The organism is Phyllobacterium myrsinacearum, assembly GCF_002980555.1.
GTDB classification, from domain to species: Bacteria; Pseudomonadota; Alphaproteobacteria; order Rhizobiales; family Rhizobiaceae; genus Phyllobacterium; species Phyllobacterium myrsinacearum.
The window spans coordinates 1-57,671 of sequence record NZ_PVBT01000001.1 but is presented as its reverse complement, the minus strand read 5'-3'; the positions used below and the strand labels follow the sequence as shown (position 1 = coordinate 57,671).

52 protein-coding genes and 2 tRNA genes are annotated in these 57,671 nt (G+C 60.4%); 25 read left to right on the top strand and 29 right to left on the bottom strand.

All coding sequences use genetic code 11. The annotated features are described in order from the left end of the window. Positions 1-444: 444 nt before the first annotated feature. The 5 genes from omp10 to C5750_RS00245 all read left to right on the top strand — a co-directional run bounded on the left by omp10 (position 445) and on the right by C5750_RS00245 (position 5,742). Complete coding sequence (omp10, locus tag C5750_RS00265) at positions 445-837, top strand: outer membrane lipoprotein Omp10 (RefSeq protein WP_105731878.1); 393 nt, start codon at positions 445-447, stop codon at positions 835-837. Between the two features lie 170 nt (positions 838-1,007). Then, positions 1,008-2,867, top strand: a complete 1,860-nt coding sequence (locus C5750_RS00260; RefSeq protein WP_105731877.1) for a bifunctional metallophosphatase/5'-nucleotidase — start codon at positions 1,008-1,010, stop codon at positions 2,865-2,867. 199 nt (positions 2,868-3,066) lie between these two features. Then, on the top strand, positions 3,067-4,110 hold the full coding sequence (hemH, locus tag C5750_RS00255; RefSeq protein WP_425350400.1) for a ferrochelatase: 1,044 nt from the start codon (positions 3,067-3,069) through the stop codon (positions 4,108-4,110). Between the two features lie 133 nt (positions 4,111-4,243). Continuing rightward, entirely contained in the window at positions 4,244-5,254 is a 1,011-nt protein-coding gene (locus tag C5750_RS00250) for an SPFH domain-containing protein (protein WP_105731875.1), read from the top strand. A gap of 26 nt (positions 5,255-5,280) precedes the next feature. Next, positions 5,281-5,742, top strand: coding sequence for an NfeD family protein (locus C5750_RS00245; RefSeq protein WP_105731874.1), 462 nt, complete (start codon positions 5,281-5,283; stop codon positions 5,740-5,742). Here C5750_RS00245 and C5750_RS00240 read toward each other — a convergent pair whose 3' ends face one another. After that, a complete protein-coding gene (locus tag C5750_RS00240; protein ID WP_105733034.1) occupies positions 5,743-6,738 on the bottom strand; it encodes a KpsF/GutQ family sugar-phosphate isomerase in 996 nt (331 codons plus the stop codon). It abuts the gene before it with no gap. Between the two features lie 149 nt (positions 6,739-6,887). Between C5750_RS00240 and C5750_RS00235 the strand changes: the two genes are divergently transcribed. After that, a complete protein-coding gene (locus C5750_RS00235) occupies positions 6,888-8,654 on the top strand; it encodes an outer membrane beta-barrel protein (RefSeq protein ID WP_158531334.1) in 1,767 nt (588 codons plus the stop codon). A 34-nt stretch (positions 8,655-8,688) separates the two neighbouring features. On the opposite strand, the gene galU is transcribed toward C5750_RS00235, so the two are convergent. Beyond that, positions 8,689-9,594: a UTP--glucose-1-phosphate uridylyltransferase GalU gene (gene galU, locus C5750_RS00230; protein WP_105731872.1), complete on the bottom strand. Its 906-nt coding sequence runs from the start codon at positions 9,592-9,594 to the stop codon at positions 8,689-8,691. A 223-nt stretch (positions 9,595-9,817) separates the two neighbouring features. Here galU and C5750_RS00225 point away from each other — a divergent pair, with 223 nt between their 5' ends. Both C5750_RS00225 and C5750_RS00220 read left to right on the top strand, forming a co-directional pair. Continuing rightward, complete coding sequence (locus C5750_RS00225) at positions 9,818-11,044, top strand: lytic murein transglycosylase (protein WP_105731871.1); 1,227 nt, start codon at positions 9,818-9,820, stop codon at positions 11,042-11,044. Between the two features lie 23 nt (positions 11,045-11,067). Then, a complete protein-coding gene (locus tag C5750_RS00220) occupies positions 11,068-12,270 on the top strand; it encodes an SGNH/GDSL hydrolase family protein (RefSeq protein WP_105733033.1) in 1,203 nt (400 codons plus the stop codon). 8 nt (positions 12,271-12,278) lie between these two features. Here C5750_RS00220 and C5750_RS00215 read toward each other — a convergent pair whose 3' ends face one another. The 3 genes from C5750_RS00215 to C5750_RS26470 form a co-directional block, all read right to left on the bottom strand. Further along, positions 12,279-13,733, bottom strand: coding sequence for a glutamate synthase subunit beta (locus C5750_RS00215; RefSeq protein ID WP_105731870.1), 1,455 nt, complete (start codon positions 13,731-13,733; stop codon positions 12,279-12,281). Between the two features lie 114 nt (positions 13,734-13,847). Continuing rightward, positions 13,848-18,566 carry a glutamate synthase large subunit gene (gene gltB / locus C5750_RS00210; RefSeq protein ID WP_105731869.1) on the bottom strand — a complete coding sequence of 1,573 codons (4,719 nt, stop codon included), beginning with the start codon at positions 18,564-18,566 and terminating at the stop codon, positions 13,848-13,850. A 259-nt stretch (positions 18,567-18,825) separates the two neighbouring features. After that, entirely contained in the window at positions 18,826-19,002 is a 177-nt protein-coding gene (locus C5750_RS26470) for a hypothetical protein (RefSeq protein ID WP_162800215.1), read from the bottom strand. Positions 19,003-19,019: 17 nt separating this feature from the next. Here C5750_RS26470 and C5750_RS00205 point away from each other — a divergent pair, with 17 nt between their 5' ends. Next, the gene (locus C5750_RS00205) at positions 19,020-20,069 is read left to right on the top strand and encodes a threonine aldolase family protein (protein WP_105731868.1); all 1,050 of its coding nucleotides are present in this window, start codon (positions 19,020-19,022) and stop codon (positions 20,067-20,069) included. 47 nt (positions 20,070-20,116) lie between these two features. Here C5750_RS00205 and C5750_RS00200 read toward each other — a convergent pair whose 3' ends face one another. After that, positions 20,117-20,587: an Hsp20 family protein gene (locus tag C5750_RS00200; protein WP_105731867.1), complete on the bottom strand. Its 471-nt coding sequence runs from the start codon at positions 20,585-20,587 to the stop codon at positions 20,117-20,119. Positions 20,588-20,861: 274 nt separating this feature from the next. On the opposite strand from C5750_RS00200, the gene C5750_RS00195 reads away from it, so the two are divergent. Continuing rightward, the gene (locus tag C5750_RS00195; RefSeq protein ID WP_130502066.1) at positions 20,862-21,311 is read left to right on the top strand and encodes a hypothetical protein; all 450 of its coding nucleotides are present in this window, start codon (positions 20,862-20,864) and stop codon (positions 21,309-21,311) included. 192 nt (positions 21,312-21,503) lie between these two features. Next, positions 21,504-22,481 carry an alpha/beta fold hydrolase gene (locus C5750_RS00190; RefSeq protein WP_105731865.1) on the top strand — a complete coding sequence of 326 codons (978 nt, stop codon included), beginning with the start codon at positions 21,504-21,506 and terminating at the stop codon, positions 22,479-22,481. A 10-nt stretch (positions 22,482-22,491) separates the two neighbouring features. On the opposite strand, the gene hisN is transcribed toward C5750_RS00190, so the two are convergent. Both hisN and C5750_RS00180 read right to left on the bottom strand, forming a co-directional pair. Beyond that, positions 22,492-23,265 (bottom strand): histidinol-phosphatase, encoded by a 774-nt coding sequence (gene hisN, locus C5750_RS00185; RefSeq protein WP_105731864.1) that lies wholly within the window; start codon positions 23,263-23,265, stop codon positions 22,492-22,494. A 249-nt stretch (positions 23,266-23,514) separates the two neighbouring features. Beyond that, positions 23,515-24,405 carry an N-formylglutamate amidohydrolase gene (locus tag C5750_RS00180; RefSeq protein ID WP_105731863.1) on the bottom strand — a complete coding sequence of 297 codons (891 nt, stop codon included), beginning with the start codon at positions 24,403-24,405 and terminating at the stop codon, positions 23,515-23,517. A 274-nt stretch (positions 24,406-24,679) separates the two neighbouring features. On the opposite strand from C5750_RS00180, the gene cpdR reads away from it, so the two are divergent. Together cpdR and C5750_RS00170 are read left to right on the top strand one after the other, a co-directional pair. Further along, a complete protein-coding gene (gene cpdR / locus C5750_RS00175) occupies positions 24,680-25,042 on the top strand; it encodes a cell cycle two-component system response regulator CpdR (protein ID WP_091878276.1) in 363 nt (120 codons plus the stop codon). Positions 25,043-25,143: 101 nt separating this feature from the next. Beyond that, positions 25,144-25,218 (top strand) — tRNA-Val (locus tag C5750_RS00170). Between the two features lie 66 nt (positions 25,219-25,284). Here C5750_RS00170 and C5750_RS00165 read toward each other — a convergent pair. Continuing rightward, on the bottom strand, positions 25,285-26,244 hold the full coding sequence (locus tag C5750_RS00165) for an NAD(P)H-binding protein (protein WP_105731862.1): 960 nt from the start codon (positions 26,242-26,244) through the stop codon (positions 25,285-25,287). Positions 26,245-26,332: 88 nt separating this feature from the next. On the opposite strand from C5750_RS00165, the gene C5750_RS00160 reads away from it, so the two are divergent. Together C5750_RS00160 and C5750_RS00155 are read left to right on the top strand one after the other, a co-directional pair. Next, complete coding sequence (locus C5750_RS00160; RefSeq protein ID WP_105731861.1) at positions 26,333-27,259, top strand: LysR family transcriptional regulator; 927 nt, start codon at positions 26,333-26,335, stop codon at positions 27,257-27,259. A 132-nt stretch (positions 27,260-27,391) separates the two neighbouring features. Then, complete coding sequence (locus C5750_RS00155; RefSeq protein ID WP_105731860.1) at positions 27,392-27,874, top strand: MaoC family dehydratase; 483 nt, start codon at positions 27,392-27,394, stop codon at positions 27,872-27,874. On the opposite strand, the gene C5750_RS00150 is transcribed toward C5750_RS00155, so the two are convergent. From C5750_RS00150 to C5750_RS00130, 5 genes are all read right to left on the bottom strand, one after another. Next, positions 27,875-29,059, bottom strand: coding sequence for a lipase family protein (locus C5750_RS00150; protein WP_105731859.1), 1,185 nt, complete (start codon positions 29,057-29,059; stop codon positions 27,875-27,877). 180 nt (positions 29,060-29,239) lie between these two features. Next, the gene (locus C5750_RS00145; protein ID WP_105731858.1) at positions 29,240-29,797 is read right to left on the bottom strand and encodes a sarcosine oxidase subunit gamma; all 558 of its coding nucleotides are present in this window, start codon (positions 29,795-29,797) and stop codon (positions 29,240-29,242) included. Further along, positions 29,790-32,795, bottom strand: coding sequence for a sarcosine oxidase subunit alpha (locus C5750_RS00140; protein ID WP_105731857.1), 3,006 nt, complete (start codon positions 32,793-32,795; stop codon positions 29,790-29,792). The genes C5750_RS00145 and C5750_RS00140 overlap by 8 nt, the downstream gene beginning before the upstream one ends. A gap of 3 nt (positions 32,796-32,798) precedes the next feature. Then, positions 32,799-33,170 (bottom strand): sarcosine oxidase subunit delta, encoded by a 372-nt coding sequence (locus C5750_RS00135; protein WP_105731856.1) that lies wholly within the window; start codon positions 33,168-33,170, stop codon positions 32,799-32,801. Between the two features lie 26 nt (positions 33,171-33,196). Next, positions 33,197-34,450, bottom strand: a complete 1,254-nt coding sequence (locus C5750_RS00130; protein ID WP_105733032.1) for a sarcosine oxidase subunit beta — start codon at positions 34,448-34,450, stop codon at positions 33,197-33,199. A 411-nt stretch (positions 34,451-34,861) separates the two neighbouring features. Here C5750_RS00130 and rpsU point away from each other — a divergent pair, with 411 nt between their 5' ends. The 3 genes from rpsU (at position 34,862) to C5750_RS00115 (ending at position 36,682) form a co-directional block, all read left to right on the top strand. Then, positions 34,862-35,113 (top strand): 30S ribosomal protein S21, encoded by a 252-nt coding sequence (gene rpsU / locus C5750_RS00125; protein WP_099997993.1) that lies wholly within the window; start codon positions 34,862-34,864, stop codon positions 35,111-35,113. 114 nt (positions 35,114-35,227) lie between these two features. Then, positions 35,228-36,073, top strand: a complete 846-nt coding sequence (locus C5750_RS00120) for a tetratricopeptide repeat protein (protein ID WP_245420996.1) — start codon at positions 35,228-35,230, stop codon at positions 36,071-36,073. 9 nt (positions 36,074-36,082) lie between these two features. Further along, positions 36,083-36,682 carry an NAD(P)H-dependent oxidoreductase gene (locus C5750_RS00115; RefSeq protein ID WP_105731854.1) on the top strand — a complete coding sequence of 200 codons (600 nt, stop codon included), beginning with the start codon at positions 36,083-36,085 and terminating at the stop codon, positions 36,680-36,682. A gap of 50 nt (positions 36,683-36,732) precedes the next feature. Here C5750_RS00115 and C5750_RS00110 read toward each other — a convergent pair whose 3' ends face one another. The 8 genes from C5750_RS00110 to C5750_RS00075 all read right to left on the bottom strand — a co-directional run bounded on the left by C5750_RS00110 (position 36,733) and on the right by C5750_RS00075 (position 44,314). Next, the gene (locus tag C5750_RS00110; protein WP_105731853.1) at positions 36,733-38,133 is read right to left on the bottom strand and encodes an NAD(P)(+) transhydrogenase (Re/Si-specific) subunit beta; all 1,401 of its coding nucleotides are present in this window, start codon (positions 38,131-38,133) and stop codon (positions 36,733-36,735) included. 10 nt (positions 38,134-38,143) lie between these two features. Further along, a complete protein-coding gene (locus C5750_RS00105) occupies positions 38,144-38,554 on the bottom strand; it encodes an NAD(P) transhydrogenase subunit alpha part 2 (RefSeq protein ID WP_105731852.1) in 411 nt (136 codons plus the stop codon). After that, entirely contained in the window at positions 38,554-39,873 is a 1,320-nt protein-coding gene (locus C5750_RS00100) for a Re/Si-specific NAD(P)(+) transhydrogenase subunit alpha (protein WP_105733031.1), read from the bottom strand. Before C5750_RS00100 ends, C5750_RS00105 begins: the two co-directional genes overlap by 1 nt. A gap of 162 nt (positions 39,874-40,035) precedes the next feature. Then, positions 40,036-40,257 (bottom strand): aa3-type cytochrome c oxidase subunit IV, encoded by a 222-nt coding sequence (locus tag C5750_RS00095; RefSeq protein ID WP_105731851.1) that lies wholly within the window; start codon positions 40,255-40,257, stop codon positions 40,036-40,038. Positions 40,258-40,404: 147 nt separating this feature from the next. Further along, entirely contained in the window at positions 40,405-40,551 is a 147-nt protein-coding gene (locus C5750_RS00090; RefSeq protein ID WP_091878304.1) for a DUF3096 domain-containing protein, read from the bottom strand. 119 nt (positions 40,552-40,670) lie between these two features. Continuing rightward, positions 40,671-42,977 carry a putative bifunctional diguanylate cyclase/phosphodiesterase gene (locus C5750_RS00085; protein ID WP_105731850.1) on the bottom strand — a complete coding sequence of 769 codons (2,307 nt, stop codon included), beginning with the start codon at positions 42,975-42,977 and terminating at the stop codon, positions 40,671-40,673. A 223-nt stretch (positions 42,978-43,200) separates the two neighbouring features. Beyond that, on the bottom strand, positions 43,201-43,713 hold the full coding sequence (locus C5750_RS00080) for a hypothetical protein (RefSeq protein WP_105731849.1): 513 nt from the start codon (positions 43,711-43,713) through the stop codon (positions 43,201-43,203). Next, positions 43,706-44,314, bottom strand: a complete 609-nt coding sequence (locus C5750_RS00075; protein WP_105731848.1) for a CGNR zinc finger domain-containing protein — start codon at positions 44,312-44,314, stop codon at positions 43,706-43,708. Before C5750_RS00075 ends, C5750_RS00080 begins: the two co-directional genes overlap by 8 nt. 65 nt (positions 44,315-44,379) lie before the next feature. Here C5750_RS00075 and C5750_RS00070 point away from each other — a divergent pair, with 65 nt between their 5' ends. Then, the gene (locus C5750_RS00070; protein ID WP_105731847.1) at positions 44,380-45,279 is read left to right on the top strand and encodes a branched-chain amino acid ABC transporter permease; all 900 of its coding nucleotides are present in this window, start codon (positions 44,380-44,382) and stop codon (positions 45,277-45,279) included. Here C5750_RS00070 and C5750_RS00065 read toward each other — a convergent pair. Then, complete coding sequence (locus C5750_RS00065; protein ID WP_105731846.1) at positions 45,276-46,025, bottom strand: SDR family NAD(P)-dependent oxidoreductase; 750 nt, start codon at positions 46,023-46,025, stop codon at positions 45,276-45,278. The two genes, C5750_RS00070 and C5750_RS00065, sit on opposite strands and share 4 nt — an antisense overlap. A gap of 269 nt (positions 46,026-46,294) precedes the next feature. Between C5750_RS00065 and C5750_RS00060 the strand changes: the two genes are divergently transcribed. Continuing rightward, complete coding sequence (locus C5750_RS00060; RefSeq protein ID WP_105731845.1) at positions 46,295-46,876, top strand: TRAP transporter small permease subunit; 582 nt, start codon at positions 46,295-46,297, stop codon at positions 46,874-46,876. Then, on the top strand, positions 46,869-48,632 hold the full coding sequence (locus tag C5750_RS00055) for a TRAP transporter large permease (protein ID WP_105731844.1): 1,764 nt from the start codon (positions 46,869-46,871) through the stop codon (positions 48,630-48,632). The genes C5750_RS00060 and C5750_RS00055 overlap by 8 nt, the downstream gene beginning before the upstream one ends. A 60-nt stretch (positions 48,633-48,692) precedes the next feature. Here the strand turns inward: C5750_RS00055 and C5750_RS00050 are convergent, their stop codons facing one another. Beyond that, positions 48,693-49,799: a TRAP transporter substrate-binding protein gene (locus C5750_RS00050; RefSeq protein ID WP_105731843.1), complete on the bottom strand. Its 1,107-nt coding sequence runs from the start codon at positions 49,797-49,799 to the stop codon at positions 48,693-48,695. 261 nt (positions 49,800-50,060) lie between these two features. Between C5750_RS00050 and C5750_RS00045 the strand changes: the two genes are divergently transcribed. Continuing rightward, on the top strand, positions 50,061-50,831 hold the full coding sequence (locus tag C5750_RS00045; protein WP_105731842.1) for a gamma-glutamyl-gamma-aminobutyrate hydrolase family protein: 771 nt from the start codon (positions 50,061-50,063) through the stop codon (positions 50,829-50,831). 7 nt (positions 50,832-50,838) lie between these two features. Here the strand turns inward: C5750_RS00045 and C5750_RS00040 are convergent, their stop codons facing one another. The 4 genes from C5750_RS00040 to C5750_RS00025 form a co-directional block, all read right to left on the bottom strand. Beyond that, positions 50,839-51,282, bottom strand: coding sequence for a hypothetical protein (locus C5750_RS00040; protein WP_105731841.1), 444 nt, complete (start codon positions 51,280-51,282; stop codon positions 50,839-50,841). A 98-nt stretch (positions 51,283-51,380) separates the two neighbouring features. Next, a complete protein-coding gene (locus C5750_RS00035) occupies positions 51,381-52,400 on the bottom strand; it encodes a LacI family DNA-binding transcriptional regulator (protein ID WP_105731840.1) in 1,020 nt (339 codons plus the stop codon). A 144-nt stretch (positions 52,401-52,544) separates the two neighbouring features. Beyond that, positions 52,545-53,438 (bottom strand): DMT family transporter, encoded by an 894-nt coding sequence (locus C5750_RS00030; protein ID WP_245420942.1) that lies wholly within the window; start codon positions 53,436-53,438, stop codon positions 52,545-52,547. A gap of 89 nt (positions 53,439-53,527) precedes the next feature. Continuing rightward, the gene (locus tag C5750_RS00025; protein ID WP_105731839.1) at positions 53,528-54,019 is read right to left on the bottom strand and encodes a MarR family winged helix-turn-helix transcriptional regulator; all 492 of its coding nucleotides are present in this window, start codon (positions 54,017-54,019) and stop codon (positions 53,528-53,530) included. Between the two features lie 335 nt (positions 54,020-54,354). Between C5750_RS00025 and C5750_RS00020 the strand changes: the two genes are divergently transcribed. From C5750_RS00020 to C5750_RS00010, 3 genes are all read left to right on the top strand, one after another. Next, positions 54,355-55,104 (top strand): creatininase family protein, encoded by a 750-nt coding sequence (locus tag C5750_RS00020; protein WP_425350399.1) that lies wholly within the window; start codon positions 54,355-54,357, stop codon positions 55,102-55,104. A 109-nt stretch (positions 55,105-55,213) separates the two neighbouring features. Next, the gene (locus C5750_RS00015; RefSeq protein WP_105731837.1) at positions 55,214-56,332 is read left to right on the top strand and encodes a CobW family GTP-binding protein; all 1,119 of its coding nucleotides are present in this window, start codon (positions 55,214-55,216) and stop codon (positions 56,330-56,332) included. After that, positions 56,332-57,306, top strand: a complete 975-nt coding sequence (locus C5750_RS00010) for a WD40 repeat domain-containing protein (protein WP_105731836.1) — start codon at positions 56,332-56,334, stop codon at positions 57,304-57,306. The genes C5750_RS00015 and C5750_RS00010 overlap by 1 nt, the downstream gene beginning before the upstream one ends. A 239-nt stretch (positions 57,307-57,545) precedes the next feature. On the opposite strand, the gene C5750_RS00005 is transcribed toward C5750_RS00010, so the two are convergent. Beyond that, a tRNA-Met gene (locus C5750_RS00005) sits at positions 57,546-57,622 on the bottom strand. Positions 57,623-57,671 lie beyond the last annotated feature (49 nt).

Below are 57,671 nucleotides of genomic sequence, written 5' to 3'. Positions count from 1 at the left end.
TGGTTCTGCAGCACTCCCTCCCCGTTGCCACGCCCGCTTTTGCGTCTGGCTGTTGAAAGAGGAGAATGACGGGCGGTCCTTGGAACGCGGGTCTTGGGTAGTTCGTATGCGATGCTTGCGATCCAAGGACCACCCGCCCCGGCAAACGGTTTCGCCCAACATAGCATGATTGGACTTAACCTTCCCGGCCTGGGGTCTCCCACAGGCCGAAGCGCCGATCCTTTCCCGACTTTCGAAGGTTTCCGGAAGCATTCCCGCCGGAAAGGACGAGGAGAAGGATAAGCGAGGTTGGGAGAACGTGGATAAGTTGCTGGTGAATTTCTTATAAACAACAGTTTTGCAGAAACCGCAGATGACGAAACTCCGCCGCTGATTAAACTTATGTCTTGTTTTTGCTTGGTTTTCGCGGCATTTAAGAGGGCAACCCATCAGGAGATTGATCGGATGAAACGTATTTCACTGGCCTTCAGCGCAGCGACCATGGCAGTGGCACTTGCTGCTTGCCAGAGCAGCGGCCCCATTCACGACAACGGACCGGTGCAGGCTTCCCGCCCAACCGATGCCGTGCAGGGCCAATGGTTTGATACATCGGGCGTTGCCTTCTCGAATTTCAACGGCGGCGTTTTCGAGACCCGCGCCAACGACACCAAGGAAAAACTGGCCGAAGGCAGCTACCGCTTTGCCTCTGCCAGCCTCATCGAGATCAACCTGCGCTCGCTCGCCCGCGGCACGCAGTCCAAGGTCAATTGCGCCCTCGTCAATCCCGGCCAGTTGAACTGCACCTCGTCCAGCGGCCAGCAATTCTCGCTGACACGCCGCGGCAGCCAGACCGGCTGACAGATCGCCGGCCGGGACAGGCCACTGTACCGGCCGGCTTTACCTCGAGCGGCAAAAACCGCCGCTCTTCCCTTGCATGCCACGCCAAGGAATGAAAGCATCGGCGCATCTGTCACACGGATGCCAACGACCGGTGACAGCATCAGGCGACCGCAACAGGGGAACAGTTCATGTCAAAAATCCTCGCCCGAATTCTGCTCGGCACCTCGGCTCTCGTCATGACCGCCGGTGCGGCCATGGCCGACTACACGCTCACCATTCTCCACATCAACGATTTCCACTCGCGCCAGGAATCGATCAACAAATATGATTCGACCTGCTCCGCCGAGGAGGAGAACAAGAACGAGTGCTTTGGCGGCATTGCCCGGGTGAAAGCCAAGATCGACGAGCGCCGCGCCGCCCTCTCCAGGGATGGCGGCAACGTCATCGTGCTCAATGCGGGCGACGAATTCCAAGGCTCGCTGTTCTACACGACCTACAAGGGCGACGACACCGCCGAATTCATGAACGGCATCGGCTATGATGTCATGGCCCTCGGCAACCATGAATTCGACGATGGCGTCGACACGCTGGCAAAATTCCTCGGCAAGGTGAAATTCCCGGTTATTTCGGCCAACACCATTGCCGCCGAGGGCTCGCCCATTGCCGGCAAGTACAAGCCCTATGTCATCAAGGACATCGGCGGCCAGAAGATCGGCGTTGTATCGGCCATCACCACCGACACGGCGGATATTTCAACGCCCGGACCGACGGTCAAATTCGCCGATGAGATCGAAACCCTGAAAAAGCAGGTCGAGGCGCTGAAGGCCGAAGGCGTCAACAAGATCATCGCGCTCAACCATGACGGCTATGTCAAGGACAAGCAGATCGCCGCCAGCGTTGCCGGGATCAGCGTGATTGTCGGCGGACACAGCCACACGCTGCTGTCGAACACCGATCCGCAGGCGCTGGGGCCCTATCCGACCCTCGTCAAGGGACCGTCCGGGCGGGACGTGCCGATCGTCCAGGCGAAATCCTATTCCAAATATCTGGGCGAGCTGAAAGTCACCTTCGACGATGACGGCAATGTCATCAGGAGCGAGGGCGCGCCGATCCTGCTCGATTCCTCCGTGGTGCCCGATCCCGCCTATCTCGCGCGGGTCAAGGAACTGGCCAAGCCCATCGAAGCCCTGAAAGCCCAGAAGGTGGCCGAATCCATCGGCGTCATCGAAGCCGCACGCGAGGTTTGCCGGGTGGTTGAATGTTCCATGGGCAATCTTGTCGCCGATGCCATGCTCGACCGGGTCAAGGGCCAGGGCATGAGCATCGCCATCATCAATGGCGGCGGCCTGCGGGCATCCATCGATGCCGGGGATGTGACCATGGGCGAAGTCCTGACGGTGCTGCCGTTCCAGAACACGCTGTCGACCTTCCAGCTGAAGGGGGCCGACGTGGTGACCGCGCTGGAAAACGGCGTCAGCCAGATCGACCAGGGTGCGGGCCGTTTCGCGCAAGTCTCGGGCCTGAAATACGCATTCGACGTGTCAAAGCCCGCCGGCCAGCGCGTTTCCGCCGTTGATGTGCGCGACGGCAGCGGCTGGAAGCCGATTGACCCGGCGGCAACCTACGGCGTCGTCTCCAACAACTACATGCGCGCGGGCGGTGACGGCTACAAGATTTTCGCCAGCAATGCCCAGAACGCCTATGATTACGGCCCCGGACTTGAAGCCGTGGTATCGGACTATCTCGCCAAGAACACGCCGTACAAGCCCTACACCGACGGGCGCATCACCGTTCTGGCCGCGGCCGCCACACCAGCCGCAGCCGACCCCGCACCGCCCGCCAAGCCTGCCGCCGAAACGGCAGCGCCAGCACCCGCAGCAGCTGCCACGCCATCGGCCTATACGATCAAGCGCGGCGACAGTTTCTGGAATATTGCCAAACAGATCTACGGCAAGGGCTCGGACTGGAAAAAGCTGGCGGCAGCCAATCCGCGGATGATTGCCGGCAAACTGCCCATCGGCGGCGCGATGACGATCCCGCCGCGCTAATTCCAGCTTGGACAAACGGTCCTAGGACGGTTATTTCGACCCGGTGCAACTTGAATGTTGTGCCGGGTTCTTTCATATCTGCCGCGAATTGACCCGCCGGATTGCGATTTACCCCTTTTGCTGCGTCTTTTCGCGCCCTTGCAATCCCGGCCCCCGCCACTAGGTTCCAACCGCAAAGCAGGAGTTGAAAGAGATGGTGATGTCTGGTGAGGCTGGTGCGGCAATAATCAAGCCCGGCGACCATCCGCGCATCGAAACGTCGAAAGTTGGCGTGCTTCTCGTCAATCTGGGCACGCCTGACGGCACGGATGTCACCTCCATGCGCCGCTATCTCAGGGAATTCCTGTCGGACAAGCGCGTGATCGAATGGCCGCGCGCCATCTGGCTGCCGGTGCTTTACGGCATCGTGCTCAACACCCGCCCGAAAAAATCCGGCGCGCTTTACGACAAGATCTGGAACCGCGAGCGCAATGAATCGCCTTTGCGCACCTATACCCGCGCGCAAAGCGAAAAACTGGCCGCCCGCCTCGCCGCCCATCCCGATGTGATCGTTGACTGGGGCATGCGCTACGGTCAGCCTTCTATCGAAGAGGCGCTCGAGCGGCTCGACAGGCAGGGCTGCAAGCGCATCGTCATGTTCCCGCTCTATCCGCAATATTCGGCAACGACCACCGCGACGGTCAACGACAAGTTCTTCGAGGCGCTGATCAGGATGCGCTTCATGCCCGCCACCCGCACCGTTCCCTCCTATCAGAACGAGGCCGTCTATATCGAGGCGCTTGCCGCCTCCATCGAGAAGCATTTTGCCGCATTGGATTTCGAGCCGGAGGTGGTGGTTGCCTCCTATCACGGCATCCCGCAAAGCTATTTCAAGCGCGGCGACCCCTATCCCTGCCATTGCTGGCAGACCACGCGCCTGTTGCGCGAGCGGCTTGGCTGGGACGAGAAGAAACTGATCACCTGCTTCCAGTCCCGCTTCGGCCCGGAAGAGTGGATGCAGCCCTATACGGACAAGACGATGGAAAAGCTCGCCGCGGACGGCGTGAAGTCCGTTGCCGTGTTCAATCCGGGTTTCGTCGCCGACTGCCTGGAAACGCTGGAGGAAATCGCTGTCGAGGCCGGCAACACCTTCCGCGAGCATGGCGGCGTCAACTTCACCCATATCCCCTGCCTGAATGATTCCGATGAGGGCATGCGGGTGATCGAAGAGCTGGTCCGGCGCGAATTGCAGGGCTGGATCTGAGCCGCAGGAACGCCTGTATAATTCCCGCTCAAGCCTTTCTGAGATCAAGACTTTAGTCTATCTTGGCCGCGTCCGTATAAAGGGCGATGATGCGAGATGACATTGGTCCTGATGTCAGGCAAGGGGGAGTACAATGCCGTTCAGCGGTTTCGATTTTACCATTCCGGTGCTGGTTGTTCTGGTTCTGGTCGTGCTGTTTGCGGGCGTCAAGACCGTGCCGCAGGGTTACAATTACACCATCGAGCGTTTCGGCAAGTATACCCGGACCCTCGCACCCGGCCTCAACCTTATCGTCCCGTTCTTCGACCGCATCGGCGCCAAGCTGAACATGATGGAGCAGGTGCTTGACGTGCCGACCCAGGAGGTCATCACCAAGGACAACGCCAACATTGCCGTCGACGGCATCGCCTTCTATCAGATCCTCAATGCACCGCAGGCCGCCTATCAGGTCAGCGGGCTGCAGAATGCCATTCTCAATCTCACCATGACCAATATCCGCACGGTCATGGGCTCGATGGATCTCGACGAGCTCCTGTCCAATCGCGATGCGATCAATGACCGCCTGCTGCGGGTGGTGGACGAAGCCGCCCATTCCTGGGGCATCAAGATGACCCGCGTCGAAATCAAGGACATCAACCCGCCGAAGGACCTGATCGATTCCATGGCGCGCCAGATGAAAGCGGAACGCGACAAGCGCGCGCTGGTTCTGGAGGCCGAAGGTAACCGTGCCGCGCAGATCCTGCGCGCCGAAGGCCTGAAGCAGGCCCAGATTCTCGAAGCGGAAGGCAAGCGCGAAGCCGCCTACCGCGAGGCCGAGGGCCGCGAACGCCTGGCCCAGGCCGAAGCCAAGGCGACCGAACTTGTGTCCGCCGCCATCAACACCGGCAGCGTGCAGGCCATCAACTACTTCGTTGCACAGAAATACACCGAGGCTTTCGCCAAATTTGCCACCAGCAACAACCAGAAGCTGATCCTGATGCCGATGGAGGCCTCGTCGCTGGTCGGCACGCTCGGCGGTATCGGGGCGATTGCCAGGGAAGTGTTCGGTGACGCGGCGCAGAGCGAACGCGCCGCAACGCCGGCGCAGCCGGGACGCGGTCGCACCGTTCCCGGCACGGGCGGCGGAACCGGCTCGGCGGCCTGACCGCCCGGCAGAGAGGAGGAGCACCCATGCTCGAACATCTCTTCCAGGAACTCGGCCCATGGAACTGGGTCGTGCTCGGTTTCATCCTGCTGATCTTCGAAGTGGCGGTGCCCGGCATCTTCCTGCTGTGGTTCGGCATTGCCGCGATCATTGTCGGCTTCCTGACCATTCTCGTGCTCGGGCCGATGCTCGCCATCGGCTGGCAGCTGCAGATCATCCTGTTTCTGCTTCTGTCCGTCATCACCGTCTTCATCGGCCGCAGGCTGATGGGAGCGGCTGACGTGCCGACCGATGAGCCGCTGCTCAACCGGCGCAACGAACAGATGATCGGCCAGATCGTCGTGCTGGAGGAGGCAACGGTGAACGGGCACGGACGCGCCCGCATCGGCGACAGCCTCTGGCGCGTCAAAGGCCCCGATCTGCCCGCCGGCAGCCGGGTCAGGATCACCGGAACCGATCAGGGAACGCTGACAGTCGAAGCGGCTTGATCAGGCGGCGCCGATCCGCAACAGGTCGTGGAAATGCACGATGCCGACGGGGAAGCGGTCTTCGGTCACGATCAGCGCGCCGATATTGTGCTCGTTGAGCAGGGCAAGCGCGGCGCTCGCCAGCATGCTCGTCGGCACGGTTTTGGGATTGCGGGTCATGATTTCCTCGACCCGCACCGTCACCAGATTGCGGTGAAGATTGCGCGAGAGGTCGCCATCCGTGATGATCCCGGCCAGCGAGCCGTCATCATTGTGAACGGCAATGCAGCCGAAGCGTTTTTCCGACAGCACTTTCATCGCATCGGGAATAAGCGTTCCCAGCGGAACCAGCGGAATCTCGTCGCCGCGATGCATGATCTCGCGCACATGGGTCAGGCTGGCGCCCAGCGATCCGCCGGGGTGGAATGTCTTGAAATCGACGGCGGTGAATCCCCGCGCTTCCAGGAGGGCGATGGCGATCGCATCGCCCATGGCCAGCTGCAGCAGCGGCGATGTGGTCGGTGCCAGCCCGTGCGGGCAGGCCTCGGTGGCCCTCGGCAGCAGCAGGACGACGTCGGCGGCCAGTGCCAGTGCCGAATTTTCCCCTGCCGTGACCGCGATGAGCGGAATGCGGAACCGCCTGGAATAGCTGACGATCCCCTTCAGCTCCGCCGTTTCGCCCGACCATGACAGGGCCAGAATGGCATCATCGCTGCCGATCATGCCGAGATCGCCGTGATTGGCCTCAGCCGGATGCACGAAAAAGGCGGGTGTCCCGGTCGAGGCAAAGGTTGCGGCGATCTTCGAGGCGATATGGCCGCTCTTGCCGACGCCGGTGACGATGATTCTGCCACGGACCGCGGCGATGCGTTCGATGGCCTTGCCGAAGGCATCCGCAAGGCTGCCGTCCAGCGCATCGCGCAGCGCGCTCAGCCCGTCTCTTTCGGTTGAAATCGTCCGCTTGGCGGAATCCACCGCTGCGGTCTTGTCCAGTTCGGTATCGTTTATTGCCTGCATGGCGAGAACCGTTAGCGCTTTGCCGCACCGCTGTCCATTTTTTGTTGCGCTGCCCGCTTCAAACCCGTCCGGCAGGCCAAGCGGAAACCAGTCATTAACCATGACAGTTTACGCTCCATAAACGTTCGAACTCATTGGCAATGTCATTTATGTATCATCGGCAATCCCGCATCGGAGCACCGGCCTATCGCGGCAGCTTCACCTCTGCGATCAACCTGTGTCTGTGGACGGGGCTGATGGGCAGCGTTGCGTTGTTTGCCGGTGGGACGGCCCTGGCCCAGCAGGCCGTGCCCCTGCGCGGCGCGGTCGATGAAAATATCCTGCAAACCCAGCAGAATACGCCGCCGCGCCCGGTGCGGCGGGCACCTGTGGTTGCCGCTACGCCAACGCCGGCCGCTGGCACCGCTAGCGGCATTCCCGCCGATCCCTATGAACCCGTCAGCCCCGGCGCCCTGCCCATTGACGATGCGGGCACCGCAGCGCCAGCAACCGGGACAGCAAACGACGGTTCACTGTCATCCGGACCGGTGAACAACAGCCGCACGCTGAGTCCGCTCCCCACCGCCACGCCCGGCACCATTCCCCTTCCGGCCGATCCGGCCACCGCCGCAACGCAGCGGACACAGCCTGTTCCCCGCGCCCAGCGCAACGGGCGGGCACCGGCCGCGCTCACCACCGGCAGCATCGCCGACGACACGGATGGCAATGCGCGGCTGCAGCGCGAGAGCCGGGACAATCTGCCCGAAGCCGCCATCGAGCGCCGCACCGTGCGGCCGGACCCGGACCCGTTTGCACCCTTCGGCATCAGGGCCGGTACCGTCACGTTGCGGCCGTCCATTTCGCAAGGGTTGCGCGCCACGACCAACGCCGATGGCAGTTCCTCCGGCAAGAGCGCGATTCTCTCGGAAACGCGGCTGCGCCTGCGGGCGACAACGGACTGGTCGCGCCACTCGGCTTTCCTCGATTTCGACGGGGTCTATGACAAAACGCTGTCGGGCCAGGACTATTCGGCACCCAATGTCGGGCTGCGCGGCGGCTTCAAGCTTGATCTTGGCAACCGCACGACAGTGACCGGCGAAGGCGGCTACCGCTACCGGCAGGAGGATGCCAGCGCCCCGACGGCGGTTGTCGGCGCATCCAACAGGCCCGGCGTGCAGGAACTGGATGGCACATTGGGCGTGCGGCACGAATTCGGCCGGTTTTTTGGCGAGTTGAAGGGCAAGGTGGACCGGACGACCTATGGGCAGGCCCAGTTCCCCGACGGGACGACCCTCAGCCAGAAGGATCGCGACAACACCTTTGCCAGCATCGCCCTGCGCGGCGGCTTCGAAATGTCCCCGGCGATCAAACCCTTCGCCGAAGTGGAGATCGGCAAGCTGATCTATGACGAAACCGAGGATTCCAACGGCTTTCGCCGCTCCGGCATGCGCACCGCGCTGCGCGGCGGCATCGAGGCCGATTTCGGCGAAAAACTCTCGGGCGAGCTGGCGCTGGGTTATCTGCGCCAGACTATCGACGACGCGCGTCTGTCCAACATCGATGGCTTCAGCGTCGACGGGGCAATCAAATGGTCGCCGCAGCGCGGCACCGACGTTAATCTCGGCCTGCTCACCCGCGTGGAAGGTGCGACGACGCCCAATGACAGCGGTTCGATCTTCTACGAGGGACGGCTTGGGGTCAAACGCCAGATCCGTTCAAATCTCAGCGTCAATGCCGAGTTGACCGCGTCGCTGCGTGACAACAAGGATGGCAGCGGTCTCGACAAGGGCTTTGGCGCGCAGGTCGGCGCCACCTACTGGTTCAACCGGTTCCTCGGGCTGGATGTCAGCGCCCGCCACCGCATCACGCGCAGTGAAGTCGATACCCGCCAGACCAGCGAAAGCAGCGTCTATATGGGCCTGACGCTGCAGCGGTAGGACAGAGGGGGGTGATATCCCCCCTCACCGCATCTCAAACCTTGCGCGGCTGGATGGTTTTCAGCATGTTGCCGATATTGTCGATGACACCGTTGCGGATATCATTGCGCCACAGGGCAAACGCCACATTGGCTTCGACGAAACCTTCCTTCGAACCCGTATCATAGGTGCGGCCCTGGAAGTGATAGCCGAAGAAATCCTGTTGCTTGGCCAGTTTCAGCATGCCGTCGGTCAGCTGGATTTCATTGCCGGCACCGCGTTCCTGATGCTCGAGAATATCGAAAATCTCCGGCTGCAGGATATAGCGGCCATTGATGTAGAGATTGGAAGGCGCGGTACCCTTGGCCGGCTTCTCGACCATTTCGGTGAGCTCGAAACCGTTGCCGACATCCTTGCCCTTGCCGACGATACCGTATTTGTGGGCTTCTTCCGGATCGCATTCCTGCACGGCCACGATGTTGCCGCCGCCCGCCTGATTATACAGCTCGACCATGTCGGCAAGGCAGCCGTTTTTCTCCGGCTGCATGATCATGTCGGGCAGAAGCAGCGCGAAAGGCTCGTCACCGACGATATCGCGGGCACACCACACGGCATGGCCCAGCCCCATCGGCACCTGCTGCCGGGTGAAACTGGTCGTACCCGGACCCGGCTGGATGCTCTGCAACTCGTCGAGCAGCGCCGTCTTGCCGCGCTCGGCCAGGGTTGAATAGAGTTCGTACTGGGCATCGAAATAGTCCTCGATGACAGCCTTGTTGCGGCCCGTGACGAAAATGAAGTGCTCGATACCGGCCTCGCGGGCTTCGTCCACCACGTACTGGATGACCGGCTTGTCGACAACGGTCAGCATTTCCTTCGGGATAGATTTGGTTGCCGGAAGAACGCGGGTGCCAAAACCTGCGACTGGAAAAACGGCTTTGCGGATTCTCTTCGCTGTCGTCACAATATATTCCCCATCTCACACAAAAACTCAGTTAACATTGGTAATGGACATTTGCCCTGCAAAGAATGAAAATAGTTTGAGCTGCATAATAAACATTTTTTTCGACCGGTAATGTTCCCGCAGGAACCGCCCGTCAAATATGCATGGTAAACCAATTCCTAACTTTGATGTGCATAATTTATTGTTTGCCGGAATAGGTGGAAACCCAGTTCAAGGAGACAACATGTTCAAGAGCCCGTCGAGTTTTGCAAAGCGAATCATGATTTTGGCCGCAACCGCGAGCCTGGCTTTTGCAGTGACGGCGACCAATGCCTCCGCCGATGCAAAATTCCAGACGTGGATTGCCAATTTCCGCACCACGGCGCTGCAAAGCGGTATTTCCGCATCGACGTTCCAGCGCGCCTTTGCCGGCGTCAAGGATATCGATCCCGAAGTGCTGCAGAAGGCAGCCTATCAGCCGGAATTCACAGCGCCAGTCTGGGATTACATCGACAACCGCGTCAACGAGCATTCCATCACCACCGGGCGGGACATGGCGCGCAAATATAGCCGCTGGCTCGCGGCCATCGAGAAATCATTCGGCGTCGACCGCAATATCCTTTTGGCAATCTGGTCGATGGAAACCAATTATGGCGAAGCCATGCAGCGGCCTGACATCATGCGCGATGCGGTGCGCTCGCTTGCAACCCTCGCCTATGCCGACCAGCGCCGGGCGAAATATGCCCGCACCCAGCTGATTGCGGCGATGAAGATCCTGCAGACCGGCGATATCGACCGCAGCCATCTCACCGGTTCCTGGGCGGGCGCCCTTGGCCATACGCAGTTCATTCCCACGAGCTACCTCGCCTATGCCGTCGACATGGATGGCAATGGCAAGCGCGATATCTGGACCTCCATACCCGATGCCCTGGCGACGGCTGCCAACCTTCTGGCCAAGAACGGCTGGGAATCCGGCCGGACCTGGGGTTATGAAGTGATACTTCCGGCCGGGCGCAAATTCCCCGCCGGTTCGAAGACCATGGCGGAATGGCAAAGCCTCGGCGTGGTGCGCGCCAATGGCAAGCCGTTCCCGCGCGGCGGCGAAAAGGCCCAGCTGAAGGTGCTCGACGGCCGCGAAGGCCCCGCCTTCCTCATGACCCGGAATTTCTCGGTCCTGAAAAACTACAACAATGCGGATAAATATGCGCTTGGCGTTGGTCTCCTTGCCGATCAGATCGGCGGTGCACCGCCGCTGCGCCGCGACTGGAATCGCCCGTTCACGCCGATCTCCATGAAGGAGCGTGAAGAATTGCAGACACATCTGCGCGCGTTGGGTTATTATGACGGCGAAGTGGACGGAAAAATCGGCTCCGGCTCACGGGATGCCATCCAGGCATTCCAGAAGAAAATGGGGCTCGATCCCGATGGTCATCCCAGCAAGGAAGTACTGACCATTATCCGCAAGCGATAAGGTTTGGAAATGCCATGGATACAATGAAACGGCCGGCTCGCCTCATCCGTTGCATCGTTGTGTCCGTATCTCTCGGTGCGGCTGGCGGGCTTGTCTTTACCGACATCGCCGCCGCCCAGCAGCGCACGCTGCTCGACATGCTCTTCGGCCCGCGCCGCGAAGTCTACCGCGAAAACACCGACCGGATGATCTTCGACGAAAACAACCGGCCCGTCCGCCCCTCCAAGAACCGCACGACCAAACGGGCCGAGCGGCCGCGGCCGCAACCGGCGGCTCCCGCCAGTCAACCCTCGGCGCCTGCCGCCGAACCGGTCATTCCATCGAAACTGGCCGATGCGAAAACCATTCTGGTTGTCGGCGACTTCATGGCCAGCGGCCTTGCCGAAGGCCTCAACGCGGCCTTCATGGATTCGCCCGGCGTGCGCGTGGTCGACAAGAGCGACGGCTCATCCGGCTTCGTGCGCAGCGACCACCGCAACTGGCCCGCCACCATCGGCAGCCTGATCGACGCGGAAAAACCGGCTGTTGTCGTCATGATGATCGGCGCCAACGACCGCCAGCAGTTTGCCAACGGACCCGCGCCGCAGAGCGAGGCCTGGACAAAGGAATACCAGAGCCGCATCAACGCCTTCCTTGAAGCGGTCAAGAAGACGGGGCACCCCGTGGTCTGGGTCGGCCAGCCCTCGTTCAAGTTCAAGAACATGAGCACCGACCTGCTGGCGTTCAACGAGCTTTACCGCAATGCAACCGAGAAGGCGGACGGCAAATTCGTCGATGTCTGGGAAGGCTTTGTCGACCAGGGTGGCAGCTTTACGCTGTCGGGCTTTGACATCTCCGGCCAGACCGCCCGCCTGCGCAACAATGACGGCGTCGGCCTGACCACCGCGGGCAAGCGCAAGCTGGCTTTCTACGCGGAAAAACCATTGCGCCAGATGCTCGGCAACGCCACCTCACCGGCCATCGCCGCGGTCAAGCCGGGCTCGCCGGTGCAGGCACTGCCGGAAACCCCGCAGGCACCGGTCAAGGTCGACCGCATCGCGCCGATCAGCTTGAGCGACCCGGAGCTGGATGGCGGCACCGATCTGCTCGGCGCCGCACCGAAAGGCGCGGCCGCCGACAAGTCGGCGCAGGACAAACTGCTTCTGGAAGGCAAGGCGCCGGACGCCCAGCCAGGCCGCATCAACGACTATGCCTGGCCGTCAAAGTCCGGTCCTGCGCCGAAATAACGCCCCGCTTATCGCGGCAGAACCGACGATCCCATCAGCGCGACATCGATGGCCTGTGCCGCCTGGCGGCCCTCACGGATCGCCCAGACGACCAGCGACTGGCCGCGGCGGATATCACCGGCGGTAAACAGCTTGTCGACGCTGGTGCGGTAATCCTTGTCATCGGCGGCAATCGAACGGTTGCCGCGGCGATCCGCCCGCATCTCCAGCGCATCGCCCAGTTCCCTGACGACACTGGTTTCGAATGGGCCGGAAAAGCCGATGGCGATGAAGGCGAGATCCGCCTTGATGTAGAATTCGGTGCCGGGAACCGGCTTGCGCGCTTCATCGACCTCGCAGCACTTGACATGGGTCAACGCGCCATTCTCACCGATGAACTCAAGCGTTGCCACCTGGAACTCGCGGTCCGCGCCTTCCGCCTGCGAGGAGGACGTGCGCATCTTTGTCGCCCAATAGGGCCAGACGCTGAGCTTGTCTTCCTTTTCTGGCGGCTGCGGGCGGATATCGAGCTGGGTGACCTTCACCGCGCCCTGGCGGAATGCGGTGCCGACACAGTCGGAGGCGGTATCGCCGCCGCCGACGACAACCACATGGCGGCCTGACGCCACAATCGGATCGCTCGGCCAGGCCACCGATTCGATGTTTTCACGGCCGACGCGGCGGTTCTGCTGCACGAGATAGTTCATGGCATCGTGGACGCCGTCGAGATCCGCACCCGGAATACCAGCCGGACGCGGCGTTTCGGCACCGCCGCAATAAAGCACCGCATCATAGGTATCGAGCAGTTCCTGCACCGGCTTGTCGATGCCGACATTGACGCCGTAGAAGAAGGTGACGCCTTCGCCTTCCATCTGCGCCACACGGCGGTCGATGAAATGCTTCTCCATCTTGAAATCGGGAATGCCGTAGCGCAGCAGGCCGCCGGCGCGGCTTTCGCGCTCATAGACATGCACTTCATGGCCGACGCGGGCAAGCTGCTGCGCGGCGGCCAGACCGGCCGGGCCCGAACCGATGACAGCCACTTTCCTGCCGGTCTTCGACGCTGCAGGCTGCGGGATGATAAAGCCCTTTTCATAGGCCTTGTCGGCAATCGCCTGTTCCACCGTCTTGATAGACACCGGCACATCTTCGAGATTCAGCGTGCAGGCTTCCTCGCACGGGGCCGGGCAGATACGGCCGGTGAATTCCGGGAAATTGTTGGTGGAATGCAGGTTGCGGATCGCCTCATCCCAATTGTCGTTGTAGACGAGATCATTCCAGTCCGGAATCTGGTTGTGGATCGGGCAGCCGGTCGGCCCGTGGCAGAACGGGATGCCGCAATCCATGCAGCGTGCCGCCTGCTTCTTCACTTCGCCATCGGTCATGGGAATGGTGAATTCCCGGAAATGGCGAATGCGGTCAGACGCGGGCTGATACTTACCGACCTGCCGGTCGATCTCGAGAAAACCTGTTACCTTACCCATAAAACTGCTCCCCTCACCCTTGGAGGACCACCCGTTCCCATGTTGGGTCTGGGCAGCATTGGACCCCATGCCGAGCATCAGGATGATGACGCTCGAAGCAGGAGTGCGTTGATTTTATTCCGCTGCGACACCCATCCGCATGCGTTCCATGTCTTCGAGCGCGCGGCGGTATTCGACCGGCATGACTTTCACGAATTTCGGCCGGAAGGCTTCCCAATTGTCGAGGATTTCCTTCGCCCGGCCCGAGCCCGTGTAATGCATGTGGTTCGAGATGAGCTGCACGAGGCGTTCCTCGTCATGCCTGGTCATGTTGGCCGAGACATCGACGCGGCCCTTATGGGCCAGATCGCCGCCGTGATGGTGCAGTTTTTCGAGGATGTCATCCTCTTCCGGCACCGGCTCCAGCTCGACCATCGCCATGTTGCAGCGCTGGGCAAAATCCCCGGCTTCATCAAGGACATAGGCCACGCCGCCGGACATGCCGGCGGCAAAGTTGCGTCCGGTCTGGCCGATGACCACGACGACACCGCCGGTCATGTATTCGCAGCCATGATCGCCCGTGCCTTCGACCACCGCGATGGCGCCGGAGTTGCGCACCGCAAAGCGTTCGCCCGCCACGCCGCGGAAATAGGCTTCGCCTTCGATGGCCCCGTACAGCACCGTATTGCCGACGATGATGGAATTCTCCGGCACGATTTTCGTATCGTCCGGCGGACGGACAACGATACGGCCGCCGCACAGGCCCTTGCCGACATAGTCATTGCCGTCGCCGATCAGCTCGAACGAAATGCCGCGGGCAAGGAATGCCGCGAAGGACTGACCAGCCGTCCCGGTGAAGGTGACCGAGATCGTGTCTTCCTTCAGTCCCTTGTGCCGGTAGCGCTTGGCCACTTCACCCGACAGCATCGCGCCAGCCGAGCGGTCGACATTCTTGATCGGCAGTTCGATCTTGACCGGCGTCTTGTTCTCCAGCGCGGGCATGGCCTGCTCGATCAGCGTGCGATCCAGGATATCGACGATCGGATGGTTCTGCCGTTCCGTCCAGCGTGTCTTTTCCTCCGCCGCTTCCGGCTTGTGGAAGATGCGGGTGAAATCGAGACCCTTGGCCTTCCAGTGATCGATCATTGCGCGCTTTTCGAGCAGTTCGGCCTTGCCGACGATCTCTTCCAGCCTTGTATAGCCCATGTCCGCCAGGAACTGCCGCACCTCTTCCGCCATGAAGAAGAAGAAGTTGATGACGTGTTCCGGCGTGCCCTTGAAGCGCTTGCGCAGGACCGGATCCTGCGTTGCCACGCCGACCGGGCAGGTGTTGAGATGGCACTTGCGCATCATGATGCAACCGGCCGAAATCAGCGGCGCCGTGGAGAAGCCGAATTCGTCGGCGCCCAGCAGGGCACCGATGATGACGTCGCGGCCCGTGCGCAGGCCGCCATCGACCTGCAGGGCGATGCGCGAGCGCAGGCCGTTGAGCACCAGCGTCTGCTGGGTCTCGGCAAGGCCCATTTCCCACGGGGAACCGGCATGCTTGAGCGAGGTGAGCGGCGATGCACCCGTGCCGCCGTCATAGCCCGATATGGTGATGTGATCGGCACGCGCCTTGGCAACACCGGCCGCAACCGTGCCGACGCCGACTTCCGACACCAGCTTGACCGAAACATCGGCTTGCGGGTTGACGTTCTTCAGATCGTAGATGAGCTGCGCCAGATCCTCGATGGAGTAGATGTCATGGTGCGGCGGCGGCGAAATCAGGCCGACACCGGGTGTCGAATGGCGGGTCTTGGCAACCGTTGCATCGACCTTGTGGCCGGGCAGCTGGCCGCCCTCGCCGGGCTTGGCGCCCTGCGCCACCTTGATCTGCATCATGTCGGAATTGACGAGATATTCGGTCGTCACGCCAAAACGTCCCGATGCCACCTGCTTGATGGCCGAGCGTTCGGGGTTCGGCTTGCCGTCCGGCAGCGGATAGAAGCGATCCGGCTCCTCGCCGCCCTCGCCCGTGTTCGACTTGCCGCCGATCCGGTTCATGGCGATGGCAAGGGTCGTGTGCGCCTCGCGGCTGATCGAGCCGAACGACATCGCCCCGGTCGAGAACCGCTTGACGATATCCTTGGCCGGTTCGACCTCATCGATGGAGACGGGTTTGCGCCCGGCATCCTCAGCCATTTTGATCTTGAACAGGCCGCGGATGGTCTGCGCCCGGGCCGACTCGCTGTTCACCAGATCGGAATATTCCTTGAACGTCGTTGCCGACTCCGTGCGCACCGCGTGCTGCAGCTTGGCCACCGCATCGGGTGACCAGAGATGCGCCTCGCCGCGCATGCGATAGGCATATTCACCGCCGACATCCAGCGTGCTGAGCAGGACCGGGTCATTGCCGAAGGCATCGCGGTGGCGGCGCACCGTCTCCTCGGCCACTTCCTCCAGACCGACACCTTCGATGGTCGTCGCCGTACCGAAGAAGAAGCGGTCGACGAATTCCGACTTGAGGCCAACAGCGTCGAAAATCTGCGCGCCGCAATAGGACTGATAGGTGGAAATGCCCATCTTGGACATGACCTTGAGGATGCCCTTGCCGATGGACTTGATGTAACGCGACACAACTTCCTTGGAGTCCACCTCCGGCGGGAATTCGCCGCGCTTGTGCATGTCGAGCAGCGTGTCGAAGGCAAGATAAGGGTTGATTGCTTCCGCGCCATAGCCGGCGAGGCAGCAGAAATGGTGCACTTCGCGCGGCTCGCCCGATTCCACGACCAGGCCGACCGAGGTGCGCAGGCCCTTGCGGATGAGGTGATGGTGAACAGCCGCCGTCGCCAGCAGCGCCGGGATCGGAATGCGGTCCGGCCCGACCTGACGGTCGGACAGGATGATGATGTTATAGCCGCCATGCACCGCCGCCTCGGCGCGGTCGCACAGACGCTCCAGCGCACCGGTCATGCCGTTGGCGCCTTCCTCGACATTATAGGCGATATCGAGCGTCTTGGTGTCAAAGCGGTCTTCCGTATGGCCGATGGAGCGGATCTTTTCCAGATCGCCATTGGTCAGGATGGGCTGGCGCACTTCCAGACGCTTGCGGCGCGAGGTGCCGACCAGATCGAAAATGTTCGGACGCGGACCGATGAACGAGACAAGGCTCATCACCAGCTCCTCGCGGATCGGATCGATCGGCGGGTTGGTAACCTGGGCAAAGTTCTGCTTGAAATATGTATAGAGCAGCTTCGACTTGTCGGACATGGCCGAGATCGGCGTGTCCGTGCCCATCGAACCGATGGCTTCCTGACCCGTCGTCGCCATCGGCGACATCAGCAGCTTGGTATCTTCCTGCGTATAGCCGAAGGACTGCTGGCGATCGAGCAGGCTGACATCCTTGCGCAGCGCGCGTGGCTCGACCGGGCTCAGCTCCTCAAGGATGAGCTGGGTGTTCTTCAGCCATGTCTTGTAGGGATGGCGGTTGGCGATCTCGGACTTGATCGTGTCATCGGAGACGATCTCGCCCTTTTCCATGTCGATCAGCAGCATGCGGCCCGGCTGAAGCCTCCACTTCTTGACGATCTTTTCTTCCGGCACCGGCAGCACGCCGGCTTCCGACGCCATGATGACGAAATCGTCATCGGTGACGATATAGCGGGCCGGACGCAGGCCGTTGCGGTCGAGCGTCGCGCCGATCTGGCGGCCATCGGTGAAGGCAACCGCCGCCGGGCCATCCCATGGCTCCATCAGGGCGGCATGATATTCGTAGAACGCCTTGCGGTCGTCCGACATCAGCTTGTTGCCCGACCATGCCTCGGGAATGAGCATCATCATCGAATGGGCGAGCGAGTAGCCGCCCTGGAACAGGAATTCCAGCGCGTTGTCGAAACAGGCCGTATCGGACTGGCCTTCATAGGAGATCGGCCAGAGCTTCGAAATGTCATTGCCGAAGAATTCACTGTCGACGGAAGCCTGACGGGCCGCCATCCAGTTGACGTTGCCGCGCAGGGTGTTGATTTCACCATTGTGCGCAACCATGCGGTAGGGATGCGCCAGCTTCCACGAGGGAAAGGTGTTGGTCGAGAACCGCTGATGCACCAGCGCCACCGCGCTGACGAAGCGGGGATCCTTCAGGTCCTTGTAATAGGCACCGACCTGATAGGCGAGGAACATGCCCTTGTAGACGATGGTGCGCGCCGACATGGAGACGACGTAGAAGTCGCTCTCCTTGCCGCCGTTCTCCTGGTAGATGCGGTTGGAAATCACCTTGCGCAGGATAAACAGACGGCCCTCGAAATCCTCGTTGGTTTCGATGTTGGGGTTGCGCGCGATGAACACCTGGCGGTGGAACGGTTCCGTCTCCGCAATATGCGGTGCCTTGGACAGGGACGAATTGTCGACGGGAACATCGCGGAAGCCGATCAGCGTCTGACCTTCCGAGGCGATCACTTCCGTGATGACGGTTTCGATATGGGCGCGCTCTTCGGCATCCTGCGGCATGAAGAGATAGCCGACCGCGTAATGATTGACCGGTGGCAGCTCAACACCCTTTTCCGCCCATTCCGCGCGGAAAAACGCATCGGGAATCTGCACGAGCATGCCTGCGCCATCGCCCATCAGCGGGTCGGCGCCGACGGCACCGCGATGCGTCAGGTTTTCGAGCATGAACAGCCCGTCTTCGATGATCTTGTGCGACTTGACGCCCTTCATATGCGCGACGAAGCCGACGCCGCAGGCGTCATGTTCATTGCGCGGGTCGTATAAGCCTTGCCGGGTGGGAATGCCGGACGATTTATTGGTTTTGACCGCACGGTTCTGTACGGCCTGAGCAAATTCAGTCGTTACAGATGGCGTCAAATCCGACATCGTCAATTCCTCCAAATGGGCCCCTTGGGGCGGTCAATTCCTCGCGGGACGGAATACCATATATTCCTGCCCCTTCTGGTGCGGCATATCTTCCGGTTGCAAACTGCGGTCACCATTTTGAGGACGGAAGCGCTTCTGCTTGCCATCCCGCGCTTGGATCGTGCCAATTAGGACAGCATTGCTGTCATATCCTCGTATGCCAGAATAATTCCAAACAAACAAGATGGAAAAGCAAAAAATAACAGCATTGGACGAAATATCATTGCGCAAACCACTGGTGATTTATGCATTTCATTTCGATGCAGGCGTTTTTCCCTAAATAAACGAGGAAATACAGATGGTTCCGCCAAGCGCCGTGAAAATCCCCTGGCGGAAAGACATCATCTTCTGCTTTCCAGCCCGCAGGGAAAAGCGTAAGCGTGGCGGCGTCAGTCATAAATCCGAGGTCATTTCATGCTTTTTGCATCCGATAATTGGGCCGGAGCCCATCCGAAAATTGCCGAAAATCTGACCAGACACGCCGGCGGTTTCGCCGCGGCCTATGGCACGGGCGATCTCGACCATGCCGTCCAACAGACCTTCAGCACAATTTTCGAGCGCGACGTCGCCGTCTTCTTTGTCGGGACCGGAACAGCGGCCAATTCCCTGGCACAGGCCAGCATCGTGCGGCCGGGCGGCATCACCTTTGCCCACCGGGAAGCGCACATGATTGCCGATGAGGCCGGTGCCCCCGGCTTTTTCGCCCACGGCGCACGGGTGCAGGCCATCGACGGGCCAACCGGCCGCATCGCCATCGATAATCTGAAAGCCGCCCTCAACGGCTTCCCCGAAGGCCATGTTCACGCGGGCCAGCCGATGAGCGTTTCGATCACGCAATCGACCGAAAGCGGCACCCTGTACGAATTGGCCGAGATCGCCGCCATCTCGGCATTGTGCCGGGAAAATGGCCTGCCGCTGCACATGGATGGCGCCCGCTTTGCCAATGCGCTTGTCGCGCTCGGCTGTTCTCCCGCCGAAATGACCTGGAAGCAGGGCGTCGATATCCTGTCGTTCGGCGGCACCAAGAATGGCTGCTGGTGCGCCGAAGCGCTGGTCTTCATGAACCCCGATCAGGCAAGGCAGATGCCCTATATCCGCATGCGGTCGGCGCAGAATTTTTCAAAATCCCGCTTCATCGCCGCCCAGTTCGAAGCCTATTTCGCGGGCGGGCTCTGGCTGGAAACCGCAGCCCATGCCAATGCCATGGCGGCCGAACTGGCCGGGCGGATCAGCGCATCAAAGGAGCTGCGCCTTGCCTGGCAGCCGCGCGCCAATGAGGTGTTCGCGATCATGACAAAGCAGACATCGGCAAAACTGCAGGCTGCAGGCGCCGTTTTCTACGACTGGCACACGCCCCATGCCGAAAAGGGCCTGGTTGCCGAAGACGAGACGATCACCCGTTTTGTCACGAGCTTTGCCACAACCCCCGAAGACATCCGCCGCTTCGGCGCTCTCATCGCATAAAAAAAGCGGCGCAAACGCGCCGCTTCTTTCACTCCTGCTTTCGCAGCTTAGTTCGAGGTCCTGGCTTCGATCTGCTTGGCCGTCTTTTCAGACAGCGCAGTCACAGCGATCTTGCGCGGCTTCATTTCCTCGGGAATTTCGCGCTTGAGATCAATGTGCAGCAGGCCGTTTTTCAGGCTGGCGCCACTGACTTCAACGAAATCGGCAAGATGGAAGCGGCGTTCGAACGCGCGGGAAGCAATGCCGCGATACAGGGTTTCAGCACTGCCATCCGATGTTTCGGCAGCCTTCTCGCCGGTCACCTTGAGCTGGTTGCGATGGGCTTCGATCTGGATTTCGTCTTCCGAGAAGCCGGCAACGGCCATGGTGATGCGGTAGGTGTTCTCGCCGGTCCGCTCGATATTGTAGGGCGGATAGGACTGGGCACCGTCTGGCTGAGCCAGCGAGTCGAGGATGGTGAAAAGCCGGTCAAAACCGACGGTCGAACGATAGAGTGGGGAAAAATCCACGTGACGCATAGTAAGCCCTCCTTTAGAGCGACAATGTTGCGTGTTCTGGCTCGTCAAGAGACCCCCTCAATCGGCAGGTCCCGCTGAACCAGTGACCCCGTTATGGCGGTCACACCAGATATCTGGGAAACGGCCAAAGCCATTTCAAGCCCTTTTCTGCCTCCGAAAGCCTTCCACAGCGATGAACGCAAGATGAATGCGCCCTTCGGGATACGTTCACACGCCCTCCCCTATAAACACATCCAACGCCGGGATTTGACCGGCAAGAGACGAGGACAAGATGATGAAAAAGACTGTTCTGGCACTGACCGCCGCCGCCCTGCTGGTCACGGGCTTTTCCGCTTCGGCCATGGCCGACGACTTCATCTATCGCGGTGACCGGGCAATCTACATGGATGGCCGCGGTGACATGGATGGCCTGCTTGTCCAGGACCGCCGCTACTATGGCGATCAGCGTGGAGAATGGCGCCGCGATGAGCGCTTCCGCGACCGGATGGGTCCGCGCGAGGTGACCCGCATGCTGGAGCGCCGCGGCTACCGTGTCCGTGATGTGAACGTCGAACGCGGCCGTTATTTTGTTCAGGCATGGCGCCGCGGCACGCCGGTGCTGGTCACCGTGTCGCGAGACGGCGACATTCTCGATACCCGCGTGATGGGCGATCGTCGCGGCTACCGCGACCGCCGCAGCGATAACGGGTTCAGCATCGAGATCCGTCCGGCGAACGACTACTGATTTTGAGATCGTTCCAGGTGTAACGTCCCTTCCGCCTGGAATGTACTGACCGGAAGCCCTCCCCAGGGTTTCCGGTCATTTTTTTGTTTTTACGCGGACCCGGTTTGACCTTTATTGCCATGCATTTTATCAAAAGATGCAAATGCACCCGTGTGATCCCCTCATAGGCGGGACGAGGACTGACCGGTATCCATGACCCATCCGCTTGTCGAAACAGCAGCCAATCCGACGCCGCAGGATGCCCGTGTTGCCGCATTGCCGCTCAAGGGCGGCAGGCAGCTGCGCTACGCCATATTCCCCGCCACCACCCATCCCGTCCAGGGCACCGTGATCATCCTGCAGGGCCGCAACGAGTGCATTGAAAAATATTTCGAGACCATCCGCGACATTGCCAAGCGGGGTTTTGCCGTCGCCACCTTCGACTGGCGCGGCCAGGGCGGATCGAGCCGCCTGCTGAAAGACCCGCTGCGCGGTCATGTCAGACGTTTCGACCACTATGCGGCCGATCTGGAACTGCTGTTCGAAAGCGTGCTCCTGCCCGACTGCCGCGGACCGTTTTACGTGCTGGCCCATTCCACCGGCGCGCTGGCGGCGCTTCTTGCAGCGCCTGCCCTGGCAAACCGCATCCGCCGCATGGTGCTGATGGTGCCGCTTCTCGACGTCAATGGCAGCCGGCTCGGCAAGATTCTGCTCAGCGCCGTCGCCAATACGCTGCGGTTGACCGGTCTTGGCGGGATGTATATCCGCGGCGGCAAGCCGGTGATCAAACCCTTCGCGCTCAACGAGGTGACATCGGATGCCGCCCGCTACCTGCGCAACAGCGAAATCGTGAAGACCGCCCCGGAGCTTGCCATTGGCGGCCCGACCGCCGGATGGATCGCCTCGGCAGCCAAGGCGATCAAACGGGTGACAAACCCCGATTATATCGAGGCAATCCGCATCCCCACTCTGGTCGTCGCCGCCGGAGCGGATAGCGTTGTGTCCACTCCGGCGATCGAACGGTATGCCCTGCAACTGCGCAATGCGACGCTGATCACCATCGACGGCGCCAAGCATGAAATCCTGCAGGAAAAGGATTTTTACCGCGAACAGTTTTTCGCGGCATTCGATGCCTTCATTCCCGGAACCGGCGGCGACATGGCCGGGATCGAGAACGAACAGGCCACCTAGACGTGAGCATTCAGCGGTTGAGAAGGTCCAGTGCCTGTGCGTGCAGTTCCTTTGAGCCCGCCGCCACGATATCACCCGCCTTTTCCGCCGGGCCGCCGTCCCAATTGGTGATGACGCCGCCCGCCTTTTCGATGATCGGCACCAGCGCGACGATATCGTAGGGATGCAAGGCGGTCTCCACCACCAGATCGACGAAACCGGCGGCAATCATGGCATAAGCATAGCAGTCCGCCCCGTAACGCGGCATGCGCACGCTGCGCTCGACGCGGTCATAGGCCTCGCGCTTTTTGTCCTTGAACAAAGCGGGGGTCGTGGTGAACAGCGTGGCCTGCGCAATATCCGGGTTCTGCCGGGTTTTCAGCTGGCGTGCACCGCCCGGTCCCTCATAATAGGACGCGGTGCCGTCGCACAGGAACAGCTCTCCGGTGAAGGGCTGCGCCATGACGCCGGCCACCGCATCGCCATCGACGGTCAGGCCCGCAAGCGTGCCCCACACCGGAAGCCCCGATATGAAGGCGCGGGTGCCGTCGATGGGATCGATCACCCAGACATGCGAGGCGTCGAGATTCTCCGAACCGAACTCCTCGCCCATGATGCCGTGACCGGGATGGGTGCTGTTGATCAACGCGCGAATCGCCCGTTCGGCTTCCCTGTCCGCCTCGGTGACCGGGTCGAATCCAACCTGATATTTGTTGTCGATGGACGAAATGGTGCGAAAGCGGGGCAAAGTCTGCGCTGCCGCAACTTCGGCAATCCGCCGCAAAAACGAAAGTTCAATGGCCAAAACGGTTCCTCGCGATCAGAATTTTCTCATTTATCTGCATTGTCGGCTAAATTATTGCATTTTTTTTAGGCACATAATTATCGTGCTCAAAAAACCGCACAAATCACTTGACATTTGTGCGATGCAGCATAGATTGATTAACGGACGGGGTGACCTGTCTATGCCCTCCTTGGGCGTTTCCTCCCTAGACTTGGACCGCGCATCTGCGCGGTCTTTTTTTGTTTTCAGACGGGCCGCAGCAACCGGGTCTTATTCCGCCGCGAGCGGAACATCGAGGAAATGGAAGTCCGGCAGCGAGACGAGATCGGCCAGGAACTGGCTGATATCACGCTGCAGCTGTCCGAAGCCGGATTTGCGCTCGTAGTTGTGCTCGTTGAGATAGAGCCCGCGGTTGACCTCGATCTGCAGCGCGTGGAAACGCTTGAGCGGACGCCCGTAATGCTCGGTGATGTAACCGCCGGCATAGGGCTTGTTGTGCGCCACCGCATACCCCATCTCGCGCAGGAGATGGATGGCGGCATGCGTCAATTCCGGCGAGCAGCTGGTGCCGAACCGGTCCCCGATGATGAAATCCGGGCGCAGGCCGCTCTCCGGAAACCGGATGCCGGTGGGCATGGAATGGCAATCGACGAGGACGCCATAGCCAAAGCGGCTGCGCGTTTCCACCAGCATTCCGGCAAGCAGCGCGTGATAGGGTTTGTAGATCGTGGCGATGCGGCCGAGCGCTTCCTCGACGGGCAGTTTCTGCGCGTAGATTTCCTGCCCTTCGCCGACAAGGCGCGGCACGGTGCCAAGACCGCCGGCAACCCGGGCCGAATTTGCATTGGCATAGGAGGGAAGCGAATCGCTGAACATCTTCGCATCGAGTTCATAGGGCTCGCGGTTGACGTCGAGATAGGCGCGCGGGAAATGCGCCACCAGCATTGGTGCGCCGAGCATGACGCTGGCGGCAAAGAGCTGATCGACAAAACAGTCTTCCGAGCGGCGAATCGTTTGCGCATCGAGCTGCGACTGCTGCAGGAAGGCCGGCGGGTAAACCTGACCGCTGTGCGGCGAATTGAATACAAACGGAATACGCTGGTCAGCCGGCCGGCGCAGTTCATAGGGCAGCTTGTCAGGGAAATCGCGTTCGAGGGTCATTCTTCACTTCGACGGTTTGCTTGAATATACCTTACTTTAGAGCAACTTCGCCCCGGAGGGAATTGATCAGCCGCCAAAGGCGGTGGAACTTTTCGGGGCTGACCGGTCGGCGCGCATTCTTCGCGCGTCCGGCTGCGATCTTCCTCGACTTTTCCGGGGTTCCCCCTTATTTTCAGCAAATCATTCACGCGATCTTTACCAAAAAAGCGTCTTGTTAAGCATGATGGGACGCCTGTCTGGGGATGATCAGGCGATAGACAATTCGGACGGACTGATGAAGAGAATCCTGCTAGCAGAAGATGACAATGACATGCGGCGCTTCCTGGTGAAGGCGCTGGAGAAGGCAGGATACCACGTCACGCCTTTCGACAATGGCGCCAGCGCCTATGACCGGCTGCGCGAAGAGCCGTTCTCACTGCTGCTCACCGACATTGTCATGCCGGAGATGGACGGTATCGAACTGGCACGCCGCGCATCGGAAATCGACCCTGATCTGAAAATCATGTTCATCACCGGTTTTGCCGCCGTTGCGCTGAACTCCGATTCGAAGGCGCCGAAGGATGCGAAAGTGCTTTCCAAGCCTTTCCACCTGCGCGATCTCGTCAATGAGATCGAAAAGATGCTGGTAGCGGCCTGATCAAAGGCCCTATCTGCCTGCTCCGGTGAAGAAAGCCTGATAACTTCTTCCAACCCTATTGACGGACCGGAATCAATATGGTGTATGCGCCCCTGTCGGATGGGCGTGTAGCTCAGCGGGAGAGCACTACGTTGACATCGTAGGGGTCACAGGTTCAATCCCTGTCACGCCCACCATCCGAAACCTCCAGCCTCAAATTGCATTGCAGATCCGGCAGCTCCGCGATGCGGAGATCTGACCGGTTACAAGCAGCCCAGATCAGACAGCGTCTGCCGCACCGCCTCGTCGATCGGCGTCCTCGGCTCGGCGCCGAGTGTGCCGGTCAGCCGCGTGTTCGTCATGCGCAGCGGTTGCTTCCACAGATACCGCATCTCCTTCAATTCGTGCATGAACGCATTGAAGGGTGCCATGATCGGCACAATCCACCACGGAAACGACCTCACCTTCACCGGACGGCCAACCACGCGCCTGATGGCGGCAGCCATCTGCATGCCGTCCGCATCCCAGAACCCTTCCATGTGATAGACCGCAAAACGAGGGAGGCTGCCGGCCCGCTCGACCAGTTGAGCCATTGTTTCAGCGACATCGGGAAGAAACGCCCATTGATGCCCGATGCCGCGCCTTGAGGGGTTGTTGACGAGCGAGACCGGCTTTCCCGGCGCGACAAGCCCTTGCGAAAACCAGTTGTTTGCGGCCTTCGGGCCAAAGAAATCGCCAGCGCGCACGATCAGGACGTCGAGACCGGATGCGGAAGCATCCTTCAGACGCTGCTCCATCATGACACGCAGCCCGCCTTTTCGCGTGAGCGGATGTTGCGGGCTGTCTTCATCCAGAACGGGGAATGCGTCGGGTCCGAAATTATAGACAGTGCCCGGCAGAAGCACGCGGGCGCCCACCTGCCTTGCCGCCGCGATGGTATTGTCGAGCATGGGCACAACAAGCTTCTCCCAGTCCCGGTATCCGGGCGGGTTGACGGCATGGACGATCAGGCACACGCCCTCCGCGGCCCGGCTGACATCGAGTGGATTGAGGGCATCACCCGCAATCCACTCGAAATCTCCCTGGACCTTTGCAGCCTTGGCCAGATCGCGGGTCAGGGCCTTGATATGCCAGCCTCGCTTCAGAAGGTTGCGTGCGACCGCACCACCGATGCCACCTGTTGCGCCCAGTACCAGCGCCATCTTCTGCTCTGTTGATCGCATGCTCGTTTTCTCCGTTGTTCCGGCAACAGTGCACCAGCAATAAGATAAACAAAATTGACAAAATTCATTGACTAGCTATACATAAATAATGCAACAGATGCCGAACTGGGATCTTTACTGGACTTTTCTTCACGTCATCCGGCATGGCTCGCTGTCAGCAGCGGCGCGCGAACTCGGTTTGACACAACCTACGGTCGGACGGCATATCGATACGCTGGAAGACCTTATTGGTGCCCAGCTCTTCACCCGCTCGCCGAATGGCCTGCTTGCAACCGATGCCGCGCTGGAACTGCAACCCTACGCTGCCGCCATGGCTGCCAATGCCGCAGCACTTGTCCGTCTGGCCACAGCGCAGCGGGACGCGGTGGAAGGCACGGTACGCATTGGCGCGAGTGAGGTTATCGGCACCGAAGTCCTTCCGCAGATACTGGCGCCGCTGCTTGAGACCTATCCCGCCCTGCACATCGAATTATCCGCCTCCGATACGGTCGAAAATCTCTTGAACCGCGAGGTCGATATTGCTGTCAGAATGGCAGAGCCCACGCAGGAGGCGCTGCTTGTGCGCAATGTCGGAGACATTTCGCTCGGGCTCTACGCGCACCGTGCCTATCTTGCCAGATATGGCGTGCCCCGTACGCTGGCAGAATTGAAAAATCACCGGCTCATCGGGTTCGACAGGCAGACCGCCTTCATACGCAGCATCGAGAAACGCTTTCCGATGTCGCATGAGCTCAAGTTCAGCTATCGCACGGACAACAATCTGGCCCAACTCGCCGCTATCCGGTCAGGAATTGGCATCGGCATATGCCAGGACAGTCTCGGCCAGGCAAATCCCGACCTCGTGCGCCTGCTGCCCGGCGCGTTTTCGATCGTCCTTCCCACCTGGATCGCCATGCACGAAAACCTGCGGTCTTCACACCGCTTTCGGCTGATCTTCGATACGCTGATCAGAGGCATGCTTGCCCATATTGAACTGGCGTCAGGCAAGAAGATGCAAGGCCCCCTCGCGTTTTGACGCGCTGATCATAACGGTGAGTACCGGCTTTGAAACGATGGGGTGACGCGCAAGGGATGACATTTGACTCATAAAAGTCTATCGACACCTCCATCAACGATCTGATCCAATATTTCGGAAAGCCTGGGAACCATGAAGAACGCAATCACGCTCAAGCAGTTGAAAGCCGGCATCGGCACAGAAATCGGCTGTTCGGAATGGCGCGTGGTCAGCCAGGACATGATCAACAAGTTTGCCGATGCAACCGATGATCACCAGTTCATCCATACCGATCCGGAGCGTGCGGCCAAGGAAACGCCGTTCGGCGGCACCATCGCCCATGGCTTCCTGACCATCTCGCTGCTGTCGACGCTCGCCTATGAGGCGCTTCCGATGATCGAAGGCGCGACGATGGGCATCAATTACGGCTTCGACAAGGTGCGCTTCATGGCGCCGGTCAAATCCGGCAAGCAGGTGCGCGCCCGCTTCAAGCTGGTCGATGCGGATATCCGCCCGTCCGGCCGTGTGCTCAACAATTATGAAGTCACGCTGGAAATCGAAGGTTCGATCAAACCGGCACTCGTCGCCAACTGGCTGACCATTGCCGTGCTCGAGCATCCCCCGGAAATGGACTGATCAGGCGCGGACTGTCTCGACAAGCCGCCCGGCATCGTCCAGCGGCGCCGCACTGTCACGCACGGCCAGATCCTGGAAGGCAAACGGCCCCTGCACGAACATGCCCATGTCATAGGCATTGCGGATCTGCGCGCCCTTCAGGAACAGAAGGTGCATCTTGAAAAAATTCTTCTTGGCACGCGCATAGCGTTTGGCGCTGTGAATGTGCTTGAACCGGATACGCCGGATCAGCGGCTCGGTGCGCGGGATTATCCCCAGCGCCGCTGCCGGGTTCGACCGGTAGAAATGCACGATATCCGCAATGGTCTGATACTCCGCCCACAGCACCGGCGTATCCTGCAGGACAACCCGGACATCTTCCCGCAAATCCGTTGCACGCGGATGAAAGGCAATCATCAACAGGCATGAGCCGGTCGCCACCAGCGAAACGGGCTGCTGCCTGATGAGCTGCGGCGCACTGCGCCAGACATCGGCAATGGCCTCGACAGCCGGCACCGTGCCCAGGCTGTGCCCGATGATGACCACTTCGTCCGCGCCGCTCTCGCGCAGCTTCCTGGCCAGGTGATCGGCAAAGGCCTTGCGCCGTTCCTGCAATGCCGGGCTGCGGCGGTAAATCCGGTCTGACGCCGCCACCCAGTCATCCAAGAGATAGGACAGGAACACCTTTTCCCCCGGCCAGCGGATCATGAGGCGGGCGATGGCGAGCGCAAGGGGAATGGTCCAGACCATGTGGTAGGCGCTGAAACCGCCAAACAGCGGTCCAAGCCCGATCAGCAGCGCGACCAGCGAAATGAAACAGGTCAGCGCAAACGGCCACATGAAAAAGATGCAGAACCGCCAGCTTGTGCGCAGATACCGCCAGAAAGTGCCGGTGATGAGAATATCGAGAAACGCCATCAGGCCGGTGGCAAAGCGCGTTACGACATTGCGTGCGCAATAGGCATCGAAGATGTCAGCCGTGCCATACTGGCAGAACTCGGTTTCAACCGTCCAGTTCGCCCCGGTTGTGTCGAGCCGCATCGAGGCGATGTTCGGCCCCTCAGGCTGCATGGGCCCCGCTTTGGTTTTGGTGTGCCAGAGCGTGTTGAAATCGGCCGAGGCATTCAGATAGCGCCCGCGCACGGCATCGGGATGCAGGCCTTCATAGCCTGTAAAATTGATAACAAGGCGCTTTTTGACAGCCATAAACCACTCTCGCGACGCGACCGCGCGAATCGGCAGCCATCGGCATTCTCATTATGGCAAAGCACGGCGCAATTGTGATCGATAACTTCACCGGCGATCAATCTGCACACTATTATTACGCGGGGCTGTCAAATACCCGCATATTCGGCAAAAAGATCATCGTTGCTGACCGTCTGCCCGTCAGACGGCCACGTCCCGCGCGGTTTCCTGCAGAAAGCCGTAGGCATAGCCGGAGAAAGAGCGCCAGCACTCAACCCGGAACGTGTCCTCGGCCGTCCGCCACAGCACGATCTCAATCTTGCCGAGCACCGTGCGCGACGCCGCGCCAACCGGGAAAGCACCCAGCGACAGGTCCTGCGGGCAACCGCCATTGACAACCGCATCGGCGCCCCTGCCGGAGACAATGATCCCGATATTGCGATGGGAGACGTCGACGGCGGAATGCAACACCTTGACCTTGGCAAGATCGGCGACGAGCGAACTGCCGTCAGCATCGAGAACAAGCCATTCATCCGGGCCGATCCACAGGGCGGCGCGGTTGCCCGCAGTCGCCGTTGTCTTCGGTTTCAGCGGCAGGGAAAGGCCGAGCGCCTTCGACAGGGCCGCCACCGCATCGGGCCGCGCCCGCAGCGACACGCGGGTGGCATTGTCAGCCGGGGTGACCGATACGGACCCGATACCGGCTTGGCCGGCCTGCAATGGATGCGCGCGCTGCGCCGCTTGAGCAAAGTCAGCCATTCAACCGTTCTCCCTTTTCGTCGAAGAACACCGTTCCGGTCACTTCCACTTCAATCACGCCATCGGGCATCGGCACATAGAGCGTTTCGCCGAGCCGCTTTGTTCCGTCGATCACCAGCCCCATGGCTATCGACCGGCCGCAATTCTGCGACCAGTAGGACGATGTCACATGGCCGATCATGGTCATCGGCACCGGCTGGTTCGGATTGGCTACAATCTGCGCACCCTCTTCCAGCACCACGTGGGCATCTTTGGTCTTCAGGCCAACCAGCTGCTTGCGCCCGTCCGCCACCAGATCGCGGCGCAACAGACCGCGAATGCCGACATAATCCGTCTTGTTCTTGCCGATGGCCCAGGTCAGGCCCGCATCCTGCGGCGTCACCGTGCCATCCGTGTCCTGGCCGACGATGATATACCCCTTCTCGGCGCGCAGCACATGCATGGCCTCGGTGCCGTAAGGCGTCAGGCCCAGCGGCTTGCCGCGCTCGTAGACGGCTTCCCAGACGGCCCGGCCATAGTCGGCAGGCACGTTGATCTCATAGCCCGCTTCACCGGTGAAGGACATGCGGAACAGCCGTGTCGGCACGCCGCATATCCTGCCTTCCCTTACGCTCATGTGCGGCATGGCCTCATTGGAAAGATCGATGCCTTCCACCAGCGGCGCGATGATCTCGCGGGCTTTCGGGCCCTGCACCGCAATGACCGCCCATTGCTCGGTCGTCGAGGTCAACCAGACATTGAGATGCGGGAATTCCGTCTGCAGATAATCTTCCATGTGGTTCATGACGCGCGGCGCACCGCCGGTCGTCGTCGTCACGTGGAAGCGATCCTCGGCCAGGCGGCCAACAACGCCGTCATCATAGATGAAACCATCTTCGCGCAGCATGATACCATAGCGCAGGCGGCCGACACCGAGTTTTTCCCACGGATTGGTGTAGAGCAGCTCGAGGAATTTCGCCGCATCGGGCCCAACCACTTCGATCTTGCCGAGGGTCGAGGCGTCGAAGATACCGGCCTGATTGCGCACGGCAACGCATTCGCGGTTCACCGCCGCATGCATGTCTTCGCCTGCCTGCGGATAATACCAGGCGCGCTTCCACTGGCCGACATCCTCGAAAGCCGCGCCCTGCGCCGCATGCCATGCATGCATCGGCGTGCGGCGGGTCGGATCGAACAGGTCATGGCGGGCATGGTTGACGATCGCACCGAAAGTGACCGGCGTGAACGGCGCCCGGAAGGTTGTCAGGCCCACGGCCGGGATCGGACGGTTGAGCGCTTCGGCGGCAATCGCCAGCCCGTGCAGGTTGGAGGTCTTGCCCTGATCGGTGGCCATGCCGTTGGTGGTGAAGCGCTTGACGTGCTCGATGGAATGCATGCCTTCGCGCACTGCAAGGCGCACGTCCTTGGCGGTCACGTCGTTCTGGAAATCGACGAAAGCCTTGACCGTTGTATCGGCACCCGCACCCGGCGCCGAGCCGATCATGCCGAGCACCCAGTCGGTTCCGCCGGTTGCCTTGAGCGCCTTGGTCTTGCCCTTGAAACCGGTCTCACCGGCAAGCTTGCTGCCAGCCGCTGCGGCTTCATCAAGCGCCTGCTGCAGCCCGTCGCTGCCGTTGCAGGCGCCGACCGAAACACAATCCTGCGCATAGGTGCCAGGCAGGAACCGCTCATTGGCGGCATCCCACGCCACCTTGCCGCGCGACTGCGAGAACAGGTGCACGGAGGGTGTCCAGCCCGCCGACATGATCAGCGCATCGACCACGACCTTGCGCTCGCTGCCGCCCCGGTTGGGGCGGATACTGATGGAGGAGACGCGGCGTTTGCCCCCGGCGCTGAACACCGCATGACCGGTCACAACGTCGATACCGAGCGAACGGGCTTCCTCGATTACCGGCGAGGATGGATTGTCACGCGTGTCGACAATAACGGGAACGTCGACGCCGGCCCGCTTCAGATCGATGGCCGCCGCATAGGCGGAATCATTGGCGGTGTAGACGCCGACCTTGCGGCCGACCGCGACCCCATACTGGTTGAGATAGGCGCGCGCTGCCGAAGCCAGCAGAATGCCGGGACGGTCATTGTTGGCGAAAACCATGTGCCGTTCGATGGCGCCGGTCGCCAGGATGACCTTCCTGGCACGCACCTGCCACAGGCGCTCCCTTGGCATGTCGGAACCGGGATTGCTCAGATGGTCGCTGATGCGTTCGACAAGGCCGACAAAATTCTGGGCGTAATAGCCGAACGCTGTGGTGCGGGTGAGAACCGTGACGTTTTCCGTGGCGCGCAGGGATGCCAGCGTTTCCGTGGCCCAGTCATAACCCGGCTTGCCGTCGATGGTCACGTCGGTCTCATAGCGCAGCGCGCCGCCCGCTTCCGGCTGCTCGTCGCAGATGATGACCTTGGCACCGGCTTGCGCGGCGGTGCGTGCCGCAGCCAGACCGGCAGCGCCACCGCCGACAACCAGAACATCGCAATGGGCAAACCGGTTGGAATAGCGGTCCGTGTCGGCTTCACCCGGAACAACACCAAGACCAGCAGCCGCACGAATCTTTGGCTCATAGATGGTTTTCCATGCGAACTTCGGCCACATGAATGTCTTGTAGTAGAAGCCTGCGGGCAGCATGGGCGAGAACAAATCATTGATCGCACCGACGTCAAAGGTCAGCGACGGCCAGCGGTTCTGCGACTTGACCTTCAGCCCGTCATAAATCTCCTGCACGGTCGCCCGCACGTTCGGCTGCTTGCGGGATTTGTCGCGCTCGATATCAACCAGCGCATTCGGCTCTTCGCTGCCTGCGGAGAGGATGCCGCGCGGACGGTGGTATTTGAACGAACGGCCGACCAGATGAATGCCGTTGGCCAGCAGCGCCGAGGCCAGCGTGTCGCCTTCAAGACCCGTCAGGCTCTGCCCGTCAAAGGTGAAGCGAACGGTCTTGGCCGGGACGAGACGGCCGGCGCCGGCAATACGGTTGCTTCCGGAATGGGCTGTGGTGCTCATCGCTTACAGCTCCCCTTTCTTGGCGCGGGGCGCGCGTTTCTTTGCAGGTTCAGCGGCGGTGGCAGACACAGAAGCGGCTTCCGGATTGAGAAGCGCTTCGACATCCGGGCGCGGTTCGCCCGCCTTGTAGACAGTCAGGAACTTGTCGGAGACGGAATCGCGCACCGCATTGAAGAAACGGCCACAGCCATGAATGTGCCGCCAGCGCTCAAACTGCAGCCCCTTGGGATTCTGGCGGAAATAGAGGAAGGCGGCAAAGTCGTCGTCCGATTGTTCCGATATGGCCGGGGAGCGCACAAGATGCGCCTCACCCGCGTTGCGGAATTCCAGCTCCGGGCGCTCTTCTTCGCAATAGGGGCATTTGATGAGAAGCATTGTCGTCGTCTCGTTTCTTGAATCTGTCAGTGCGCCACGGCGGCGGCGGCGGCTTCGTCGATCAGGCGTCCGGTGGTGAAGCGCTCAATCGTGAACGGCGCATTGATCCGGTGCGGCTCGTCCCTGGCGATCGTGTGGGCGAACACATTGCCGGAGCCGGGCGTTGCCTTGAACCCGCCGGTTCCCCAGCCGCAATTGACGTAGAGACCGGGGACAGGCGTCTTGGCGAGGATCGGCGAGCGGTCGGGCGTCACGTCGACGATACCGCCCCAGGACCGCAGCATTTTCAGCCGTGTCAGCACCGGGAACATTTCGCAGATCGCGTCCAATGTGTGGTTGATGATGTGCAGGCCGCCGGTCTGGGAATAGGAGGTGTACTGGTCCGTCCCCGCGCCGATGACCATTTCGCCCTTGTCCGACTGCGAGATATAGGCATGCACAGTGTTCGACATGATCACGCAAGGGATCAGCGGCTTGACCGGCTCGGACACCAGCGCCTGCAGCGGATAGCTTTCCAGCGGCATGCGCACACCGGCCATGTTCATGATAACGGAGGTGTGCCCGGCGGCCACCACTCCGACCTTCTTGGCATTGATCGGGCCGCGATTGGTATCGACGCCGACAACCGCGCCATTGGCAGCGCGGCGGATGCCGGTCACTTCGCAGTTCTGGATGATGTGAACGCCGCGATCGGCAGCCGCGCGGGCATAACCCCAGGCAACGGCATCGTGACGGGCCGTGCCGCCGCGCCGCTGCAGGGCTGCGCCGATGATCGGGTAGCGCGCATCGGCGGACAGGTTGATCGGCGGGCAGAACTCCTTGACCTGTTCGGGCGTGAGCCATTCATTGTCGATGCCGTTGAGCCGGTTGGCATGGATATGGCGCTTGAACACCTGAACGTCGTGGATATTGTGCGCCAGCATCATCACGCCGCGCGCCGAATACATGACGTTATAGTTCAGGTCCTGGCTCAGGCCCTCCCACAATTTCACCGCATGTTCGTAGATGCCGGCCGATTCGTCGTAGAGGTAATTGGACCGGATAATCGTGGTGTTGCGGCCGGTATTGCCGCCGCCAAGCCAGCCCTTTTCCAGAACCGCGACATTGGTGATGCCGTGTTCCTTCGCCAGGTAGTAGGCGGTGGCAAGGCCATGTCCGCCAGCGCCAACGATGATGACGTCATATTCCGACTTGGGTTCGGGCGATGTCCATTGCTGATCCCAGCCCTTGTGGGCACGCAATGCCTCGCGGGCCAAAGCAAACACTGAATATTTCCGCATCATTCAATCCTTTGCAGAGCTTTCGGCCGTTTCGTTTGACCTTGGCGGAGCGTTTTGTTCCACGATTTGCGAGAGCTTTATCCTGTCCTGAAATCGACATCGATTTTCAAGCGCAGGATCGCACTTTTATGCATCAGTAACGCATCCGCCTGAAGGTCTTTTGCCATTTTGCGACGGAGATTGGCGTTCCGTGCCGGTTATTCTAAAATTGCACGGGCACACGAAGCGGCGGCCGGAAAGAATATCCGCCATTTTAAGCGGCTTCACCATGGACATTCCATTGCCATTCTGATAATGGCCTCGTCAGTTTGCGATGGATGACCGTCGCGAAGTTTGGATTGCTGACCCACTGACCAAGGATACGGGTTCGAATCCAGGCTCAACGAAATTCTAAGAGATACAGGATAAAACGTGCAGGTACTCGTACGCGAAAACAATGTTGATCAGGCTCTCCGCGTTCTCAAGAAGAAGATGCAGCGCGAAGGCATGTTCCGCGAAATGAAGATGCATGATCATTACGAGAAGCCCTCGATCAAGCGCGCCCGCCAGAAGGCAGAAGCCATCAGCCGCGCCCGCAAGCTTGCCCGCAAGCAGGCCCAGCGCGAAGGTCTTCTGCCAATGCCAGCACGCAAGGCACCGGTCCGCGCTTCCGCGGCTCGTTGATCAGCACTTTATTAACGCCTTGACACAATAACGGGGTGGAGTGGCTTGCGTCACACCGCCCTTTTTGCGTTTTCGATTGAACGGGATACCAAGAGTATGACACATTCGCTTGAAATGGTTTCGTATCGCGACCCGCAATCGGCATTCAAGGCGTTGCGCACCACCGGACTGGTGATCGCTTCGGTTCTCACCCTGGCTGTTGCCGGATGCCAGACCTCGACCTCCGACATGACCGGGATCGACAAGGCGCAAGGGTCTTCCGAGAACATCAGTTCGCTCGACAATGTCATCCGCAACAATCCCCGTGATCCCGAAGCCTACAATGTGCGCGGCTCTGCGTTTGGCCGGGCTGGCCGCAACAGCGATGCCATCAAGGATTTCAACACGGCGTTGCAGTTGAACCCGAATTTCTACCAGGCCTATGCGAACCGCGCGCTGGTCTACCGCAATATGGGCAACACGGCCCAGGCAGCGGCAGACTACAGCAAGGCCATCCAGATCAATCCGCAGTATGACGCCGCCTATATCGGCCGCGGCAATCTCTACCGCCTGTCGGGACAGCTCGACCGGGCCTTCAACGATTTCCAGCAGGCCATCCAGCTCAACACAACCGATCCCCGCGCCTATCACAATCGCGGCCTGATCTATCAGGCGCGCGGCCAGCACAAGCAGGCGATCGAAGATTTCTCCACGGCCATCTCGCTGCAGCCCGATGCGGCCGAGCCCTATAATGGCCGCGGCATTTCCTACGTGGCCATGGGTGATGACGACAACGCCTTCGATGATTTCAACAATGCGATCAAGCTGGACGGCACGATTGCCGAGGGCTGGGCCAATCAGGCATTGATCTACGAGCACCGCGGCGACAAGGCCCGCGCGGCGAAATCCTATGCCAAGGCGGCTCAGCTCGACCCCAAATACAAGCCCGCCCTTGATGGCCTGGCGCGTACGCGCTCCTGATCCCATCCCATGAAGCGGTTCCTCGTTGTTTCCGCTCATCCCCTGAAAGAAAGCCTGTGCGGGCACCTGACCGCGCTGGTGGCAGAACAGATTGCCGCGTCACCACATGAATTGCAGCTGTTCGATCTTTATCAGCGTGGCTTTGATCCCAGGCTTTCGCCCGGGGAAAGGCAAAGCTACTACACCACGCAATATGACACGGCTGGCATCGCCCACGACTCCGCCGCATTGCAGAATGCCGATGTGCTCATCCTGGTTTTTCCCACCTGGTGGTTTGGACTGCCCGCCATATTGAAGGGGTGGATCGACAGGGTTTTCGTGCCAGGCACCGCCTATGATCATGCACCGGACTTCGGCCGGATGATTCCCCGTCTCAATGCCATGACCGCCTGCATCGCCATCACCACGCTCGGATCACCCTGGTGGATCGACCGGCTGATCATGTTCCGTCCGGTGCGCCGCATCCTCGGCACGGCCATCATCGGCCCCTGCGCGCCCAAGGCGCGCTTCTCCATGCTGTCGCTCTACAATTGCGAAAAGCTCGACCCGGCCCGGCTTACGGCCTTCGAACGGAAGGTCCGGCGGGCGATCCAGAAGACCCTGACATGAAAAAGCCCGCCGGTTTGGCGGGCTTTCCATTTGTTCCGTCAGCAACCGGATCAGTGATCCAGCGCCTTGACGATGTTTTCGACCATCTTCTTGGCGTCGGCAAACAGCATCATCGTGTTGTCGCGGAAGAACAGCTCGTTCTCGACACCCGCATAGCCCGAGCCCATGCCGCGCTTGATGAACAGAACCGTACCCGCCTTGTCCACGTCGAGGATCGGCATGCCGAAGATCGGCGATTTCGGATCAGTCTTCGCCGCCGGGTTGGTGACGTCATTGGCACCGATGACGAAAGCCACGTCGGCCTGCGCAAACTCGGAGTTGATGTCTTCCAGCTCGAACACTTCATCATAGGGAACATTGGCTTCGGCCAGAAGCACGTTCATATGACCGGGCATGCGGCCCGCGACCGGATGGATGGCATATTTGACTTCCACGCCCTCGGCCTTCAGCTTGTCGGCCATTTCACGCAAGGCATGCTGGGCCTGCGCCACCGCCATGCCGTAACCCGGCACGATGATGACCTTGGAGGCGTTCTTCATGATGAAGGCAGCATCATCGGCCGAGCCCTGCTTGACCGGGCGCTGTTCGACTTCACCGGCCGCAGCACCACCGGTCTCGCCGCCGAAGCCGCCGAGAATGACCGAGATGAACGAGCGGTTCATGCCCTTACACATGATGTAGGACAGGATGGCACCGGAAGAGCCCACCAGCGCGCCGGTGATGATCAGCGCCAGGTTGCCGAGGGTAAAGCCGATACCGGCCGCAGCCCAGCCCGAATAGGAGTTGAGCATCGACACCACGACGGGCATGTCGGCACCGCCGATCGGCACGATGATCAGCACACCCAGAACCAGCGAGAGCAGGACGATCAGCCAGAAGACGAAATGGCTTTCGCTCATTACCAGCGCCACGACCAGCACGACGATGGCAATCGCCAGGCCGGCATTGAGCACGTGGCGGCCCGGCAGCATGATCGGCTTGCCGGACATACGGCCATCAAGCTTGAGGAAGGCGATGATGGAACCGGTAAAGGTGATCGCGCCGATGGCGACACCCAGCGACATTTCCACTAGCGCCTGCCCATGGATGGAGCCGACTTCGCCGATCCCGAAGGAATTGGGCGAGTAGATGGCGGCCGCAGCCACCATGACGGCGGCCAGACCGACCAGCGAGTGGAAGGCGGCAACCAGCTGCGGCATGGCCGTCATGGCAATGCGTCTGGCCGTATAGGCACCGACGCCGCCACCGATGGCAAGGCCGATGACGATCAGGCCAAGGCCTCTGAAGCTCGGCTCGGCAAGCGTCAGCGTGGTGAGGATCGATATGCCCATACCGATCATGCCGTAGAAATTACCCTGACGGCTTGTGGTGGGATGCGACAGGCCGCGCAGCGCCAGAATGAACAGGACGCCGGAGACAAGATAAAGAAAAGCTGCGAGATTTACGCTCATTGCTCAGGTCTCACTTTTCTTTTTTCTTGTACATGGCGAGCATGCGATGGGTCACAAGGAAGCCGCCAAAGATATTGACGCTGGCAAGCACAAGGGCGATGAAGCCGAAGCCGGTGGCAAAGCCGCTGGCAGACAGGCCGACCGCAAGCAGCGCACCGACGACGATAACCGATGAGATGGCGTTGGTGACGGCCATGAGCGGCGTGTGCAGGGCCGGCGTGACCGACCAGACCACGTAATAGCCGACAAAGATCGCCAGAACGAAGATCGCGAGGCGAAACACGAAGGGATCGACGGCGCCGCCGGTCACCGCATGAGCCGCGGCACCAGCCGCTTCCGGCATGTTTTCAGCAGCCTGGCGAACCGTTTCGGCTGCCTGATTGAGACTATCAAGCGCTTTTTCGAGTGCGGTATCAGCCATCACGCCTCTCCTTCAGTCTTTTTGGGGGTCGCCGTCTTGGCCGCGGTTTTCCTGGGTGCAGCAGCCTTTTTCGGCGCAGCCTTGGCCGTAGCCTTCTTGGATTCGGCCTCAGCCGGTGCGGCTGGCGCCGCCTTGGCTGCAACCTTTTTGGCCACAGGCTTTGCCGCAGGGGCAGCAGCCGTTGTCGCCGCAGCGGCAAAGTTCGGATGAACCACCTTGCCGTCATGGGTCAGCACGGTTGCCTTGACCAGTTCGTCATCGAAATTGATCTTGATGGCCTTGGCATCCTTGTCGACCAGCGTCTCGACGAAAGCCACGAGGTTCTTGGCGTAGAGCTGCGAGGCGGTCGCAGCGATACGGCCGGCGACGTTGAGGTGACCGACAATCTTCACACCGTCGACATCGACGGTCTTTCCCGCCACAGCCCCTTCGACATTGCCGCCGCGTTCGACCGCGAGATCGACAATGACCGAGCCGGGGCGCATGCGTGCATACATCTCCCGGCTGACGAGCCGCGGTGCGGGCCGTCCGGGAATGAGCGCCGTGGTGATGATGATATCCTGCTTGGCAATATGGTCGGCAACCAGCGCCGCCTGCTTTGCCTGATATTCCTTCGACATTTCCTTGGCGTAGCCGCCAGCGGTTTCAGCCGCCTTGAACTCGTCGTCCTCGACGGCAAGGAATTTCGCACCGAGCGACGCAACCTGCTCCTTCACGGCGGGGCGCACGTCCGTCGCGGTGACGACGGCGCCCATGCGGCGCGCCGTGGCAATCGCCTGCAGACCGGCAACGCCGACACCCATGATGAAAATCTTGGCGGCAGGAACAGTACCGGCCGCCGTCATCATCATCGGCAGAGCCCGGTCATACTCCCCGGCCGCATCGACCACCGCCTGATAACCGGCAAGATTGGCCTGACTGGACAGAACGTCCATGACCTGCGCCCGCGTGATGCGCGGCATGAATTCCATGGTGAAGGCGGTGACACCCGCATCGGCCAGTTCCTTGACGGCAGCATCATTGCCGTAAGGGTCGAGCATGGCGATGACGACAGCGCCCTTTTTGTAGGATTTGAGCTCAGCGGCGGATGGGCGCCGGACTTTCAGAACGACATCGGCGGTCCTGATGTCGGCGGTTTTGCCGATGGTCGCGCCCGCCGCTTCGAATTCACGGTCGGGAATACGGGACAAGACACCCGCACCGCCTTCCACAATGACTGAAAAACCAAGACCGATCAGTTTTTTGACCGTTTCCGCCGAACCGCCAACCCGCGGTTCATTTGCGTCGGTCTCTTTCGGTATGAACAGTGTCTGAGCCAAGCCCTCACCCCCAAGCATGTTGTCACTATACAGACAGTGGCCCGAAGACCCGCGCGCCTGCCCCGCTATGACGATTGGCAATCCTGGCGGCAGGCCCGCTCATGCAAGCGGATGTCAACAGGATTATCCGCCCGGCTCATGAACAACGCTGATGGAGCGTGTTTACAGAACGAACCAGGCAGCAACACAAATAAGAATAAACAGAATGGTGGCGGAGAAGAAGCCGCCGACGAAAAAACCAAAAGCCATCGCAACCATCAAGGCTACGCAGATAATCACACCCCATTTCGACAGAGCGATGAACAGATCATAGGTCTTTTCATGCTCGTTGTAGTCCATGGGTGCGCCCAGTTCTGCGGGCGCCGTGTCGTGATGTTCAGCCATGTTCAAACCTCATAAAGTCTTAGTCCTATTGGCAATAGCGAAAAGCCCGCAGCAGCGCAATGCGCAGATGGTCGCTGAAAAGCCTCCCAATCGATAAAAATGGCACCTGCGCTGATTTTACCGGCCGGGCATTTCGTCCCGCTGCGTTCAGCTGAGCAGATGCGGGAAAAGTCCGGTGACGCCAATGATGATCAGATAGAGCGCAACCACGTAATTGAGCAGGCGCGGCGCGATCAGGATGATGATCCCCGCGATCAGCGCAACGAGCGGCGCAATGGCAATTTGTGCAATCATGACAACGGTACTTTCCTGTTGAGTCTGGTCTTGTCGGTGGCCGGAGTTTTGGACAAGATCGGCAACAGGTCAAGCGCAAGTGTGCAGATCGTGCCGGAGAAGCGGTGCCTGCCGCTCCCTCAGCCGGCCGCCGCGATCCCGCCGTTGCGGGGCTTTACCGGCAATTGCACCATCTCGATATCGAAGTTCTTGGCGATATTCTCCGCCGTGGTGGCCGCGCCGTAAAGAAAGCCCTGCACATATTCGGCGCCGATCCAGCGGTTGATCAAGGCAAACTGTTCCCGCGTCTCCAACCCCTCGATTGTCACGGACAGGCCAAGCTCATGCGTCATCTGGACAATGCCGCGCAGAAGTTTCAGCGAACGGCCCTCCTCGGTGATATCGGTGATGAAGGAGCGGTCGATCTTCACCTTGGTGACCGGCAAATCCTTCAGATAGCTCAGGCTGGAATAGCCGGTACCAAAATCATCGATGGCCACCTGCAGCCCCATGGCCTTCAGGCTTTGGAGAACGCCTCCGGTTGCCTCCCGGTCCGTAATGATGGCGCCTTCCGTCACCTCGACTTCGATCATCTCCGGTTCGACATTGTGACGCAGAAGGGCGGAACGGATGATATCGGCCATGTCCATGTTCTGCAGGTCGTGCGACGACAGATTAATGGAAACTGCAATGCGCGACCCCCAGAGGCTGCAGTCCTTGATGGCCTGTTCCACAACGTTTTGGGTCAGGTCCGAAATCAGCCCCATTTCCTCCGCCATGGGAATGAACTCCGCCGGCGAAATCGGCCCGTATTCCGGATGGTTCCAGCGCGAAAGCGCTTCGCACCCGACCATGCGCAGGGTGCGGACGTTGATGATGGGCTGATAGGCCACCGACAGCGTACCCTCGGCAATGGCCCTGCGCAGATCCGACTTGAGCCGCTGCTTGCTGCGGAAGGACTGGTCCATTGTCTCGACGAAGACCGCCCAATGTTTCTGGCTGTCCTTCTTGGCGACATCAAGCGCCAGATCCGCATTCATGTGCATGACCGCCAGATCAAACTCCGCTGCGCAGACGATCACCACCCCGGCATGCGCGCCAGTCAGGATTTCATGGCCGGAGATCGTGTACTGGCCCGATATCGTTGCCATGATGCGCTCGACACTCTGCAGCAGATCATCACGTGTGGCAGCCTGGAACAACAGCACGAATTCATCGCTGCCGAAGCGGGAAATCACCGGGTGCTTCACGTCGACCGAGGCAAGCCGGTCGGCAAAGGCGCGCAGCAACTCATCGCCGATGCGATGGCCGAACGTGTCGTTGGTCCGCTTCAGACCGTCGACATCGACGACCATCAGGGCAATCTGCGTGCCCGGCTCGATGCCATCGGTGTAGGTCCTGGCAATCTCGGCGAACTGGCTGCGATTGGGCAGACCCGTCAGGCTGTCATAGCGCGCCATGCGGCTGATCTGCGCCTCCGCTTCCGCCCGCCGGGTCACATCCTGAAAGATCAGCACCGTGCCGTGCTCCGGATCCGGCGTTGCGGTGAATTCATAATGGCGCTTGGCGGGGGAGACGAACATGTCGCGCTCCTTGCGGCCGCTGAGCAGGTCCTGCATCTTGCCGGACAACGAAGCCTGCGTTTCCTCGGGGAAATAGGCTTTCACGCGGGCAAGCCGCAACAAGCTCTGCAGGGAATGGCCATGAACCTGGTCGGGTTCGTCAAAGCCCATCATTTTCGCCGCTTTCATGTTGGCGACGGTGATCGTCTGGTTGCGATCGAACATCAGCAGGCCTTGCGGCATGCCGTTCAGCGCAGCGTCGAAGTGGCTGACGACAACGCTCAATTGCTGTTTGCCCAGCAGTGCATCCCAGAGCGATTGCCGCAGCTTGGACGCAATGCGGATGTTGCTCCAGAAATAAGGCAGGATCAGCAGCGCCAGCAGCCAGTTGTAAATGCCGCCCAAGAGCACGAATGTCAGGAACAGCGGCGCCAGGACACCAATGGACATGCCAATGACGACAGTCGGCGAAACGTAGTTGCGCGTGACCAGCGCCACCATCGATGCGACCACAATTGCAACGCTGGTGATGGCAGCCGAGGGGTCCGCGAGGACATAGATGCTGACCAGGCAAAGCAGGCCGAGCAGGATGCACGTGCTGATGGCCCCGACGAGATAGCGCCACTCCCATGTCCGCAGGTCGGTCATGGTGGCGGATGAAAGATCTTTTTGTTCGAATGCGTTGGCGTTTGCAGTACGCCCAAGCACAATCAGGAAGAATGCAAGGGCAAAAGCCGCGTAAATGGGGTGATCCGTTTTGACGTAAATAACGAGTGTCGCAAGAATCTGGATGACGGAGGTCCACCAGACAGCCTTCTTGTTCGCGTAAAGCGTGCGAAGAAACAAAATTTCGAGAAAAATACTCTCGTTGCGTTCAATTTTCATCAAAATGTCCGTGAATAACTGTACCCATAATTGGATACGTTAACGAATACTTTCGAACAAACGCCAACGATACTCAGATTATGTATGAGGCATGCATTTAGAATATTTATTTGCCCCCCATGTCAAACTGATATTTATCAAATGGGAAACAGAATTACCAATTCCTAAAGGGATTGAACCGGCGTCATAAACCGGCACCGCATGTTGGCCCCGGCCTGAAGGATCAGGCCGGACAGGCGACAGCATTGCTGTCGGGCTTGTCCTTGTCCGGGTTGGGATCGTAGAACGGACCGACCACCAGCGGCCTGTTGGGCAGCACGGACTCATCCGTATCGGATATCATGGTCCGGCTGATCGTCTGCAGCAGCTTGCCCCCGGCATCCTCGAGGCGGATCGTGACCTTGTATTGGCGATCGGCTTTCACGCATTTGACGGGCGGGCTGTCGACCGAAATCTTTTCGGCCGCAGGCCAGACGTTCTGCCGGACAATGAACGGCTCTCCCCCAGCCGGGTTTTCAAAGGTGGTCTCAAGCACGGCATCATCGGGAACCTTGCGGACCTTTGTGAGCGTCAGATGATAGGTCGCCTGGGCAATCCGGTAATTGAAGACAAACAGCTTTCCGGCAACGGCGAGATAGTCGCCCTCGCCGGAATCGCGGCAGGCCGCCAGGGCCAATGCGCCTGCGAGTACGGGCAACAGAACAAGCCTGTGCCAGCGCGTCACGCCCCTATCCATGACCGGAGTCCGATGATTCGCGGTTGCGGCGATAGTGCCTTTGCGCCTTGGCGCGGTTTCCGCATACGGTCATGTCACACCAGCGGCGGCTGCGGTTGCGGCTTTCATCCAGATAAAGCCAATGACAATTCGGGCAAATCTTGACCCGCCCCAGCCGCGCCGGCTCCAGAAGCCGCATGGCGGACAGGAAAGCGGCGGTGCCAAGCGACAGATCGCGCGCGCCCATGCCCGATCCCGGCAGCGCCAGGTCCTGCCTGCCCGGTTCATCGCACACCAGCGCCGAGCCAAGCTGCAGGAACGCGGCCATGTTCGCGGGCTGAAGCCCTCCACCCCGCACAGCCGTGCGGAAGAGCGTGTTGATGGCCTCGCGCACGTCGATAAGCCGGTTGATCTGCGCCGGATGTTCCGGCGGGCGGAAGCGGGCATCGCCCCATTCGCCCTGCCGGAACTGCGCCGCAGCCCGGGCAAAGCCTTGCAGTTGCGAATGATCTGAAAACCGGTCCAGCGCCCGGTCGGGCGCATCACGGAAAACCACCGTGTTGGCCAGATCGAGAGCCAGCACGCCGCCACTGAATCGATGCGCATTCCAGTCAAAGGTCATGGTAAAATTCTAACTGGTAAAATCAATTTTGCAAGTTAGTATGAATGGAAATCTGCGGGTGACCGATGGCCTATTTCCTTCAACTGCTGATCAATGGCCTGCACAGCGCCGCGCTTTACGCGCTGCTGGCCTATGGCTATGTGCTCATCCATGGGCTGACCCATCGGACGGATCTGTCGCTCGGTGCCCTGTTTGCCTTTTCAGGCCAGACATTCATTCTGGCCACGGCGTTCGGCTGGACAGTCCTGTGGATGACATTGCCGCTGGCGCTCGGGTTCGGGCTGGTGGTCGCTGCCATATATGTCGGCCTCGGCGGCTACGCCATCGCCAGACTGATCTACGCGCCGCTCGAGACAAGCAGCCGGAACACGATTCTGGTGGCAACGCTCGGCCTCAGCATATTCCTGATGGAGCTGTCGCGGCTTGCCGCCGATACCAGGGATTATTGGCTGCCGCCGATGCTGGCTGAACCGGTGCCGGTGCTCGGCGCGGCTGCCGGCATCAGCCTGACCCGCATCCAGCTGATCAATATCGGCGTGGCCCTGATTGTCATCGCCTCGGGCGAACTGGTCATGCAACGCACCAGCGCCGGACGGATTTGGCGCGCGGTGAGCGACGAGCCCTTCGCGTCGTCCATGTGCGGGATCGACCCGCGCCGCGTCCGCACGCAAGCGATCCTTGCCGCCTGCGCGGTCTGCGCCCTCGCCGGTTTTCTCGCAGCGCTCTATTACGGCAATGTCAGCTTCAACACTGGAATGATCTTCGGCCTGAAAATCCTGTTCATCACCGCCGCCGGCGGCCTCTCAAGACCGCTGCATGCGGCATTGGGCGCTGCCGCAGTCGGTGTCGTCGAATCCCTGTGGGGCGGGTATTTTTCGGTCCTGTGGCGCGATGCCGCCGTCTTCGCGCTGCTGGTGTTTGTTCTCGCCCTGCGCACGAACAACAATGAGGCGGAGAGAATTTAACCCTGCAGGCTGTGGCCACCGTCAACGGTGATGACGGTACCGGTGATGTAACTGCTGGCGTCCGATGCGAGCAACAGGACGGCGCCGTCGATGTCCTCGGGATCGCCAAGCCGGCGCATCGGGTTTTTGCCCTTGAGGAACCCTTGTGCCGGACCGTTCATGATGGATTCGTTGATGCGCGTCGGAAACCACCCCGGCGCAATGGCGTTCACCCGGATCGCATGGGACGCCCATTCCAGCGCCAGGGAGCGGGTCATCTGGCTGATCGCGGCCTTCGACATGGCATAACCCGCCGACCCCTTGACCGGGGCATCGGCAAGGATGCTGGACGAATTGATGATCGACCCGCCGACCCCGGCGGCAATCATCCGCTTGGCTGCCTCCTGGGCCACGAAAAATGCGCCCTCCACATTCACTTCAAAAATGTGCCGCAGCTGTTCACGCGTCGTGGTCAGCGCGCGCTCCATCGTGGCGACGCCGGCATTGTTGAAAACCACCGTGACTGTTCCAAGCCTCTCCTCGGCCTCATCAAACGCCCGCCCGATATCGGCGGCAACCGTCACGTCGGCAAGAATATTGAGAATGTTGGGGCTGTGTTCATGGTCCGGCGCCGATGTGCGCGAAATGGAGACAACATGTGCACCATGCGCGGCAAGCACCTGGACCATCCGCAGGCCCAGACCCGACGATCCGCCCGTTACGGCAATGGTTTTTCCTGCAACGGAAAGAGAAGAGGCACCTGTCATTACAATAAATACCAACCCCGGACTGCTTTACTCACTGTTAGACTGCCCGTGCAGCGATGACAACACCGAACCGGCACCGCCGCGAAAACGAAGGCCAGAGCGCGATATCGCGGGTTGATGCACCGGTATCAGGCTGGTAACACTTCAGATGGAATATTCGGGAGGGATAGCCGAAACCAACGCATTGCCGCCGTTTTCACGAGCGGCCGAAGGCTGTCCAGACGCGTTTCCCGGCAACGGAGGGTTGCCGGACGAGGGGGAGGAACTGCATGCCGGCTTTGCTTGCCGTATCGAGAGTCATTGACCGTTTCAACGCATTTGTCGGCCGCAACGTCGCCTGGCTGATTTTCCTGGCCGTGGTGGTGAGTGCCGGCAACGCCATCGTGCGCAAGGTGTTCAACCAGTCATCCAATGCCTGGCTGGAGTTGCAGTGGTTCCTGTTTGGCGGCGCGTTCATGCTGGCCGCAGCCTATACGCTGCAGCAGAACGAGCACATCCGCATCGATATCGTCTACGGCGCCTTTTCGCGCCGCGTGCAGCACTGGATCGATCTTCTCGGGCATCTGTTTTTCCTGATGCCCTTCGTCCTTCTCATGTGCTTTTACTTCGTCCCCTATGTCAGCCTGTCCTACCGCAGCGGCGAAGGATCACCCAGCGCCGGCGGGCTGGTGCAATGGCCGGGCAAGCTGATCCTGCTGGTTGGCTTCCTGCTTTTGGCCATTCAGGGCGTTTCGGAAATCATCAAGAAAATTGCGGTGATGCGCGGCGACATCCCCGATCCCAACCCGCCTCTCAGCCTGGAAGAGATAGCGGAACAGGAAGTCGCCATGGCGGAGGCGCGCAATGATTGAATTTATTGCGCAGAACATGGCGCCGATCATGTTCGCTTCGCTGATCATCTTCATGCTGATCGGCTATCCCGTCGCGTTCGCCCTTGCGGCAAACGGGCTGCTGTTCTTCTTCATCGGCGTTGAACTTGCCCCCTATTCCAACGGCACGATCACCCTCGACTGGCCATTCCTCTATGCCCTGCCCGAGCGGTTCTGGGGGGTGATGTCGAATGACACCCTGCTCGCCATTCCGTTCTTCACCTTCATGGGCATCATCCTTGAACGGTCGGGTATGGCCGAAGATCTGCTCGATACGATCGGCCAGCTGTTCGGCCCGATTCGCGGCGGCCTTGCCTATGCCGTCATCTTCGTCGGCGCCCTGCTTGCCGCCACCACCGGCGTCGTCGCGGCATCGGTCATCTCCATGGGCCTGATTTCACTGCCGATCATGCTGCGCTATGGCTATGACCGCCGTGTCGCATCCGGCGTGATCGCTGCGTCCGGCACGCTGGCGCAGATCATTCCGCCATCCCTCGTGCTGATCGTTCTGGCCGACCAGCTCGGACGTTCCGTCGGCGATATGTATCACGGCGCACTGATCCCCGGCCTCGTGCTGACGGGGCTTTACATGGTCTATGTCCTGACCCTGTCCATCTTCAAACCGAAATCCATGCCTGCACTTCCCGCCGAAGCGCGCACATTGGGATCGGGCGTCACATCGCTCATCATCGCCCTGGCTGTTGCCGGTGCGATCGCCTATGCGGCGATTGTCTGGCTGACACCCGTGGCGGGAACCAATGCGGATATCTGGGGCGCGACCATCGGCACCATCGCCGTCTACGTGTTCGCGCTGGCGGACCGCTCATTCCACCTCAATCTGATGTCGCGGCTGGCGCAGCAGGTCATCATCGTTCTCATTCCGCCGCTCGCCCTGATTTTCCTCGTCCTCGGCACGATCTTCCTCGGCATCGCGACGCCGACGGAAGGCGGTGCCATGGGGGCCGTCGGCGCCCTGCTGATGGCCGCATCGAAGGGGCGCCTCGGTTTCAGCGTCGTCAACCAGGCGCTGGCCTCAACGACCAAACTGTCGTCCTTCGTGCTCTTCATCCTGCTTGGTGCGCGGGTGTTCTCGCTCACCTTCTACGGCGTCAACGGCCAGGTCTGGGTCGAACACCTGCTGGTATCCCTGCCGGGTGGACAGGTCGGCTTCCTGATCGTCGTCAATATCCTCGTGTTCTTCCTGGCGTTCTTTCTCGATTTCTTCGAGCTTGCCTTCATCATCGTGCCGCTGCTTGCACCGGTGGCGGACAAGCTCGGCATCGATCTGATCTGGTTCGGCGTGCTGCTCGGCATCAACATGCAGACGAGCTTCATGCATCCGCCCTTCGGTTTTGCCCTGTTCTATCTGCGCTCGGTCGCCGCCAAGGTGCCCTATATGGACAAGATCACCGGCAAGAAAATCCAGCCGATCACCACGGGACAGATCTACTGGGGTGCCGTGCCTTTCGTCGGCATCCAGATTCTCATGGTGGCCCTGACGATCATGTTCCCGCAAATGGTGATGCACTACACCGGCCCTGCCAGCACGATCAATCCGGCAACCATCCAGATTCCGAATTCCGATCTCGGCGGCGGCCTTGGCGGCGGTTTGGGTGGTGGACTTGGCGGCGGGCTTGGTACCGACCTCAGCGCGCCGCCGCTTGGCGGTCCGGCGCCCAACCCGGCGCAGCCCGCGCAGCCGGCAGCGCCGGATTTGAGCCAGCCGCCCAAAATGTGACGGCAAACATGAAAAAGCCCGGCAGCGATGCCGGGCTTTTTGTTTGGTGAAACGACGGAGCTAGAGCTTGCCGTTGCGCTGCTGAACCATCATGAACGTATCGAAGGTGTATTCAGCCACCTGAGCATAGAGGAAATGCTCGTTGCGGAAAGCCTTGATGGAGTCCCAGATCTTCTTGAACGGTGCGTTGGTGGCTTCGATTTCCGCATAGACCGTATTGGCCGCCTCGAAACACGCATTGAGGACTTCCGGGGTGAACGGGCGCAGCTGTGCTCCGCCGGCAACCAGCCGCTTGATGGCCGGAGGATTCACATAGTCATACTTCTGCAGCATGTTGGCATCGGTTGCCTGGGCCGCCGTGCGGAACAGTGACTGGTAGCTTGGCGGCAGCGAATCCCATTTCTGCTTGTTGACCATGAAGCTGACCGTCGGGCCGCCTTCCCACCAGCCGGGATAGTAATAATAGGGCGCCACCTTCTGGAAGCCGAGCTTTTCATCATCATAGGGGCCAACCCATTCGGCCGCATCGATCGTGCCCTTTTCCAGCGACGGATAGATGTCGCCGCCGGCGATCTGCTGCGGCACGACGCCGAGCTTCTCCAGCACCTTGCCGGCAAAACCGCCGACGCGCATCTTGAGGCCCTTCAAATCCTCGACGGTCTTGATTTCCTTGCGGAACCAGCCGCCCATCTGCACGCCGGTATTGCCGCCCGGATAGGCCTGCAGGCCCTGCTTGTTGAAGAACTCGTTCATCAGGTCAATACCGCCGCCCTGATACTGCCAGGCATTCATGCCGCGGGCATTCAGCGCGAAGGGAACGGCAGCCCCCAGAGCCCAGGTGGGGTCCTTGCCCCAGTAATAATAGGCAACGGTGTGGCACAATTCGACCGTACCTGCCGCCGTCGCATCCGCCGCCTGCAGCCCCGGAACAACTTCACCCGCCGCGAAGGGCTGGATGACAAAATTGCCGTCTGTCGCTTCCTTCAGATATTTCGACAGGACCTCGGCACCGCCATAGATCGTATCGAGTGATTTTGGAAATGACGACGCACAGCGCCATGTGATCTTCGGCATCGACTGCGCGATGGCCGGCGCAGCCAGCGTGGTAGCCGCAGCCACCCCCGCGCTCGCATATCCGGCATTCCTGATGAATGAACGACGATCCATATACTCTCCTCCCGTATTTTCGGTTCGGACCCCCCGGACAATCAGTCCATTTCTCCCGGTCCGCCGACCACCATACACACTCGACTCTTCAAGTCCAGACGCTGAAAACACAAACGGAGCGCGGTGCAAAGCCGGCGAAAATCCGGGGAAACCTCACAGAAAAGCCGTCTTTGCGGCTGAATGCGTCTTAAGGTCCGGACCCATTGGAAACACCCCCGAACTGCACTACATTCTATCGAGATTTGTTTATGGAGCATTCCCATGCGGCAGCCACTCGTCGCCATCACATCCGACGTTCGCGCCTTTGAAAACTACACGTGGCACGCAGCGCCCGACCAGTATCTGAAAGCGGCCTACGAGGCGGCGGGTGTCATTCCCCTGATTGTCCCGTCTTTCGGCGAGGGCCTCGATATCGACGCCATTCTTGACGGCGTGGACGGGGTTCTGGTGACGGGCTCCAAATCCAATGTCCACCCATCGCTCTACGGCGTCGAGCCCACCGAGGCGCACGAGCCCTACGATCCCGCCCGTGATGCGACCTCATTGCCCCTGATCCGGCGCGCCATCGAGCGCGGTGTTCCGCTGCTCGCCATTTGCCGGGGTATTCAGGAGCTGAACGTGGCGCTTGGCGGCACGCTCGCCACCGAAATCCAGGAACTCGACGGCCGCATGGATCACCGGGCGCCGCAATCCGAGCAGCAAGCGGAGCGCTTTGCCATCCGCCACCCCGTGCGCATCAAGCCGGGCTCGTGCCTCGCCAATGTCATGCAGGCGGATACGGTTCAGGTCAATTCCGTGCACCGGCAGGCTATCGACAGGCCCGCGGCCCAGCTCGATATCGAAGCTGTGGCGGAAGACGGCACGATCGAGGCGGTCTCGGTCAAAAATGCCCGCGGATTTGCCGTCGGCGTGCAATGGCATCCGGAATACTGGGTGAAGAGCGACAATCCCTCGCGCAAGATTTTTGCCGCTTTCGGTGATGCCGCCCGGGCGCACAAGGCCAGCCGCGAAAGGCTTCAGGCGGCGGAATAGTGCCGGACTAGAACAGCGTCAGCCCGCTCGCCGACAGCGAGAGCAGGACGGAACGCGGCGCAATGCTGACATAGGCCCGTCCGTCGCCGGGGCTGAATTCAACGATGGTTTTCCCCGCCTGATCCGCAAGAGCAATGGTTCCGTCCTGATTGTTGCGCCACTCCTTTGCCCCTGCAAGGGGCGCATATAGTGCCGCGCAACCCTCGGCAACGCGCGCCGCATCATGGCCCGGCATGCCATTGCCCTGCGGGAATATCTTGCACTTGGCCGCGCCTCCCGGACTGCTGATGAGAAAGGCGGGCCGGTCAAACTCTGTCAGTCCAATGGAAGCGGTGGTTGTCGGATCAACCTGCAGGGATGGCGTGCTTGCAGACGACAAAAAATCCCCAAGCACCGCAGCGGCGGCGAAAAAGGCGGCAAGGCCAATCCCGGCAGGCAAACTCAGCTTCACGACGATCTCCCCGGGGATTACTGGCTTGGGGAGACCTTAGGCAAACAGCCTTAATCAAGCTTTAAGCCGCCCGCTGAAAACGCGGCGATGAGCCCGGCTTACCGTTCCTTGGGTTTGGACGTGGATTGGCGGATGCGCAGTTCCGGCTTGATCAGCTCCTGCCGGGCATGGGTATCGGCGCCATTGAGCTGATCGAGCAGGGCGCGCGCTGCACGCTGGCCGACCTCGCGCTGACCGTTCCAGACGGTTGTCAGCGCTGGCGTGGCAATCGCCGCCTCTTCCAGGTCGTCATAACCGGTCACGGAAATATCGACGCCAGGCAGCAGCCCGGCACGGGCAATGCCGTTCATCATGCCGATGGCAGCCAGGTCATTCCAGCAGACGGCCGCCGTGGGATGATCCTTCAATGCCAGAAACTGCGGGGCCGCATCAAATCCGGCCTGCTTGGTGCGCGGCCCGGGAATGCGCCACTCCGGCTTGACCTCAAGCCCAGCCTTCTGCATCGCCAGAAGATAACCCTCATAGCGGTCGCGGCCGGTCGAGGTCTGGTCCGTGCCGCCGACCATGGCAATCCGCGTATGGCCCAATGAAATCAGATGGTTCGTCGCCAGGCTGATACCGTAGGAATCATCACCCCGGAACACCGGCACATTGGCATCCTTGACCGAGCGTGCAATCAGCACCACCGGCAGGCCATTGTCTTCGGCCATGCGGATATCCTCAGCCGGTGTGCCGATGGCCGGCGACATGATGACGCCGTCACCGCCCAATTGCAGGACGGTCTCGATGAATGTGCGCTGCTTGTCGAGCTGGTCGTAATGGTTCGACAGGATGAAGGTCTGGCCGGAGCGATCAAGTTCACCCTCGATGGCGCGCAGGATTTCGGCAAAGAACGGGTTCATGATGTCATGAACCACCACACCGACAATGCCGGAACGCGACGTCCGCAGGCTGGCCGCACGGCGGTTGTAGATATAACCGATGGCGCGCGCGTGTTCCTTGATCTTTTCGCGGGTCTGGTCGGCAACAAGGGGACTGTCACGCAGCGCAAGCGATACGGTTGCAGTGGACACTTTCAGCGCGTCGGCAATTGTCGATAGTTTGATCTTTTGCGCCAAAAACCGCCTCCCCGCCGTCTAGCCAGACAAGTACATTGTCATTCTCTGGCGTTATGCCATTGCAACCCGATAAATCAAAGCCCTTTCGCCGCCTGTGCTCTGCAAAGCAGCATTGAACCGGCTACGCCCGGATGCGGACGCCGGTCAGGACTGCCGCCGCAACCGGTGCTCGCGATGCACGACGTAAAGCCCGCTGCCGATGACGATGACCGCGCCGACAAGCGTGTAGACATCGGGAAACTGGCCAAAAAACACATATCCGAACGCCAGCATCCAGACGATCTGCAGAAACGGGTAAGGGGCGAGTGCGGCCGTGGTGGCGCGCCGGTAGGCGAGAATGATGAAATAGTGCCCGACCCCGCCGAAGAAACCGAGCATGAGCAGAAGCATGATCTGGAACCAGGTCTGCGGCATCATGGCCTCGGTGATGGCGGGCGAAATCAGCACGGCGGGCGCGAGCGCGGAGAAAAAGATCAGGCTTTCCGGTGATTCGGTGGCAGCCATGCGGCGGGTCAGAAGCACGTAGAGCGAGTAGCTGAGCATGGCCAGTATGGAATAGGGCAAGCCGGGATTGAGCGTTCCAAAGCCGGGACGCGCGATGATCAGCACGCCGATGAACGCCACGATGATCGCCGCCCAGCGGCGCCAGCCAGCCCACTCCCCCAGCAATGGTCCAGCCAGGGCAGCAATGACCATCGGCGCGGCGAAGGTGATCGTGATCGTCTCGCCCAGCTGCATGGTCTGCAGCGCGTAGAAGTTGAAATAGGTAGAACCGAACAGGCACAGGCCGCGCAGCAGCTGAAAGCGGATGCTCTTGACCCTGAACAGCGCCGGATTGGTCCAGCCGCGAAAGAAGATGAGAACCAGCACCGCATGCTCGGCAAACCGCATCCATGAAATGAATGCGGGCGGGATGCCCTGGAGAACCAGGTATTTGGCGCTCGAATCCAGACAGGAAAACAGGATACCTGCCGCAAAGATGTAAAGAATTGCGGCAGCAGGAACGGCTTCCTGAGAGGAAGGAGCGGGTACGGACAAGGAGCTAACCAATCAGACGGCGGGAAGTGCCATCATGTTAGCAATTTCACAGCATTTGTAACGGTAAATCGCCCGGAGCGAAGAGAAAACTACTCTTCGTCGCCCTCGTCATCCTCGTGGTCATCGTCAGGACCGGTCTGGCGCAGCAATTCGGCAGCCGACAAATTGATCTCCAGCCGCTGCAGCATTTTGATCAGGGCCTTGCGTTCCTTCTTGTCGAAACCCTTCATCGCATCCTTCTCGGTCTTGCGGATGGATTTTTCGATCGCCCTGATTGCTTCATTGCCGGTATCGGTCAAAAAGATATGCGCCTGGCGCTGATCTGTCGCCGATCCTTCCTTCTTGACGAAACCCTGTGTTTGCAGCCGGGAAATGGTTTTGGTGATTGTCGGCGGCCGGACGCCGAGGCGTTTTGCCAGAACGCTCGGGGACAGGCCGTCCTCATGCGCCAGTTGCAGCATGACGGCATCCTGCCCGGCATAGAAACCATGGGCCAGCAGCCGGGTTGCCAGGGCCGTTCGCGTCAAGCGAGCGGTTGATTGCAGTCGATGAAGGATGAGAGGCTTGCGTTCCTTGACCATTCAGATTCCTGCTCGCTGTGAACCCATTGTCCGGTTGATGATAAGGCGGCTAGCTCTTTTTGGTAAATGGCAATTATCAGGCGAAGAATATCGGCGCTGCACAGTCCTCAATTGTATCGAAAACAGCCCTTGGCGCCCCAACATTCAGCTCCGCACCATAAGTCCAATCCCCCGATGAATCCGCGTTACAATTCTTATATGACATTCTGATGAAATTTGCCGACGAATTGCTGCCGCGCCCGAAATAAGCCTGTAAAAATCCATCTGCGGGCGCCTATCCTCGGTGCATCGCGCCATTTATGCTAACAGCATCCATGCAACCCCGTGAGTGCCCCATGCCCGCTTCCGCCGCCAGAACGATTGCCCTTCTTCCGCTTGGCGCCCACGAGCAGCATGGCCCGCATCTGCCGTTCGAGACCGATACGCTGATTGCGCAAGGGCTTACCGGGCGCCTGAAACAGGCGCTCCCCTCCACCCTTGCGGTTGATATCCTGCCGGTTGAACCGGTCGGCTACTCCATCGAGCACATGGATGTGGACGGCACGAAGACGCTCGCCTTCGACGCGGCTGTCCGGCGCTGGATCGACATCGGCGAGGGCGTCGCCGCGCGCGGCCTGTCCAAGCTGGTGATCCTCAACGCCCATGGCGGCAATGCACCGTTGATGACCATCGTCGCGACGGAACTGCGCGTTCGTTGCAATATGCTTGCCGTGGCAACAAGCTGGACACGGTTTGGTTTGCCGGATGGCTTGATCTCGCCGGAAGACAAGGCGCTCGACATTCATGGCGGCTTTATCGAAACATCGGTGATGCTGGCGCTCTACCCGGAAACAGTCGATATGACCAAGGCGCAGAACTTTGATTCGAGCCAACGCGCCTATATTGGTGACTACAGGCACCTGCGCGCCTACGGCCCGCACGCGTTCGGCTGGAAGATGTCGGATCTCAACCGGCTGGGCGTTGCCGGCAATGCGGCCCGCGCCACGGCGGAAGCGGGCGAACAGATCATTGCCCACAGCGTGAAAGGCATCATCGAACTGCTTGAGGATGTCGACCGCTTCGACGTTGCGGTTTTGCGGCCGTGACAGGCTCAATCCGGTTGAACAAACCATTCATGCAATTGAATACAGTTGATGTAGCAAAAGCGGCTGCGATCACCTATATCCTGTGTTCATCCATTCAAAGAGGCACACGATGAGTGAAGCTCAGACGACCACCAGTGCAGCGCCCGACGCGGTGCGCGCGCCCCAAATCCCCGTTACCGTCCTGACCGGCTATCTCGGTTCCGGCAAGACGACGCTGCTCAACCGCATTCTCAGCGAAGACCATGGCAAACGCTATGCTGTTATCGTCAACGAATTCGGCGAGATCGGCATCGACAATGATCTGATCGTCGAATCCGACGAAGAAATCTACGAAATGAACAATGGCTGCATCTGCTGCACGGTGCGCGGCGATCTGATTCGCGTTGTCGAGGGCCTGATGCGCCGTCCCGGCCGTTTCGACGCCATTATCGTCGAAACAACCGGCCTTGCCGATCCCGTCCCCGTCGCCCAGACCTTCTTCATGGATGACGATGTACGCAGCAAGACCATGCTGGATGCCGTCGTGGCGCTCGTCGATGCAAAACACCTGCCGCTGCGCCTGAAGGACAGCCGTGAGGCGGAAGACCAGATTGCCTTTGCCGATGTCGTCCTCCTCAACAAGACCGATCTGGTTACGCCGGAGGAACTCGCCGCCGTCGAAGCCACGGTGCGCGCCATCAATCCCTATGCCGTCATTCACCGGACCGAGCGCGCCAGTATTGACCTGACGCGGGTGCTTGACCGCGGCGCTTTCGACCTGACGCGCGCCTTGGAAAACGATCCGCATTTCCTCGACCACGATCACCCCGATCATGCCTGCGGCCCCGATTGCGACCATGATCATGATCACGCGCACCATCATCACGATCATGGGCATGATCACGGGGGGCATGATCACCATCACCACCATGATCATGCCTCGCCGATTCACGACACAACGGTTGTTTCGGTCTCCTTGCGTGCCGGCGAACTCAATCCCGACAGATTCTTCCCGTGGGTGCAGAAGATCACCCAGGAACAGGGCCCGAATATCCTGCGCCTCAAGGGCATTCTCGCCTTCCGCAACGATCACGAGCGCTATGTCATCCAGGGCGTCCATATGATCATCGAGGGCGATCATCAGCGGGCCTGGAAAGACAACGAAAAACGCGAAAGCCGGCTTGTCTTCATCGGCCGCAACCTCGACCATGATGCGCTGAAATCCGGACTTGAAAGCTGCCTTGCCTGATGCCGACCATTGCCCCGCTTGATCTCGCCGGCCATTGCGTTGACGCGCGCTTTATCCAGGATGTCCCCTTCTTCGCGCTTGCCGACGGCAGCGTGCACCGGCTCGACAACGGCCACAAGACCGTGGAAGCCCATGACGGCCTTCTCTGTGCCATCGCCGCATTCGATGGTAAGTCACTGCTTACGAGCGGTGAAGATGGCCGCGTCTGCTCGATCGGCCTGAACGGGGAAGTCACCGAGCTGAGCAGGATACCGCGCAAATGGATGACGGCTCTGGCGGCAGCACCCAACGGCGCCATAGCCTATGCCTCGGGAAAAACCGCCTGGGTGCGCGCACCCGACGGATCCGTGCGGGAACTCACGCATGAACGCAGCGTCGAAGGACTTGCCTTTGCGCCCAAGGGCCTGCGGCTGGCGGTCGCCCGCTACAACGGCGTGACGCTGCACTGGCCGGCAACCAACGGCACACCGACCGAGCTTGAATGGAAAGGTGCCCATGTCTCGGTGATTTTTTCGCCCGACAACCGTTTTCTCGTTACCTCCATGCAGGAGAACGCCCTGCATGGCTGGCGCCTGGAAGACAACCGTCATATGCGCATGACTGGTTATCCCAACAAGGTCAAAAGCTGGTCATGGAGCCCCAAGGGGAAGTGGCTGGCGACATCTGGCGCACCGGCAACGGTCGTCTGGCCGTTTTCCGGCAAGGACGGTCCGATGGGCAAGGCGCCGCTCGAGCTTGGGACCCGCGGCGACAGCACGGTGACGGCAGTGGCCTGTCATCCGGTCGAGGATATCGTCGCCATCGGTTATTCCGACGGCATGATCCTGGTCGGGCGCTTCGGCGACCAGAAGGAAGTGCTGCTGCGCCGCCCCGGCAGGGGCGCGATTTCGTCCATGGACTGGGACAGGACCGGGCACCGTCTGGTGTTCGGCAGCGAGAGCGGCGACTGCGGCGTGGTTGATATCACCGCATAGGTTGCACTGTTATTCTTGCCCCTTTTATAAACACCAGAACCCGGTTTATGGTGGGGTTTTGGTATTTTGTGAGAAGCTGGTTCTGCGATTGTGAGTTGGTTTTGGTTTTGGGGAGAGGCTTTGTCCGTTCGGCCTTAAAACAGTCTGGTTGACTGTTTTGCCGGGCTTTGCCCGGACGCCCTCACCCTTCAGGTTATGAGCCTGACGTGAGACTGGGTGTTTTGGGATTGTGTTTGTGTTGGTTGCGGGGACAGGATTTGAACCTGTGACCTTCAGGTTATGAGCCTGACGAGCTACCGGGCTGCTCCACCCCGCGCCACCATATCCGGCGATTGCCGTTTTGTCGGTCTGTCCTCGGGCTTTGC

Coding starts and splice junctions, on each gene's coding strand:
- C5750_RS00045 (WP_105731842.1), top strand. CDS start 50,061: ATGCGGCAGCCACTCGTCGCCATCACATCCGACGTTCGCGCCTTTGAA.
- C5750_RS00200 (WP_105731867.1), bottom strand. CDS start 20,587: ATGCGTCACGTGGATTTTTCCCCACTCTATCGTTCGACCGTCGGTTTT.
- C5750_RS00010 (WP_105731836.1), top strand. CDS start 56,332: ATGCCGACCATTGCCCCGCTTGATCTCGCCGGCCATTGCGTTGACGCG.
- omp10 (WP_105731878.1), top strand. CDS start 445: ATGAAACGTATTTCACTGGCCTTCAGCGCAGCGACCATGGCAGTGGCA.
- cpdR (WP_091878276.1), top strand. CDS start 24,680: ATGAAGAGAATCCTGCTAGCAGAAGATGACAATGACATGCGGCGCTTC.
- C5750_RS00250 (WP_105731875.1), top strand. CDS start 4,244: ATGCCGTTCAGCGGTTTCGATTTTACCATTCCGGTGCTGGTTGTTCTG.
- C5750_RS00055 (WP_105731844.1), top strand. CDS start 46,869: ATGATTGAATTTATTGCGCAGAACATGGCGCCGATCATGTTCGCTTCG.
- C5750_RS00165 (WP_105731862.1), bottom strand. CDS start 26,244: ATGCGATCAACAGAGCAGAAGATGGCGCTGGTACTGGGCGCAACAGGT.
- C5750_RS00260 (WP_105731877.1), top strand. CDS start 1,008: ATGTCAAAAATCCTCGCCCGAATTCTGCTCGGCACCTCGGCTCTCGTC.
- C5750_RS00085 (WP_105731850.1), bottom strand. CDS start 42,977: ATGAAAATTGAACGCAACGAGAGTATTTTTCTCGAAATTTTGTTTCTT.
- C5750_RS00105 (WP_105731852.1), bottom strand. CDS start 38,554: ATGGCTGATACCGCACTCGAAAAAGCGCTTGATAGTCTCAATCAGGCA.
- C5750_RS00135 (WP_105731856.1), bottom strand. CDS start 33,170: ATGCTTCTCATCAAATGCCCCTATTGCGAAGAAGAGCGCCCGGAGCTG.
- C5750_RS00060 (WP_105731845.1), top strand. CDS start 46,295: ATGCCGGCTTTGCTTGCCGTATCGAGAGTCATTGACCGTTTCAACGCA.
- C5750_RS00220 (WP_105733033.1), top strand. CDS start 11,068: ATGAAACGGCCGGCTCGCCTCATCCGTTGCATCGTTGTGTCCGTATCT.
- C5750_RS00225 (WP_105731871.1), top strand. CDS start 9,818: ATGTTCAAGAGCCCGTCGAGTTTTGCAAAGCGAATCATGATTTTGGCC.
- C5750_RS26470 (WP_162800215.1), bottom strand. CDS start 19,002: ATGACTGACGCCGCCACGCTTACGCTTTTCCCTGCGGGCTGGAAAGCA.
- C5750_RS00070 (WP_105731847.1), top strand. CDS start 44,380: ATGGCCTATTTCCTTCAACTGCTGATCAATGGCCTGCACAGCGCCGCG.
- C5750_RS00155 (WP_105731860.1), top strand. CDS start 27,392: ATGAAGAACGCAATCACGCTCAAGCAGTTGAAAGCCGGCATCGGCACA.
- C5750_RS00240 (WP_105733034.1), bottom strand. CDS start 6,738: ATGCAGGCAATAAACGATACCGAACTGGACAAGACCGCAGCGGTGGAT.
- C5750_RS00025 (WP_105731839.1), bottom strand. CDS start 54,019: ATGGTCAAGGAACGCAAGCCTCTCATCCTTCATCGACTGCAATCAACC.
- C5750_RS00050 (WP_105731843.1), bottom strand. CDS start 49,799: ATGGATCGTCGTTCATTCATCAGGAATGCCGGATATGCGAGCGCGGGG.
- C5750_RS00190 (WP_105731865.1), top strand. CDS start 21,504: ATGACCCATCCGCTTGTCGAAACAGCAGCCAATCCGACGCCGCAGGAT.
- C5750_RS00245 (WP_105731874.1), top strand. CDS start 5,281: ATGCTCGAACATCTCTTCCAGGAACTCGGCCCATGGAACTGGGTCGTG.
- C5750_RS00140 (WP_105731857.1), bottom strand. CDS start 32,795: ATGAGCACCACAGCCCATTCCGGAAGCAACCGTATTGCCGGCGCCGGC.
- C5750_RS00180 (WP_105731863.1), bottom strand. CDS start 24,405: ATGACCCTCGAACGCGATTTCCCTGACAAGCTGCCCTATGAACTGCGC.
- C5750_RS00145 (WP_105731858.1), bottom strand. CDS start 29,797: ATGGCTGACTTTGCTCAAGCGGCGCAGCGCGCGCATCCATTGCAGGCC.
- C5750_RS00150 (WP_105731859.1), bottom strand. CDS start 29,059: ATGGCTGTCAAAAAGCGCCTTGTTATCAATTTTACAGGCTATGAAGGC.
- C5750_RS00110 (WP_105731853.1), bottom strand. CDS start 38,133: ATGAGCGTAAATCTCGCAGCTTTTCTTTATCTTGTCTCCGGCGTCCTG.
- C5750_RS00075 (WP_105731848.1), bottom strand. CDS start 44,314: ATGACCTTTGACTGGAATGCGCATCGATTCAGTGGCGGCGTGCTGGCT.
- C5750_RS00160 (WP_105731861.1), top strand. CDS start 26,333: ATGCAACAGATGCCGAACTGGGATCTTTACTGGACTTTTCTTCACGTC.
- C5750_RS00120 (WP_245420996.1), top strand. CDS start 35,228: ATGGTTTCGTATCGCGACCCGCAATCGGCATTCAAGGCGTTGCGCACC.
- C5750_RS00195 (WP_130502066.1), top strand. CDS start 20,862: ATGAAAAAGACTGTTCTGGCACTGACCGCCGCCGCCCTGCTGGTCACG.
- gltB (WP_105731869.1), bottom strand. CDS start 18,566: ATGTCGGATTTGACGCCATCTGTAACGACTGAATTTGCTCAGGCCGTA.
- C5750_RS00235 (WP_158531334.1), top strand. CDS start 6,888: ATGTATCATCGGCAATCCCGCATCGGAGCACCGGCCTATCGCGGCAGC.
- C5750_RS00020 (WP_425350399.1), top strand. CDS start 54,355: ATGCCCGCTTCCGCCGCCAGAACGATTGCCCTTCTTCCGCTTGGCGCC.
- C5750_RS00095 (WP_105731851.1), bottom strand. CDS start 40,257: ATGGCTGAACATCACGACACGGCGCCCGCAGAACTGGGCGCACCCATG.
- C5750_RS00080 (WP_105731849.1), bottom strand. CDS start 43,713: ATGGATAGGGGCGTGACGCGCTGGCACAGGCTTGTTCTGTTGCCCGTA.
- C5750_RS00215 (WP_105731870.1), bottom strand. CDS start 13,733: ATGGGTAAGGTAACAGGTTTTCTCGAGATCGACCGGCAGGTCGGTAAG.
- C5750_RS00015 (WP_105731837.1), top strand. CDS start 55,214: ATGAGTGAAGCTCAGACGACCACCAGTGCAGCGCCCGACGCGGTGCGC.
- C5750_RS00115 (WP_105731854.1), top strand. CDS start 36,083: ATGAAGCGGTTCCTCGTTGTTTCCGCTCATCCCCTGAAAGAAAGCCTG.
- C5750_RS00090 (WP_091878304.1), bottom strand. CDS start 40,551: ATGATTGCACAAATTGCCATTGCGCCGCTCGTTGCGCTGATCGCGGGG.
- C5750_RS00065 (WP_105731846.1), bottom strand. CDS start 46,025: ATGACAGGTGCCTCTTCTCTTTCCGTTGCAGGAAAAACCATTGCCGTA.
- hemH (WP_425350400.1), top strand. CDS start 3,067: ATGTCTGGTGAGGCTGGTGCGGCAATAATCAAGCCCGGCGACCATCCG.
- C5750_RS00130 (WP_105733032.1), bottom strand. CDS start 34,450: ATGCGGAAATATTCAGTGTTTGCTTTGGCCCGCGAGGCATTGCGTGCC.
- C5750_RS00205 (WP_105731868.1), top strand. CDS start 19,020: ATGCTTTTTGCATCCGATAATTGGGCCGGAGCCCATCCGAAAATTGCC.